Below are 57,671 nucleotides of genomic sequence, written 5' to 3'. Positions count from 1 at the left end.
TCTGACCGGCATTCCCCCGGCCCTGTCCGCCGGCTGCCGCGAGCTGGTCTACGAGCTGATGGACCGGGCCCGGGCCAAGGGCGTCCAGATCTCGTACGACCCGAACCTGCGCCCCGGCCTGTGGCCGGACAAGGCGGAGATGGCACGGGTCATCAACGATCTGGCCTGCCGGGCGGACATCGTGCTGCCGGGCATCGAGGAGGGGCGCCTCCTGACCGGCAAGGAGGAGGCCCAGGACATCTGCGACTTCTACCATGCGGCCGGCGTGAAGACCGTGGTCATGAAGCTGGGGCCCCAAGGGGCCTACACCAGCACAGGAGACCGGCGGTTCTTCACCCCGGGCTGCCGCGTGGAGAAGGTCGTCGACACGGTCGGCGCCGGCGACGGCTTCGCGGTGGGCGTGGTCAGCGGCATCCTGGAAGGCCTGCCGCTGGAGGAAGCGGTCCGCCGCGGCACCGCCATAGGCGCCCTGGCCGTCATGGCGCCCGGCGACAATGACGGGCTGCCCGACCGGGAAGGGCTCGCCGCCTTCCTTGCGGCCCAATAAGGGTGAAGAACCAGCTCTCCTATGGCGGAGGCTGGTTCTTTGTGTTTTACTTCCGGTTTAATCTTAGGGATAACGGCAGCAGAAGAACCGTATATGCAGCAAGTGCATAGAGACACAGGAGGTATGCCTCCGTGTAGACTCTGACGTTCGCCTGCCCCACCCCCTCCGCTGTATGGGGATGAAGGGAATTCGTCCATAGAATGCCGATAAGCGCGATTCCGATCGCATAGGCTACCTGCATTCCGGTTGTCAATACGCCCGACGCGGAGCCAATATCCGGCTTCTTCACTTTGGAAAGAACGATATGGGTAAGCGGTGCGGCAATGAAGCCCTGACCGATGCCAAGCATCGTTAATGCCGGAATCCAAGCCGCTATCAGAGGCGAAGGGCCGGTGCCATGTATGATCAGGGCAAGAAGCCCATACCCGGCTGCTGTGAGTACCGATCCGACGCTCAGAACATGGGAACCGATCCTGGAAGCCAATCGGGATGACATCAACGAGGCGAGGAAGTAGCCCAGGCCCACGGGTAGAATAACCGCTCCTGCTTGAAGCGGCGTATATCCGAGTCCCATTTGGAGCAAATAAGCGGAGATTAAGAAGAAGCCTGCTTGTGACGACATGAACAAAAAGAGGATGAGCATCCCGATTCCGAACCCTTTTTGACCGAATAAGCTCACATTCATGAAGGGCTCGGCATGCCGCTGCAATAGTCGGCGTTGAGTCCAAATGAATAGGGCCAGCACGGGAACGGAAACGAGCAGGGTGATGACAAGGGATGCCGGCCATCCTTCTTTTTGACCTTGGACCAGCGGGTACACCAGCAGCAATAACCCTGCCGCCGCCAACGCGGCGCCGAACCAGTCTGTCCTCGAGGCCGCATCCCCCCTAGACTCCGGTATCCACGGAATCATGCTAAGAATCGCCAACCCGATAGGCACACTAAAGAAGAAGACCATTCTCCATTCCAACCCCCAGGGGTTCCAGTACAGCAGCCATCCGCCGATCAGCTGCCCGGTTGAGGCCGCCAGCCCTTGCGCCGCCCCGTAGAGTCCGAATATCCGGCTCCTCCTCTCCGGTGTATATTGGGCCTGGATGAGCGACAAGATCTGCGGGGAAATCAGCGCTGCGCTCAATCCTTGAACGACCCGCAGGATCGTGAGCATCCCAACATCGGCGGATAGACCGCACAGCAGGGAGCTGAGCGTAAATCCGGCGACGCCGACAAATAGGATCTTCCGTCGTCCGTACCGGTCGCCCAGTCTGCCGCCAATCATAAGAGCGACCGCATAGGCCAGCGTGTAAGCCGAGATGACGAATTGGATCGCGAAGAAATCAGCATGGAGGCCGTGTTGAATCGACGGCGTCGCTACATTGACGATAAAAATATTGGCCACCGCCATGAATACCGACAGCAGCATAACCGCCAACAGGATGCGCGGACGCTGAAGAGGTTGCACCTCCTCCCGCGGATGAGTCAGGGAACGATGGGCTGCAGCTTGGGACATCCATTTCATCCTCCTTGTGTGTCCCCTGCGAACATTGACATGTGCAGGGAAGCTCCATTAAAATTAAATGAGACAGAACTGTCTCATCCATCATTGATTCGTATGATACAGACAGATCTGTCTCGTGTCAACAGGTTTTTACCAATAATTTGGAATCAGGTGATGATCATGGAGAAGAAGGAATCGGCTAAGGAGCGGATTTTGCGGGTCGCTTCCGATTTATTTTACAAAGAAGGGGTCCGGGCTGTCGGGATCGACCGGATCATCGAGGAATCCGGCGTGGCCAAGGCGAGCTTTTACCGGAATTTCCCCACCAAGGACAGCCTGATCGTCGCTTATTTGGAGCTTAGGAACGGGAAAAGAATCGATTCGATTACGGAAGCGATCCGGAAGCATCCGGACTCTCCTCGAGATCAGCTTCTCTCGCTGCTTCAAGATATGGCCGAACGGATGAAGGCTCCCGAATTTCGCGGCTGCCCGTTTATGAATGCCGTCGTGGAGTTTCCCGACCTGGAGCATCCCGGCCATCGTTCTGCCGTAGATAACCGGCATCGGACATGGGGAATGGTGGAGGAGATTGCGAGGGAGGGCAAAGTAAAGAATCCGGTCGAGCTGGCGGCTCAGATCCGGATATTAAGTGACGGGGCTATGATGAGCGCTTATATCGATAAGGACTCGTTCCGGCCGGATTATTTCCTTAGTGCGGCCAGACGGTTGATTGAGGATCACTTCGGTACGGCCTGACCCTCCGCTCGTACTCCGCGGCGGTGACATAAGAAAGCCCCTCGGCCCGAAGGCCAAGGGGCTTGGATGCGTCGGTCATCCCTTCACGCCGCCTACCGTCAAGCCGGAGACGAAGTAGCGCTGGAAGAAGACGAACAGAATCAGGATCGGGGCGATGGCAAGGACGGAGCCGGCGATCAGCACGTCGTAATTGTTGCCGTATGGCGTCAGCAGGCTGGACAGGCCGATGGGCAGGGTCAGCTTCTCGCCGGTCTTCAGGACGATGAGCGGCCAGAGGAAGTTGTTCCAGGCGCCAAGAGCCTGCAGAATGGCCATGGCTCCGAAGGCCGGCGCCATCAGGGGGGCCATGATCCGGAAGAAGATGCCGAATTCCGTACAGCCATCGATGCGTCCGGCATCCAGGAAGTCCTTCGGAAGCCCTGCGGCGTACTGCCGGAAGAAGAACACAGGCAGCGGACCGACGATGAACGGCAGGATGACCCCCCAGACGGAATCCATCATATGAAGGTTGACGGTCAGCTTGTAGAGGGGCAGCAGGATGATTTCCAGCGGGACCATCATCAGCGCCAGCACCATGACGAAGACGATGGCTTTGCCCCGGAATTGGTACATGGCCAGTCCATAGCCGACCATGGAGGAGAAGAACAGGCACAAGAGCGTGAACAGCGCCGTGATCAGGAGGCTGTTCCCGTACCAGAGATAATAGTTCTTGGCCGCTCCGGTACCGGAGAAGATGGAGATGTAATTTTTGAAGGTCATCAGATGCAGATCCCAGCGGACGTTCAGGCCGTACCGGAGCAGCTCCTGGGAGGGCTTGAGCGAGGCCAGGAACAGCGCGTACAGCGGGAACAGGGCGAAGAAGCCCAGTACCGCCAGGAGGAGCAGGATCAGGATGCCGTTCAAGGACCAGGGTTTGCGTTCGGCCATGGTCAATCCTCCTTCCGGAACATGCCGAAGAATCTCAGCTGCAGCACATTCACGATCATGGTGATGCCAAGCAGCGACAGCCCGATGGCGGAGCCGAAGCCCAGGTTGAATTGCTCGAAGCCCTGCTGATAGATATAGCCGACCATGGTAAGCCCGATATCCTTGGGAGAACGGTTGCCGTTGTACATCGTGAAGCTCTCCGTAAACATGGCGAAGCCCCCGTATACGCTGATGGTCAGCACGTAGATGGTGACCGGCTTCAGCAAGGGCAGCGTTATTTTCATCAATTTATCCCGCGCCGTCGCCCCGTCGATCTCCGCGGATTCGTACAGCTCGGAGGGGATGCTCTGCAAGCCGGAGAGGAAGTAGACCACGTTGATGCCGAGCCATCTCCAGGTAGCCAGAAGCACCAGCACGAACATGGCCGTACCGGGGTTGGCCATCCATTTGTGTGCGCCGTACCCGAAGACATGGAGCACGTTGTTCGCCACGGCGCCGGGTAGCTCGCTGAAGACGAGCCGGAAGATGGTGCCCGCCACGATCACGGAGGTCAGAGCGGGGATGAAGAGGGTGGAGCGGAAGAAGTTCTTGAACCGGGTGATGCCGGCGTTCAGCAGGACCGCCACAATCAGCGGGAGGGGAATCAGCACGACCAGCGTCCAGAAGGTGTATGTGGCGCTGTTGCGGATGGCTGTATAATAGGTCGGGTTCAGGAGCTTGGAGTAGTTGGCGAAGCCCACGAACTTGGTGGCGCCCGGAAGCACCTCCTGGAAGCTCATCACGACGGTGGAGTACACGGGATAAGCGAAGAAGAGGAGGAACGAGATGACGAACGGCGTGACGAAGATATAGGGGGCAGCCTTCTGGGAGTAAGCCCACTGCTTCAGCGGGCCGGCGGCGGCTGCCTTGACGGCGGTCCGCTCGCGGGGGACAGCATGGGTTTTCACCGCAATGCACCTCTCTTTTCGTTTGCAGCGAACCCCTGCGCCGGCGATGCCCGGGCAGGGGACGCTGCTGGATACGGACCGGTCTTACTTGCTCAGCTGATCCTGGGCCTCCTTCAGAACCTTGGCGGGATCCGCCATGTCATTCAAGGTCTTGAAGAGGATGGTCTTCTTCACCTCGTCGGATACGGCCGGCATCTTCTCATTCACGTTGATCTGCGGAATCTCGTTCTTAATGGTCATGAGGACGTTGAAGATATCCTTGCCGAAGTAGTCGGTGAACTTGTTGGCCTCCTTCAGCTCCGGCGCGTCCCACACCTCGGTGCGGATCGGATCGAAGCCGAGCTGCTTCCAGATCTGGATGTTGCCCTCCTTGGAGAGCTTGGCGTAGGCCAGGAACTTGGCCGCCAGCTCCTGATGCTTCGATTGGACCGTGACGGCGGTTCCGGTGCCGCCCATGCCGACGGAGCGGTTGCCTCCCTTGGTCCAGGCGGGCATCGGCTTGATGATGATCTTGCCCTTCAGGTCCGGCATGTAGTCGGTGAAGCGCCCCATATACCACATGGGCATGAAGACGGAGGCGGCCCCGCCCTTGTTCATGAAGCCGTAATACTCCTCCGCATGGTGCCCGCCGCCGGGTGCGGTGACGGCGATCTTCTCCTTGACCAGCTTCTGGAGATATTGCAGGGTGGCCAGATTTTTCTCGCTGTTGATGGTGACCTTGCCGTCCTTGTCGAGGTAGTCGCCGCCCTGCTGCGAGATCAGAGGCCAGAAGCTCCATTGGTCGCTGGTTTCGAGGGAGGTCATCGGCTTGCCGGTAGCGGCCAGAACCTTCTTGCCGGCTTCGTAGTAATCATCCCAGGTCTGGATGGAATCCGGATTAACGCCCGCCTTATCGAGCATCTCCTTGTTGTAGTAGATGACGGCCGCCCCGATATGGTAGTCGATGCCGTAGTATTTGCCGCCCTTGGAGTAAATGTCCACCCGGGATTTCACGATATTCTTCAGCTCGGGCTCCACCACCTTGTTCAGCTCGGCCAGCTGGGGAGTGCCCTTCAGGAAATTGGGGAATTTGCTGATTTCGATATCGGCCATATCGGGGGCGCCCGTACCGGATTGAAGCGCGACCAACAGCTTGTTGTGCATGTCGTCGTAGGGGAATGTGGTCGCTTCGAGCTGGATCGTTTCGTTGGGATTGGCCTTATTCCACATCTCGGCCAGACTTTGCATGTACTTCTGGTGGAGCTCGTTGAAGGTCCAGAATTGAAGCTTCGTCGAGCCGCTTGAGGAGCCACCATCTGTTGAAGCGCTTTCATCTTTGGCGCACCCGGCGAGCACGGAGCCCGTCAGGGCTGCCGCCAGAACGATCCCTTGCCACTTTTTCATATCCATTCCCCCTAGAATGAAGTGTAGATGCATCGAATCCGTATGGACCCGGGCAGGTTTTCATTTATGAAAATATAAATTAATTCACGATTTTGTAATTTATTTTAGAGTCATGTAAAAGTGTTGTCAACAGACTTTTTGTAATCGCTTTCTAAAATCGTATGTTTTATATATAATTAAAACAATTGGGGATTATGACCCGTCCCCGTCCGGGACCGGAGTGCCGAACACGGGCATGCCGTCGGCATTCCATACAAAGGGCTGAACCCGGGTATGCCGGTTCGGATCGTACAGCGGATCGCCCTGGATTTCTTTATAATTGCGGGCGTGGTAGACGAGCAGATCCGTTCCGTCCTCCGCCACCGTGAAGGAGTTGTGCCCCGGACCGTACTGTCCGGCCTCTTCGTCGGTCGAGAACACGGGGGCGGGCGACTTGGTCCAGGAGGAGGGGTCGAGCAGGCTGCCGTTCTCATCGGCGTGGAGCATCCCCATGCAGTAGCGGTGGTCCGTCGCGCTGCCTGAATAGGTGATGAAGATGCGGCCGTTGCGCTTCAAGACGGCAGGGCCTTCGTTGACGAGGAAGCCTGCGGTTTCCCACTCGAACTCCGGCCGGGTCAGCAGTACCTGCTCTCCTCCCAGGGTCCAAGGATTCTTCAGGGGCGCGATGTAAAGATTGGAATGGCCTGGGATGGCAGGATCCTTCTGGGCCCAGACCAAGTATTGGACGCCCCTGTGCTCGAAGCGTGTCGCATCCAGGGAGAAGGATTCCCAGCCGGTCACGAGCTGCCCCTTCTCGACCCAGCTCCCTTCGAGAGGGTTGGCCGAGGCGTTCTCCAGCACGTACATCCGGTGGTCGAAGAGGCCTTCGACGGTGTCCGCAGACCGGGCCGCGGCGAAGTACAAGTACCATTTGCCCTCGATGTAATGCAGCTCCGGGGCCCAGATGTTGGCGCTGAGAGGGCCGGAGGAATGCCGTCTCCAAACCGTTGCGGGAGTGGCGGATGCCAGTCCCGGTATGCTGGGGGAGCGCCGGATCTCGATCCGGTCGTATTCGGGGACGGAGGCGGTGAAGTAATAGAAGCCGTCGGTATGGCGGGTGATCCAAGGGTCGGCGCGCTGGAGAATCAAGGGGTTTCGAAGCTTGGTTTCGGTCGCCAAGGACATCATTCCTTTCGGGAGGGAAATATTGGTGTTGACTGCATTATATCGGATATTTTATTTCGTATCAATATAAATCTTTTTAGTAAAATATATAATAAAAGATGTCGAATGATGTGGACTTTTTGAAGAATTGCCGTTGTTTCAGGGCAATGGTTCCTGCCAAGGGTCGGATTCCGACGGACGAAAACGTTTCAACCTCTGATTTTGTCTGAGTTTTGTGACATTTACGGTTCTTTCTAATCGGGGGATTTTATATTATACTGAAATAAAAGAACCATTTTTCTGCTGAAGGGGCCAACAGGATGCTGTATATCAAGGATCTGAGATCCGGAATCAATATCTTCAAGGCGTTGGGTTCGGAGATCCGGATCGAAATACTGGAGCTCTTGGCCAAGCATCAGAGCCTGAATTTGAACGATATCGCCAACAAGCTGAATCTGACGAACGGCGCCATCACCATGCACATCAAGAAGCTGGAGGAGAGCGGTCTGATCGAGATCACGACCGCGGTAGGGAAGCACGGCATCCAGAAGATCTGCTTCCTGAACGAGGAGAAGCTGATGGTGGACCTGCGGAGCAAGGAGATCGAGAACCTGTATGAGGTGGAGATCAAGGTCGGCCATTACAGCAACTACCATGCCGTGCCGACCTGCGGGCTGGCCACCAAGGACAGCATCGTAGGGGACTTCGACGATCCGCGGTATTTTGCCGATCCCCAGCGGATCGATGCCCAGATCATCTGGCTGTCCGAAGGATTCCTGGAGTATAAGATTCCGAACTATATCAAGTCGAACCAGACCTTCCGGGAGATCCAGTTCTCCATGGAGCTGGGCTCGGAGGCGCCGGGCTATAATGAGAATTACCCGTCCGATATCTACTTCTACGTCAACGGCATCGAGCTGGGGAGCTGGACCAGTCCCGGCGATTTCGGAGACGTCCGGGGCTCGTTCAATCCGGACTGGTGGCCGCCGCATCTGAACCAGTACGGCATGCTGAAGCTGATCCGCATCAACGAGGACGGAAGCTTCATCGACGGCTGCCGCATCTCGGACATTACGCTGGCCGACATCGCGCTGGACCACAAGAGTGAGATCAACCTGAGGCTTGAGGTGGGAGAGAAGTCGAGGAACAAGAAGGGAATGACCATCTTCGGCCGGCACTTCGGCAATTACAACCAGGATCTCCTGGTGCGCGTTCTGTATACCGATCAGGGGTAGACGCAGATCCGCGCGGTCCGTCCGAGGCTTCTATCGCTGCTTGCGCGGCGATGGGAAGCCTCTTTCCCATTCTTCGGGGGCCATCTCCGCTGCGGCAAGCGGTCCCTCTGATTGCAGCAGATTAGCCCGGCGGGAGAGTTCCGCCGGGCTAGGGGAGTTGGAGCGGTATCGGGTTCATCAGAGCTTGCCGGTCTTGGCGCACGTCACATCGGCGGTCCGCACGGTGGGGGCCACGCGGCGTTGTTCCTCCCGGCTGCCGTCCCGCCGGAAGACGAACCGGCGTTGAGCCCAGAAGCTGAAGGCGAAGACGGTGGCCTCCGTCAATACCTTGGAGGCGAACAGCGGGACACCGATGGCATGGTTGTAGAGGGCCATGACGCCGTAGTTCAGCAGCAGCACCACCAGCACCAGCGCGAAGTATCGGGGCATGGAGGAATAGACGGAGGAGCGCTTCCTGCCCCGGGCGAACACGTAGGTCCGGTTCATGGAGTAGTTGAAGACGGAGCTGATGAGCCGTGCTCCCGCCACGGCCAGGAACAGGCTTCCCGTCATGGCCTGCAGGACGAACAGCAGGGCGAAGTCAATCCCGGCCGATAGCAGGGAGGAGGCGCTGAATTTCAGAATGGGCAGGTACACTCGGGCGGAATCGGTCAAGGGACGGAAGTGGGAGGACTCGTTTTCATTCAGATAGACCGTATCGATGGACATTTCGGTTAAGGTCACTCCTTCCGTTTGGGCATCCAGCAGCAAATTCATCTCATATTCGAAGCGATCGCCGGGGACCTGGAGCAGCCAGTCGAGAAGCTCGGGGGAATATCCCCGCAGCCCGGTCTGGGTATCCTGGATCCTGCGTCCGGTCGATACGGCGTACACCCATCGGGTGGCCGAATTGCCGAAGCGGCTGCGGAACGGGACCTTGCCGGTGAAGTGCCTGCAGCCCAGGATGATCTCCCCCGGCCGCTCGCTGACGGTGCGGGCGATCCGCAGAATATCCTGCGGCAGATGCTGCCCGTCGCTGTCCGCGCAGACGACGCCGCTTGAGGCTGTTCCGGTATCGCGGAGGTACCGGAAGCCGGTCTTCAGCGCAGCTCCCTTGCCTTGGTTGATCCGGTGGGTCAGCACCGTGCAGCCGGCGGCCTCCGCGGCTTCGAAGATCGGGCGGTATGCCTCGCCGCTGCCATCGTCCACGATCAGGATGGGCATGCCGGTCACTTCTTGCAGATCCTCCACCAGCCGGAGCAGTCTTTGGTCGGGCTCATAGGATGGAATCAGGATGGTAACCATAGGAGGTGCCTCCTTTTTAGGGGATGGGTTATTTGGTGAGGTACAGAATGTCGCTGACGCCGCGCTCATTGCCCTTGCCCAGCGGATTGTTGACCACCCGGCCGTTAAAATACATGGTGGACGACCCGCCGCCGTCCAGGTTGTAGGCCTCGGTGGCGCCCAAGTCGGCGAACAGCTTGGCGAAGGCGCTCAGGCTCAGTCCCTGGCTGTAGTTGGTGCTCCGGCCGTCCACGACGATGAAGAGAAAATGGTTCGGTGCGATCACCCCGATACCCGTCCGGGGGTTATTCTCCTCGATGGTCCGGTTGCCGAAGTTGGTATCGATCTTCACGTTGTCGAAATTGGTGACGGCTTTTCCGTTCTGCACCAGCGCCGGTCCGAAGGACAGGGTCTGCAGGACGCCGGCGGAGAGAAGGGAAGAGGATTTCACCAGGGTCTCGTCATAGGCCTTCATCGTGCCGTCCTTGTAGATACCCAGGCCGATCCGGGCCGGTGAGTCGCGGAAGAGGGTGCCGTTGCGGATGATGACCCCGTCGCTGCGGAAGCCGTAATAGTCGCCGTTGATGGCGAAGAGGGCCTGGTTGTCGGCGGCGATCTTGGAGGTGTTCTCCGTAATGTTGCGGCCGAACTGGTTCTTCGCGAAGGCGGAGAGCAGGCTGGCGGCGTTCGTCAGCTTCACGTCGGCCGTATAATAAGTGACCTTGTCGGCGCCGGTGCCGGTCTCCACCTTCTTGATGTGAATCTCCTTATCGGCGCTCACGTAATTCCAATCATCCAGCACGGAAGGAGCGCCGGCGGAGGTGCCGGAGGCGTTGTTAGCGGCAGAAGCGCCTGTGGTTCCGGCCGTTGTGGCGATTCCGGCGCCGGCGGTGCCCGCCTGGGCGGTGATGGCGCTCTGGGGAGGCAGCACGACCTCCACGTGTTCGATCAGATACCGGTCGGCCAGCCCGTAGAGGACGCCGCCCACCGTTAAGAGAAAGCCGGATACGGACACGGCGATGATTTTGCTTTTTTTGGTGCGGAACATGGGAATGATCTCTCCTTCCGGATTGCTGCCCGGGTGATCGGGCTTCGTATATCTACACAATACCCTCCTATCCTGAAATCCACCTGAAGGGAGCTGGAAGGCTGGCTGAAAAGTTCGGACCAGGTTTCCCACAATGTCCACAGCTTTATCCACACCATAAACACCCCGAAAAGGCTGAATTGTGCATATCTCCACAATCGAAGCTCACATATCCACAACCGGAATTATCCACAGCTGGACAAAAAAACACCCCGCCTCCTCCAGGGAAGAGCGGGGTGCTTCGCGTTGCGGCTGATCCGGGGATCAGTCGTTTTTGCCTTTGTTGTCTTTATCCTTCTCCTTGTCCTTCTCCTTGCCATAAGCATGGCCGTTGCCTGGCCCCTGGGGCTTCTTGGCTGCGTCCTTTCCGTGATCCTCCGGCTTAATCCGGTCTCCATCTGGCTTGGACTTGCCGCCGTCCTCTTCCGTGCGCTTGTCATCGTCTTCGCCGCTGTCCTTAGGCTGGACCATCGGCGTCGGCTGCGGCACCGTGCCGGAAGCCGTAGACGCAGCTGCGGACGGAGTGGCGGTAACCGCGGTTTTCTCCAGCGGCTGATCGGCCCACTTGACCTTCACATCCGCCTTCAGCTTGCTGGCCTCCAGCCCGTATTGGAGAGCCACCAGCTGCAGAAGCTGCTGCTTGGAGGCTTCGTCCTTGAAGACGGCGGCCTGCAGCAGGTCGGCGATCCACTCTTCGGCCTCTTTCCCCTTCAGGTGGACCGTGCCGCTGCCCTCTGCCTTGATCAGCAGGCGGGTATTATCCCCGTCTTGGCCGGGATTATGCTTCATCATGAGGCGGAAGCCCGGGCCTTCGATCTTAATGTCGAGCATCTTAGGCTCATCGGCGGTCGGCGCCGATGCTGCCGGTGCGGCCGTTGGAGTCGGCGCCGGAGTGGCCGTCGCAGCGGCGGAAGCTGTGGCGGGAGCAGAAGCCGCCGACGGAGATGGTACTGCGGTCTGCTGCGGTGCGGCCGTGCCAGCCGGTACGGCGACCGCCGACGTGGCCTTGATAAAGGCCGCCTGATCCTTCTGGTTCAGAATAATCTCCAGCTTGTCGCCGGGCTTCAGGTCGGACAGCTGGGCTTTTTGGCCGTTCAGGGAGATCCATACGGTGGAAGCCAGCGGCAGTGTCCGGCTCACCTGGTCCAAGGTGACGGTTAATTCCCCGGTGCTGGTGCCTGATGCTTGCAGGGTGCCGTTCACGGATTCAGACAGCGGGGCGGAGGATGCGTTCGCCATGGTGCTGACTCCGAATACGGCGGTAACGACGCAGGCGGCGGTAATCGCGGTGATGATGGTCCATTTGGTTTTCATGTTTTCTCAACCTCCTGCCACAAACGTTCGGGGGCGGTCGGATTTTTGAGGGGGCGGGTCCGATAGGGGAGGAGCGACACATATGCGCGAGAGCCTGCGAATGCTTATGCTTAGCAGGATGTGGGGGGATTGAGCATGGAGACGGAGAAGGGCTTGTGGAAGCCGTGGCTCCGCCGGCAAGGAACCGGGCCCAAGCGGGCACGGTGGAGGAACAACAAGCGATGGTTCGCCGTTGGGGCGCTGCTCCTCTTGTCGGGATTGTGCGCGGCGGGGGCGGCCTATGGATATATCCGACAGTTGGACGTATCGAAGCTGGACCAGCCCCTGCCTGAGCCGACTGTGGTGCTGGACCGTTACGGCAGGCCGGCGTCCCAGCTGTCGGCCTCGGCCATCGAGCCGGTGCCGATCGAACGGATGCCGAAGACGCTGACCGATGCGGTGCTGTCGGTGGAGGACCGGCGCTTCTACTCCCACCCTGGGGTGGATGCGCAGGCGCTCGTGCGGGCGCTGGTGCGCAATGTGTTTACGGGAGATTATGCGGAGGGGGGCAGCACGATTACGCAGCAGCTGGCCAAGAACCAGTTCCTCTCCGGAGACAAAACGATCCGGCGCAAGCTGAAGGAAGCCGCCTACGCGGTCAAGATCGATAGGACCTACTCCAAGGAGGAAATTCTAGAAACTTACCTGAACAGCATCTATTTTGGAGAAGGGAGCTGGGGGGTCCAGGGAGCGGCCAAGACCTATTTTGGCAAAAACGTGGAGCAGCTGACGCTGCCCGAATCGGCGCTGCTGGCCGCGCTGCCGAAGGCGCCCAGCCGCTACTCGCCGCTCAAGAACGAGGAGCAGGCGCTGGAGCGCCGCAATACCGTGCTGCGGCTTATGCTTCAGCAGGGCAGGATTACGGAGCAGAACTACGCGTCGGCCGCGGCGTCGCCGCTGGGTCTGGCTCCGGGGAACCGCGGGGACGATCTGCGGGGCCGCCACCAAGCGTATGTTGACGCCGTCATCGAGGAGGCCGTCCGTGAATACGGCTTCACCGAGGAGCAGCTCCTGACCGCCGGTCTCCGCATTACGACCGAGCTGGACCCGGTGGTGCAGAATGCGGTGGCGGAGGTGTACGGGAAGGCGGACCTGTTCCCGGACGGGAAGGATGGGGTGCCGGTGCAGAGCGGCGCGGTGGTTCTGGACCAGACCACCGGGGGCATTCGGGCGGTGGCCGGAGGAAGGGGCGGCGGCGTCTTCCGCGGCTTTAACCGGGCTACCCAGCTGAAGCGGCAGCCGGGGTCCAGCTTCAAGCCGATTCTGGTGTACGGGCCGGCCCTGGAGAAAGGCTATACGCGGAACTCCATGCTGTACGACGGCCCCTTGGACATCGCCGGCTACAGGCCGCAGGACTGGGACCGCAGCACACGCGGGGCGGTGACGATGACCGAGGCTGTGGTCCAGTCGTGGAACATTCCGCCGGTCTGGCTGCTGAACGAGATCGGCATCGACAGCGGGCTTCAGTTCGCCGCCTCGCTGGGAATTGCGCTGCCGAAGCAGGACCGGCAGCTGGGGGCGGCGCTGGGCGGCCTCTCCGAGGGCGTCTCGCCCCTGCAGATGGCCCGGGCCTTCGGCGCCTTCGCCAACCAGGGCGTGCTGCATCCGGCCCGTACCATCGCCAAGATCGAGACGTCCGGCGGCCATCTGCTGGTCGAGGCGGAGCGGCGCCCGGTTCAGGCCATGAAGCCGTCCACGGCTGCGGCCATGACGCTGATGCTCCAGGAGGCGGTGGCGTCGGGGACCGGGCGGAATGCGGCGATGGCCCGGCCTGTGGCGGGCAAGTCCGGCACGACGCAGCTGCCGGCGGGGCCGGAATTCGCCGGACTGGATGCCAACGCGGCCAAGGACGCCTGGTTCGTCGGCTATACGCCGGAGCTGACGGCGGCCATCTGGGTGGGCTACGACCGGACGGACCGGAGCCATTATCTGACCACCTCCGGCGGAGCCGTTCCCGCCGTGCTGTTCCGGGAGATCCTCTCCCGGGCGCTGGCGGGGGTGCCGGTCCGGGCGTTCGATACGTCGGCCGCCCGGTCGGAGCCGAAGCTGCAGCTGGACGCCGGGCGGCCGGAGCAGCCGGCGGCAGGCCGGGGCGAGGGAGGCGGCAGCGGGGACAAGGCCGAGAGCCACGGCAATGGCAACGGCAAGAAGAAGCGCTGACCGGGAGCGGCAGCACTGAAGGCCGCCAATGGCCTCTAATTCGGCGGGAATGCGCCAGCCGCGAATTGAAGGCCACTGTTGGCCTATAAGTCCGCGCAGGCGGGGCTCCCCCTGGGAGCAGCGGAGCTAAAGGCCGCCAATGGCCTCGAATTCGGCGGGAATGAGCCAGCCGCGAATTGAAGGCCACTGGTGGCCTATAAGTCCGCGCAGGCGGGGCTCCCCACCCGGGCGCTCGGCCCGGAACGAACCCCAAAAAAGCCAAGGAGCTAAGCATCTCAATGACGCTTAGCTCCTTGGCTTTTTGGGTTCGTTGTGTTACCCGGCTGCGGTGCCGTATACGCTGCGGCTTACGATGTCGGCCAGCTCGGCCTTCTGGGCCGCAAAGATCGCCGGCGTAATGCTTCCGCCGGCGAGCCGGTCTTCCAGCTGTGCTGTCAGCTCAGCCACCTGCAGGCGGACGATGCGCTCCGGGTCCTGACCGCGCTCAGTCGCCAGACCGGCCAAGGTCTGCCCGTCATACAGCGCGTCGTAAATGTCCTGGTCGGAGGTGACGCCCAGGGCAGCATGGTACGGGTCTTGGACCGCTTGGGGCGACTGCAGGGCGATACCCGGAGACTCGGGAGCGGGAAGCGCCGGTGCCGGCGGGACCACCGAGGCTTCAGCCCACTTGCTGCCGGTTATGGTTATGGCGATGGCGACACTGCCTATGAACAACATGATCCTCATCTTCATGGAGGGGCCTCATTTCTTGGGAATGGTTCGTCCGTTCCCTTCACTCTACGTAATAGACGCGCCCAGGTTTCATCCGGTTCAAGATTCCTCCAGAACCATGGCGGCCAACTGGGTCCGGTTCTTCAGCCCGGACTTGCCCAGCATGGCATTGATGTGCTTCTTCACCGCCGCCACGCTGATGTAGAGGGAGGCGGCAATCTCGGCGTTGGTGGCCCCCTTCACCAGGAGCGCGGCAACCTCCTGCTCGCGGGGCGTCCAGAGCCCCGCGGCTGGAGGACCGGACGCCCTCAGGTCCGGCTCCGCGCAAGGGACTGCGGCGAGGCCGCCTCCCGTCACCTTGGCAAGGAAATCGAGCCATCTTCCTTGACGGGTGTCCAGCCGGTAGGTAAGAGCCGGTACGGCACCGCCGTAGGCGAAGTGCTCCGCCCCGGGAACGGGATCGTAGCCCAGGCTGCGATGGGAATCCGTGTAATAGGGCAAGGGCGGTGGCGAGGCCAGCAGCAGGGTGCCTGCAAGTGCCAGGTCCATCGTCAGATGCACCAGATCGGAGCGCAGCTCCATCCGGTCCAGCTGCCGCACATCCGCCGCCAGAATAAACCGGCCGGGTGGCCCCTCCCCGGTTAGCAAGGCTTCCAGCTCGGCGGAGGACCGGGACCGGAAAAACGCCTTCGACAGCGGCGCGGCCTGCAGGTACGGCAGCGTGTCCCGCCGTATCGGCAGCATGGCGGCCAGGCCGATGGCCTCGCCGGACGGACTGCGGAGCAGACGCAGCACGTCCCCGCCGAAGGCCGCCAGCTCCCGCACGCTCCAGCCCGTGAGCCGCAGGACGCTTTCCTCCGCCGTCAGGGTGTAGCGGAAGGCGGTCCCGCTGTCCGGATCCGCGCAGGCGATTCGGACGGTCTGGGCCCGGCTGCGGCGTTCGGCGATGTAGTGCTCCGCCTCGTGCACCGTCTCCGGGGTGACCGTCTCCCAGTAATTCTCCGAGGCGCGGCTGTGCCGGAAGTGAGCCCGCAGCACGGGGTTGCCTGTCAGAGCCAGAAGCTCGGTGACTTCCTGCACCATCCTGCCGGCACCGCCGGGGGAGCCGTTCCGGATGCGGCTCTCCAGCACCTCCACCGTCCTCTTGCGGTATAGGCCGAAGGTGTCGGGGAGACGCTCCTTCAAGGCCTGCCGGACGATATCCCGGACCAGGCTGTGGAGCCGCCGCCCCTTCGGGGAGCGGCTGACGAAGGACAGGGCCAGCAGTCGCTCGAAGGCCCCCTCCGTCAGGCTGCCGTCCAGTACGGCTGCGAGCATGTCCTGGTCGAAGGTTTTGGGCACGGAGGCGGCGTAGAGCAGCGTCCGGAGCTCTCCGTCGCGGGCCTCCTCCAGCCAAGTGTGAAGCAGCTCCTCCAGTGTCTCGCGCCGGCGGGCATCCAAGATGATCTCGGCGGGGGACAGGGAGGCCAGCAGGCCTAGGGACAGAGGGTGGCCCATGGACTCCAGCCAGATGCTGTCGATCTGCGGCTGGGCTGTAATCCCCTGCCCCCGCAGGTATTGGCCGGCTTCGGCGTAGGAGAGGCCTTCCAGCGGGAGGCTGACGATGAGTCTGCGCCATACGGGAGACAGCATCCAGGGGCGTCCCAACGGATACCGGCCGGCGATCACGATCAGGATCCCCGCATGAAGGCGGGGCAGGCAGTTCTCCCGAAGCCATTGGTCCAAAGCGCCGACCTCCTCGTACTGATCCAGGGCGAGGACCACCTTGCGGCGGGAGGCGGTCCGGTTCAGGGCGAGGAGCAGCGCCTCCATCCGCCGGGCCTCCGCGGAGTCATGACGGGGTCCGGAGTCCGAAGCGAGGGCTTCCGGCATAGGGAGCGAAATCTCATCGCTGCTGCCGGCTGCCCCCTCCAGAAGCGCAAGCTCCAGCTCCCGGCAGAACTGCTCCGCACTGCCCCAGCAATCCCGCAGGTCCACGGGGAGGAAGAGTGCGCCTTCACGCTCCGCCCGTCTGCGGAAACGGCGCAGAAGCGTGCTTTTGCCGATGCCCCCGATGCCGTGCACGTTCAGGATAGTCTCGGAGCCGCTGCCTCCGCTGTCTCCGCTGCCGGACGTCAGCATCCTTCCGAAGTATTGGAGCTCGAATTCCCTGCCCGTGAAGCCGTCCTCCTGCATACGGCCCAGCGTATCCCCGAGGGTCGTGTATGGCTTCCCGTTCGTAGCGGGTTCAAGCATGGCGGTTCCTCCTTCGCAGGGGAGTTTTTTGTAGCCAAAAGGATAGGGGGAAGTCACCCTTCGGGTAGTACCGGCCCCTCGTCCCGCGTGCTAACGTAGCGGTAGAAGCGGCACACCGACCCGGCAGAATCCCATGATGGGATTGATTATTCCAGAAGTTGGCGAATCGGTCAACCGGGAGCGGGTGTGCTCGAGGGAGGGGAGAAGGTATGGGAAAAGAGCAGATCAGCGGCTCGGAGATTCTGCTCCGCATGCTGCTTCACGAAGGGGTGGAATGTGTCTTCGGGTATCCGGGAGGCGCCGTCCTGTATATCTACGACGCCATGCACGGCAACGGGCAGTTCAGGCACGTGCTGACCCGGCATGAGCAGGGCGCCATCCATGCGGCGGACGGCTATGCCCGCTCCACGGGCAAGACGGGGGTCTGTCTGGCCACCTCGGGTCCGGGAGCGGCCAATCTGCTGACGGGCATTGCAACGGCCCATATGGACAGCATTCCGCTGGTCGTGATTACGGGCAACGTGGCCACGGATCTGATCGGAACCGACGCGTTCCAGGAGGCGGACATCGTGGGAATGGCCCAGCCCGTCACCAAGCACAGTTATTTCGTCCGTCGGGTGGAGGATCTGGCGGGGACGCTCCGAGAGGCGTTCCACTTGGCGGGAACCGGCCGCAAAGGTCCCGTCCTCGTGGACATTCCGAAGGACGTATCGGCCGCTTATACGTCCTTCGAAGTCCCGTCCGGCGATGACGCTCCGGTGCGGGTGCGGGGCTATGATCCCAAGCCGGCGGCGGATCCGGAGGCGGTCCGAATGCTGGCCGTGGAGCTTCGCCGGGCACAGCGGCCGGTCCTTCTGGCGGGGGGCGGCATCATCCATGCGGAGGCCGGAGAGGCGCTGGGACGGCTGGCCCGGGGTATGGGGCTGCCTGTCACGACGACGCTGCTGGGTTTGGGCGGCTACCCCTCGGACGATCCGCTGTGGCTCGGCATGCCGGGCATGCACGGCACCTATGCGGCCAACCGGGCGCTGACGGAATGCGACCTGCTGATCTCGGCCGGCGCCCGGTTCGACGACCGGGTGACCGCCAGGCTGGACGGCTTCGCTCCCCATGCCAAGGTGGCCCACATCGATATCGATGCGGCGGAGATCGGAAAGCTGGTGCCGACCGTGCTGCCGGTCCGGGGCGATGCCCGGGAGGTGCTGGAGGCCTTGGCGGCCGTTCTGGAAGCGGAGCCGGAAGGACTTCAGTCCGGGGGCCGCTACGAGCCGTGGGTTCGGAGGCTGGCCGGGCTGAAGCGGGACTTTCCGCTCCGCTACCGGCAGGAGGAGGGGCCGATGAAGCCCCAAGCGGTCATCGAGCTGTTGGCCCGGTTATCCGGCGACGAGGCCATCTTCACGACGGATGTGGGACAGCATCAGATGTGGACGGCCCAGTTCGGCCGGTACAACCGCCCCCGTTCCCTGATCACCTCGGGGGGGCTCGGCACCATGGGCTTCGGTTTTCCGTCCGCCATCGGGGCTCAGATCGGCAACCCGGGCAGAACCGTCGTCTCGGTTAACGGGGACGGCGGCATGCAGATGTGCGCCCAGGAGCTGGCCGTCTGCGCCATCTACCGGATTCCGGTAAAGATCGCGGTGATGAACAACCGGACCCTCGGCATGATCCGCCAATGGCAGGAGCTGATCTATGAGGGGCGGCACAGCCATATCGATTTGTCCGGGAGTCCGGATTTTGTAAAGCTGGCGGAGGCATACGGGGTGAAGGGCCTGCGGGCGGACAGCCTGGACGAAGCGGAAAGGGCCTGGCAGGAGGCGCTGGAGACGCCCGGACCGGTGCTGGTGGATTTCGTCGTGGACCGGGAGGAGCTGGTGTACCCGATGGTGCCCCAAGGCTCGGCGCTGCCGGATATGATTCTGGGAGGGGAATAGAATGGGGCAAACCAAGAGGCATACGCTGGGTGTCCTGACCAACGACCATCCGGGCGTACTGCAGCGGGTAGCGGGCTTGTTCGGGCGCAGAGGCTACAATATCGAGAGCATCACGGTGGGGGCTTCCGAGGAGGAGGGGGTCTCCCGGATGACCATCGTGGCCGTGGGGGAGGAGCGGATCCGGGATCAGATCATTCTCCAGTTGGGCAAGCTGATCGATGTGATCGGGGTGACCGCTCTGGACGACGGGCCGCTTCTCGCCCGGGAGCTGATGCTGGTCCGCCTGGAGGCGGCCCCCGGCAAGCGGGCGGAGATCATCGCGCTGGCGGAATCCTTCCGCTGCGCGGTGGCTGACGTCGGGCCGGATACGCTGATCGTTCAGGCGGTGGGGGATGTGGCCAAGAACGACGCGCTGCTGCGGTTGTTCCGGCCCTACGGCATCCTGGAGCTGACCCGCACGGGGGAGACGGCCATGAGCAGGTCCCGGGGCGCTCAGGAATCCTGCGAAGACGGCTAAGCGGAGTAGCGGGCCTCGAGCTTTTTGGCGGCAACGAAAGAGAGGACGGCCAGCAGAGCGATGTAGAGGAGCCGGCTCGGGTTCTCCCAGTAACGGGAGGGATCGTATCCGAAGCAGGAGACGGTGAACACCATGACGGCTTTGCCGGAGGCCAGGGCCAGCGCATAGGGAAGGAACCGCATCCGGGCCAGACCCGCCGCGAGGTTGATGACGACGAAGGGACCGATCGGGAACAGGCTGAACAGGAACACATAGCGGAAAGCGTTTTGCTCCACCCAGCGGATGCCCCTGGCTACCTTGGGCTTCTTGGTCCAGCGTGCCAGCACGCGGTGTCCCGCTATCTTGCGCACCAGCAGGAAGGAAGCCATACACCCGCAGACCAGCCCGACCCACGAGTACAAAAAACCGAGCCACAGCCCGTACACCGCTGCGTTCAAGGCGATAATCACCAGCGTCGGCAGAGGGGGGACGAACGATTTCAGGAAAGGAAGCAGCAGGCCGGGAATCGGCCCGTAGGACCGGAACCGGTCCAAGAACTCCTGAAGCTGGTCCTCCGTCACTGCCGCCGCCATCAGGAGCTCCGCTCCGCCCATGGCCTCCATACCCGCCACCTTCCTTCCTCCAAGGGTAAACACCGATACACCCATCGTAATGGAAGGGCGTACCCGTGGCAAGGTGAAGCGGCACCCGGCGGTGGAGTGGGAGGGCAAGCACGCGTGGCAAGCATGGCAAGCATGTCAAGCATGGCATAATCGGCTGCGCCCTCCGGCATACTACCACCGCATCGACTCATACCCAGGAGGGATGGAGCATGAACAAGTCCGATAGGAAGAAAAAAACGGCAGACCTCCCGTCCGGCCGCCCGTTCGCGGAAACCCGTGAGCTCGGCCACGAGCGCAACGAGGTGGCCCAAGCGGAGAAGCAGGCCGCTTCGCAGGAGACCGCCGGCGTAATGGACCCGCAGTAGCAAAGATTAGGACTGAACGTATGCCCGCAGGTGCGCTGGAAGACGAGCTCATAAGGTGCCCCAGGAGTTGTACTCACAAGGTGCACCGGGTGCCGTGTTCCGCGAGGTGCGCCGGTGGTCGTACTCGCAAGGTGCCCCCGAAGACTATCGGCTAAGGTGCCCCGGAAGACGATCCGTCCGCGTGGCCCGTGCGGCACCCGCAGGCTGACATCAGTGCGCTAATAGCCTGCCCTCAAGCGAGCACAAGAAGGCTGTTCCCCTTCCGCTTCATAAGCGGAGCGCGGGGACGGCCTTTTTGTAGTCTCGATGCTAGGTTCCCGGTGCCTTAATCGCAGCCAAAGGCACAAATGCCGCCGGTTGCCCCGAATAATAGCAGCGTCGGGGATCCAAGGGCAAATATGCCGCTTGTGATCCCATAGCAGGGAACAAGGGAGATCTCACCTCCAATCAACGGCATCAGTGCCTTTCATCCAGTCGGATGAAGGGGAATGTAATGAACCAAGGGCAAATGTGCCGTTGATCAGCGGAAGGGTTGAGGATGACCCGCGCCCCTTTGCGGTTAACAGCCCTATCAGAGTGTCCGCCAGCCGGAGTTCACAGGCATCTCCGGATCTCACCTCACAAAAACAGCTTGACGTAAGCTTGTCCCATCCGTACCATAAATAATTAGTTGGCTAATGAAAAAAGGGGCGTTGTCCATGGATATCAACCGGACTCCACATCTGGACGTAGTCTTCAAGCGTGTGGCGAAGCTTCATCACCAGACCGTGCACAAGCTGTTGTCCGACAAGGAGGTCTTCCCCGGACAGCCGCCGGTGCTGCGTCTCCTGTCGGAACGGGACGGGAGGAGCCAGAGAGAGCTGGCGGAGGAGATGGAGATCACGCCGGCCACACTGAACGTGATGATCGGCCGGATGGAGAAGAACGGTCTGCTGGAGCGGAAGCCGGATCCCGCCGACCAGCGGGTATCCCGAGTCTACCTGACGGAGAAGGGCCGCGAGGCCCATCAAGAGCTCCGGGACGTGATCGGCACGATGGAAGCGACCTGCTTCGGCAATTTTACGATGGAAGAGAGAATTGTGTTCCGGCGGCTGCTGCTTCAGATGTACGACAATCTGAAGCAGGCGGGGACCGTCGGGGAAGAGCCCGTCAGACCGGGCGAATGATTCGCTGACTAATCAATTAGGGTGTGATCGAACGAATGTGGAAGCTTGCCAAATATTTGAAGCCTTATTGGGTGGCCGCCCTGCTGGCTCCGCTCCTGATGATTCTGGAGGTGTACATGGACCTTCTGCAGCCGAAGCTGATGGCGGTCATCGTGGACGAGGGGGTGCTGGGCGGCGATTTCTCCCGGATGCGGGAGGCGGGGCTGCTCATGCTCGGCACCTCGCTCCTGGGCCTCCTCGGAGGCGTGGGCTGCGCGGTGTACGCCAACATCGCAGCGCTCAAATTCGGATCGGATGTAAGGGACACGCTGTTCCGCAAGGTGCAATCCTTCTCTTTCCGCAATCTGGAGCAGCTGGACCCGGGCTCCCTGATCGTCCGGCTGACCAATGACGTCACGCAGGTGCAGCAGTTCGTGCAGATGATGCTGCGGGTCATGGTGCGGGCGCCGTTCCTGGCGGTGGGCAGCCTGATCATGGCCTTCGCCATCCATGTGAAGCTGGCGCTGATCCTGGTGGTCGTGACTCCGATTCTGGCCCTGGTGGTCTATGTGGTCATCCGCACCGGCTTCCCTATGTTCGCCAAGGTTCAGGCCAAGCTGGACCGGCTGAACACGGTGCTCCGGGAGAATCTGGCCGGGATCCGCGTGGTGAAGGCCTTCGTCCGCTCCGACTTCGAGAAGAAGCGGTTCGGCTCGGCTAACGGAGAGTTCATGGATACGGCCGTGAAGGCCAACGTGGTGATGGCCACCATGTCGCCGGCCATGTTCCTGCTTCTGAACGGCACCATCGTCGCGGTGCTGTGGTTCGGCGGTAACCAGGTGTGGGGCGGAACGCTTGCGGTCGGTGACCTGGTCGCCTTCATCAACTATGTCACCCAACTGCTCTCCTCCATGATGATGGTGGGCATGATGATGATGCAGGTGTCCCGTTCCAAGGCTTCCTCCGACCGGATCAACGAGGTTCTGACCACGGAACCGGACATCCGGAATGGGGATGGAACCGACGCAGGGCGGTGCACCGTCTGCAACGGCGCCATCGAGTTCGACGGCGTGTCCTTCTCCTACGGCGGAGAGGACGATGCGCTTCACGATATCAGCTTCCGGGTGGAGCCGGGACAGACGGTGGCCCTGTTAGGCTCCACCGGCGCCGGCAAATCCACGCTGGTGAATCTGATTCCCCGCCTGTACGAGGCGACGGAGGGGAGCGTCCGGATCGACGGCAGGGACGTGCGGGAGTATGAGCTTGGCGACCTGCGGAGCCGCATCGGAATGGTGCTGCAGGAATCCATTCTGTTCACCGGCACCATCCGGGACAATATCCGCTTCGGGCGTCCGGACGCCACGCAGGAGGAGGTGGAGACGGCGGCCAAGGCGGCGCAGGCCCATGATTTCATCATGGCGATGCCCGACGGCTACGACACGCAGCTGGGCCAGCGGGGCGTGAATCTGTCCGGCGGCCAGAAGCAGCGGATCTCCATCGCGCGGGCACTGCTCATCCGTCCGGCCGTCCTGATCTTCGACGACAGCACCAGCGCCGTAGACTTAGGCACGGAGTCGCGCATCCAGAAGGCGCTCCGGGAGCAGCTCGAGCGATGCACCAGCCTGATCATCGCCCAGCGGATCTCGTCGGTCATGGATGCCGACCGGATCCTGGTGCTGGAGGACGGGCGGATCGCCGCTTCGGGCACCCATCGGGAGCTGATGCAGACCAGCGAGGTCTACCGGGACATCTGCCGGTCCCAGAATCGAGAGGAGGACGTCGCCCATGCCGGGTAATCAACCGACTCAACGCCAATCGCCGCCATCCGGCCCCCAGCCCATGGTGCCCGGAATGGGCGGGGGACCGGGCCGGGGCTTCATGGGTCCCAAGGTCCGGCCCAAGAATATGAAGGATACCCTGGCCCGCCTATGGCGCTATCTCCGCAGGCAGCGGGGAGGACTGGCCGCCGTCATCCTGCTGACGGCCGTCGGCGCGGGACTTGGGCTGATCGGTCCGTATCTTATCGGCGTGGCCATCGACGATTACATCATTCCGCGGGACCGTGGCGGGCTGGTCCGCCTGTGCCTCATCCTGGCTGCCGTCTATGCGGTAGGCGGCGTGCTCAACTGGTTCCAGGCCTACATCATGACGAAGGTGTCCCAGCGGACGGTCCGTGAGCTGCGGGACGATCTGTTCGGGCGGCTGCAGCGGCTGCCGCTGAAGTTTTTTGACGGGAAGACGCACGGAGAGCTCATGAGCCGGACGACCAACGATATGGACAACATCTCCAACACGCTGAACCAGAGCGTGGCCCAGCTCATCAACAGCGCTCTGACTCTGGCGGGCACACTCATCATCATGCTGACGCTGAACGTGTGGCTGACTCTGATCAATATCGTGATCGTGCCGTTAACGATGCTGGTGACGCGGAAGATCGCGGGGTATACGCGTAAGGCTTTTGCTGGCCAGCAGAAGAGTCTGGGGGAGCTGAACGGATTCATCGAGGAGACCGTCTCGGGGCAAAAGGTGGTGGCCGCCTACTGCCGGGAGGAGAAGGCGATCTCCGAATTCGACACCATTAACCGCCGGTTGACCAAGATCGGCATCCAAGCCCAGATCTCCACCGGTCTTATGGGGCCGGTCATGAACGTGCTGGGCAACTTGAGTTTTGCGCTGATCGCTTTTGCGGGGGGCTGGATGGCGCTGGACGGTCTGATGACCGTAGGGGTCGTGGTCAGCTTCCTGAACTATTCCCGCCAATTCGCCCGGCCTATCAACGAGCTGGCCAACCAGTTCAACATGATCCAATCCGGCATCGCGGGAGCGGAGCGGGTGTTCGAGATTATGGATACGGAGCCGGAATACGCAGAGGCGGGGGACGGTGGGGGTACAGATACCGAAGCAGCTGCGGGAACGGATGCGGGCCGGCGCGGCAGGAAGCTGGAGGAGGTCCGGGGTGAAGTTGTGTTCCGGGATGTGGACTTCTGCTATAAGGAAGGGGTTCCGGTGCTGCGGGAGGTCTCGCTCCATGCCAAGCCGGGGGATACCATCGCGCTGGTCGGTCCGACCGGCGCCGGGAAGACTACGGTCATCAACCTGCTGACCCGGTTCTATGAGATCGGCGGCGGCAGCGTAACCATAGACGGGACGGACATCCGGGACCTCGACAAGGACAGTCTCCGCTCCCGGCTGGGCATCGTACTGCAGGACGCTTACGTGTTCTCGGACACGATCCGGGAGAACATCCGGTACGGCAAGCCGGAAGCGACCGATGCGGAGGTGGAGGCGGCGGCCAAGCTGGCCAACGCCGATTCCTTCATCCGCAAGCTGCCCAAGGGCTACGCCACGGTGCTGTCGGGAGAGGGCCACAATCTGAGCCACGGCCAGCGGCAGCTCCTGACCATCGCCCGGGCCATCCTGGCCGACCTGGCCATCCTCATTCTGGACGAGGCGACGAGCAGCATCGACACCCGGACGGAGATGCACATCCAGGAGGCCATGAGGGAGCTGATGAAGGGGCGCACCAGCTTCGTCATCGCCCACCGCCTGGGCACGATCCGGGAGGCGGACCAGATTCTCGTCATCGACGGAGGACGCATCATCGAGCGCGGCACCCATCATGAGCTGCTGGAGCGCAAGGGCTTCTATTATGAGCTGAACGCCAGCCAGTTCCAGAGGGTGGGATAAGCTGCGCACCGCATAGGGACAGGGTCCCGACGGTGGGCGGAGGAAGAGGCTTCTGCAGGGCTTTGGCGCTGTGGAAGCCTCTTTTTTGTGTCAGCCCAGAGCACCAAAAAGCAAAGAGGCTGTCCCTTCAGGTTCAACCTGAAGGAACCGCCCTTCGTGCGTCAGTCCTCGTCTATATTCCGCGTCAGGATGTGGAAGGCAAGGGCCGCCGCCCCGCAGACGGCTGCCAGAAAGCCGTATCCGCCGAAGATGTCATACCGGGCCGAGAAGAAGCCGAAGCCCAGGCCGGCGGCGGTCAGCACGGCGTTCTCCCCCAGGGAGCGGAAGGAATCCAGGGTGGCGCGCATGGCGGAGTCCGTCCGGTGGTGCAGGTATCCGGCGGCCAGGGGCTCCGCCAAGCCATACAGCATGCCGGCGAAGAGCATCGCCGCGATGCCGGCCCAGCCCCGGAGGAAGGCGATAGCGGCGAAGCACGCCGCGGTGCCGGCCGCCACGGCCAGGAGCAGGCTGCGGCTTCGGAAGCGGCGCTTCAGCCGGTGGGCCAGCAGGCTGCCCGGCAGCTGCCCGAGGAACAGGGCGGAGGAGAAGAAGCCGAAGGCTGCGGGCGCATAGCCGAGCCGGTTCAGGTAGGTCTGCCAGAACTCGTAGAGGAAGCTCATGGACGCGCCGGTGACCATCCCTACGGACAGGATGAGGGCCACATCCCTCCGGCTGCGGAAGAAGCGGAGGGACTCCCGCACATATACGCGGAGCGGAAGGGAGGCCCCCGCATCCGGGCCTTCCGCAGACTCCGTCCCGCGCCGGGGCTCCACCAAAAGCAGCGTGGCGCCCAGCGAGAGTGCCATGGAGCCGAAGGAGAGCCAGTAATTCAGCTCCAGGCCGAAGCGTCCGGCCAGGAAGCCTCCCGCCAGAGCGGCCAGGACGGCGGATATGCCGTCGAGGGCGTTCAGGCGTCCCAGGTGGCGCTCGAATTCCTGCTCCCGGCCGACCTCGAGGAGGCTGTCGTACAAGAGGGCGTTCTCCGCGCCGCTGCTGGCCGAACGGCCCACTCCCGTCAACAGAATGACGGCGGCAAAGTGCCAGAATGCAGTGGCCTGCAGAAGCAGGAGAAACTCCAGGCAGCCCATAACGGCGTCCACAAGGAGCAGCAGCTTCCGACCCCGCTTGTCGGCCAGAATGCCGGTGGGCACCTCCAGGAGCAGGATGACGGCGGCATACAGCATCTCGGTGTAGACGACCTCTTCTACGGTCATGCCCCGCTGCTCCCAGAAGAGCCTCTCGATCACATAGGCGGGAATCAGGTTATGGAAAAATCGGACGGCATACAACAGCGTCAAATTGGTTCGGATCTTCACGGGCAATCCCCTTTCGCAGTCGGTGGTGAAAGGCGTTCACGACCGGAAGGCGGGGGAGGTGCCCGTGCTCGGGCTTGGGCTCAAGCTTAACAGGGAGGACGGGCAACGTTCATGCGGCAAATCTCCTTTCATCCATAAGGTTTGAGTCACGATTCAAGCTCTTGGCGGTTATGCCATCTATTCTCCCAAGCGCCTGCACGGAAGTCAACCGAGGCACCCAAGACCGCGTCAGGAGCGGGGCGGCTCCCCGTCTTGCGGCAGGTCCCCTTCGGATCGGGCGAACAGCTCCTGCGTGAACCGGATCCATTCCCGGGCGGCGAAGGACAGATAGCTCTTCTTGCGCCAGATCATGGCCAGATCCCACGGGATCACGGGATCCGTCAGCTCCAGCACGCGGACGCGGGCGGGATCGAGAGTCCGGCAGATGACCTCGGGCAGGAGGGAGACTCCGAGTCCCGCCGCCACCATCTCGGTCATAAAGTCCCACTGGGAGCTCTCATAGAGCACATTCGGCTCGAAGCCCGCCTTGCGGCACTCCTGAAGAATCTTGTCGTGCAGTCCGAAGTCCTCGCGGAACAGGATCATGTCTGCCCCCGCTAGTTCTTTCAGCATGGCACGGCTACCCGCGGCCAAGGGATGGGCGGGAGGGACGGCCAGCTGGAGCCGGGACCGGACGATGGTGTGAGTGTCGAAGCGGGTCTCATCCACCGGCAGAAGCACCACGCCCAGATCCAGATCGCCTTCGGCCACCAGAGACTCCACCTTCTTGGAGCCAGCCTCCTCCAGCAGGAGGGCAAGGCCGGGATAGTGGCTCCGGAACCGGCTCATGATCCCGGGGAAAAAGTTCGCTCCCACCATAGGCGGGAGCCCGATCCGGATCTGTCCCTTGCCCAGGCGGGTCAGGTCCGCCAGCTCCGCAGTCAGGCTGCGGAAGGCCTCCACGATGGGGCCGGCCTGCTCCAGGATGACCCGGCCCGCATCGGTAAGCTCCACCGACTTGCCCTCGCGGGTGAACAGCTGGACGCCGAGCTCATCCTCGAGGCTCTTGATCATTTTGCTCAAGGTGGGCTGGGTGATGTGGAGGGCCTCGGAGGCCTTGGTGAAGCTGCGTTGCCGGGCCAGCTCCAATACGTATTGCAGGTCGCGGATGTCCATATGCACCTCATAGGTATAGATGAATGGAATAGGATTCATTCGATATATTCATTTTACCAATGAAAGGGCGGGGTGTATACTTAGAGCCATATAGAAGGGACGGATGGTTATGAAAAAGCTCGCGCTCGGCACTCTGCAGGTCGGATTCTTTATCCTCTTCTCGCGGCTCATGAACGGGCTGGCTAGCTGGCTGGACCTGCCGGTTCCCGGGGGCATTCTCGGCATCGTAGTGCTGTTCCTGCTTCTTCAGACGAAGGTGATCAAGCTGGAATGGATCGATATCGGGGCCAAGTGGCTGCTGGCGGAGATGCTGCTGTTCTTCATCCCTCCGGCGGTGGGTATGATGGAATACGGGGACCTGATCCGGCAGAGCGGGCTTCAGCTGCTGGCGGCGGTAACGGGGAGCGTCCTGGTTGTGATGGTGGGCAGCGGATTGATTGCGGACCGCATGGCGGGACGGAAAGGGGCGGGGAGGCCATGAATGCACCTGTGGTTTGGCTTGCGGTAACGATACTTCTATATGCAGGGGCAAAACGGTTCTACCGGAGATTCCCCCGGGTCATCTTCACGCCGCTTCTGCTGGCGCCCATCGCCGTAGTCGGGCTGATCCTGGCGCTGCGCACACCTTACGAGAACTACCATGCCGGTGCCCGCTGGCTGAGTGACATGATCGGTCCTGCGACGATCGCCCTGGCCGTGCCGCTGTACAAGAATGCCGCGGTGCTTCGGAAGCATGCGCTGGCCATCGTGACCAGCGTCTTCGCAGGCTCGACGGCAGCGATTCTGTCGTCGGTATGGCTGGCCCGGGGGCTGAACCTGAGCGGGGAAATGACGGGGAGCCTGGCTCCGCACTCGGCGACGACGCCCATCGCCATGGCCACCTCGGATCTCTTAAACGGCATTCCGGCCTTGGCGGCGGTCCTGGTTCTGGTGACCGGGATACTGGGCATGGTGCTGGGGCCGGTCATCATCCGGCTTCTCGGCATCCGGCACGACCTGGCCAAGGGCGTGCTTCTCGGTACGGGAGCCCACGCCGCTGGCACCACCAAGGCCTTCGAATTCAACACCCTGGCCGGCTCGATCTCGAGTGTGTCCATGATCCTGACGGGCTTCTTCACCCTCTGTACGGCGCCTTGGCTCATCCATTGGATGGGGTTCTAAAGCCCGGACGGTTACGGCTGGCCGTGAAGAGCCGCCAACAGCACGAGCCCGGCGCTTAACCCGACGCTTAAGAGCCGGTTCCGGGTGATGACGAGCAGCAGGACGCAGAAGATGGCGGCGGCCAGCTGAACCGGCTGGTAGACCCAATCCTGGCTGCGGACCAGGAGCAGGATGCCGGATATGGCGGCTGCGAGACCGGCTCCCAGCTCGGACAGGATGCGGGTCATCCGCTCGGCGGGGGCCGTGGCGGAACTGGCGGTGGCGAATCCGGCCCCGAGGGCGACGACTCCGCTGATGGCGGCTGCAAGGGGAGCCGGCAGCCATAACGCGGCGGCCAATCCGGCGATGCCGTAGAAGACGAACAGGGCGCTGCGGCCGGAGGCCCCGGCCAAGTGTGGATAGAACAGGGCCAGCAGCGCGGCGGTGATGCCGAATTCCCAGCCCTCCAGCCGGAACAGAGCGCCGACGGACGTCAGGACGGCGGACCAGAATGCGACCTCCATCCAGCTGCCGCTCCAAGCTTTGCTCTCTTGACCCAGTACCGTCTGATTGTTGGATCTCTCCATCTCCATAGATCTCGCCTCCATGCCGCTTTTTTCTCCAAAGCGTCTTGTATTTTTTACCATCCTATCAGATAATGGGGCCATCGGTGAAACGGAACAATCCGATGAAAGGCATCGGCAAATCCGATGGGGAGGCGGGGGAACATGGAGCTTAGGCATTTATTCACCTTCATTGCCGTGGTGGAAGCGGGCAGCTTTACCCGCGCGGCGAATCAGCTGAATTACGCCCAATCCAGCGTTACGGCCCAGATTCAAGCGCTGGAGACGGAGCTGGGCTCGGCGCTGTTCGACCGGCTGGGGAGCAAGACCGTCCTGACGGAGGCCGGCAAACGGTTCCTGCCGTATGCGCAGGATCTGACCCGGATGCATGACCGGGCCAAGGACGCCATCCGGCTGCAGTCCGATTTCACAGGCACGCTGACCATCGGGGCGCCCGAGTCCATGGCGGCCTTCCGTCTGCCGAACGTGATACGGGAGTATAAGAAGAAGTACCCGGCGGTGAACATCATCCTGAAGCCGGGCTTATGCTGGGAGATGGGCGACCGGCTTCGTTCCGGGGAGCTGGATATGGCCCTCTTCATGGACCCCGAATCCGAGGACCGGGATCTGAACAAGATTACGCTGGTGCAGGAGCATATGGCGCTGATTGCCGCTCCGGACCATCCGCTGACCGTCAGGACCTTGGTGGAGCCGCAGGATCTGAAGGAAGAGACCATTCTCTGCACGGAGCCGGGCTGTACGTATCGGGCTTTGTTCGAGCGGGTGCTGAACGCCCATGGCATCCATCCGAATCCGAGCCTGGAATTCTGGAGCATCGAGGCCATCAAGAACTGCGTCATGTCCGGCTTGGGAGTGGCCCTGCTGCCCCTGGTGACCGTCCGCTCCGAGCTTGAGGAGGGCAAGCTGGTCCGACTTGCTTGGGATGACCGGCCCCAGCGGCTCTGCACCCAGATCGCCACCCACAAGAACAAGGTGTGGACCCCGTCCCTCCAGGAATTCATCCGGCTCATGGAGCAGCATGCGGAGCTGTGGCGGGAGGAGTTTCGTCTGGAGGGGTTCCGGCAGGAGGAGCAGGACGCCGGATAATCCAGGGCACGCATAACAAAAAGCTCATCCCGCCGGCTATCCGGTAAGGATGAGCTTTTTGTTAGGAAGATCTTACAGCTGCGCCTTGCCCGTGCTGATGGTATAGGCTTCGTAGACCGGCATGACGAAGATCTTGCCGTCGCCGAAGGCGCCTTTTTCCCCGGTGCGGGCGTACCGCATGATGATCTTGACGACTTCGTCCTTATCCTCGTCCGGAATGACCATGATCAGCATTTTCTTGGAGATCTGGTCGTAGAAGGTTTCCCCGATCTGAATCCCCTTCTGTTTGCCGCGTCCCAGAATGTCCAGCTTGCTGACCGACGGGAAGCCGGCGCTCATCAATTCGGCCAATACCAGGTCGGCCTTCTCCGGTCTGACTACTGCTTGGATCATTAACATGATTGATGCACCCTTTCGTATGTTGGTATCCCGCATGGGGGTAACGCCGATGGGAGGTTGCTGGGATGGTTAGCCGCGTGAATGGTTAATGGATTGAAGTGTAAGGGGTGGGGCGTGGCTGCGGCAAGGATTTGGAAACGATTGTCATGAGATTGATGAAAATGGTGTTAGGTAATGTGACATAAGGTGACCGTCGGGAAATATTGGGGCCAATAGGCGGGCAGCCGTGTAGCCCTTGGAAGCCAAAGGGGTTTCCGTTGTGGTCGGCGGAGGGATCGAGTCAAATGCAATGAAGAAAAGCGAAAAAATAGCAACAATAATGAATTATTGTTTAGTAATATTCTAGATTACAAACAAAATAGCGATTTCATGACAAAACCCCGCCTGTGCGAGCTACAGCTGGGTTTTGGGCGCTTTCCTCCGTTCCAGGGGGAATGCTCGAATAATACGGACATCGACAGGTCAAGCCTGAACCGCTACAATGGGGGCTAATCTCGGAAAGTCTGGACGTAATAGAATGAGGAGTGTTGAATCGGATGATACCAAGTGAGAACCGGAACGATCAGGAGGTCCGGCTGGAACGTATCGCGGCTTATGAGGCGGGCATATCGTCTCGTTCTATTCTGGCGTTCATCGAGCAAGCGGAGGAGCGGGGCATTCCGCTGCACAGCTTCATGCTGCTCCGTGGCGGCCGGGTCGCCGCCGAAGGCTATTACAGCCCCTTCGGCCCGAAGGACCTGCACCCGGTCTTCTCAGTCAGCAAAAGCGTTACCTCCGCCGCCATCGGCATCGCGATTGGCGAGGGCCGTATGAAGCTGTCGGACCGGGTGGCGGATTTCTTCCCCGAGAAGCTGGAGGGGGAGCTTCATCCTTATACGGCCCAGATGACTGTGGAGCATCTGTTGATGATGGCCACGGTCCATCCGAAATCTACGGACACGAAGATTGACGATTGGGTGCGCGGCTTCTTGAATACGCCGCCGGCCAAGCTTCCCGGCTCAAGCTTTGCCTATGACACGACGGGGACCCATACGTTGTGCGCGATTTTGCAGAAAGTGACGGGGATGACCGTGCTGGACTACCTGCGGCCCCGTCTGTTCGAGCCCCTCGGCATGGGGGAGCTGTGGTGGGAGAGCGATCCGCTCGGCATCAACAAGGGCGGCAGCGGCATCCGCTGCACGACGGAGGCGCTGGCCCGGTTCGGCCAGCTGTATCTGCAGAACGGCGTCTGGAACGGCGTACGGCTGCTTCCGGAGGGCTGGGTGGAGCGCAGCACCGGCAGCCGGATCGGCACCTACGGCACCCGCATGATGCTGGACGGCAAGCTGGGCTACGGCTATCAGTTCTGGCGGATCCGCAACAACGGCTACTGCGCCTTCGGCATGGGCGGCCAGCTGGTGGTCGTGCTGCCGGAGCAGGACCTGGTCTTCGTCACCACGGCGAACACGCTGGAGTACAAGGACGGGCAGACCCGCATTCTGGAGTGCTTTTGGTCCACGATTCACGCCTCCCTTACAGAGGGTGAACCGCTCCCGGCCGACCCGTCGGCGGAGGCTGCCTTGAAGGAGCGGCTCGGCGCGCTGAGCCTCTTCCTGCCGGAAGGGCAGGCGGACTCTCCTTCGGCTCTGGCTGTCAACGGCCGTCGCTGGGTTCTGGACCCCGGCAGCCGATACGGCTTCGAAGCCTGCGAGTTCGTTCTGGAGGGCGGAGAGTCCCGGCTCCTGCTCGACATCGGCGGAGAACGCAGGGAGCTTCGATTCGGCCTAAGGGCTTGGGCCCGGGGGACGGAGCCTTTTATGGGCAAGGGGGCGGCAGCTTACGGAGCGGGGGTCTGGACGGATGACCGGACGCTCGTGATTACCGTGCACGTCATCGATCCGCTGCAGATGTTCACCCTGACCTGCCGGTTCATGGAGGAGGGCCGGTTGAGCGTGCAGGTGATCCCGACCGGCGCGGAGATGAACGACCATGAGGGCCATCTGACGGGACGGCTCGGTTAATTCGGAAGAATTCGAGAGATATTCGGCGGCTTCGGCCGGACAGGAGGACACACAGCGCATGGCAAGTACGGCGAAGACCGGAGGGAAGCCGCTGGATTTTGAAGAGCTGTTCTTAGACGATCGGTTCCGCAAAAACCGCCCCCTCCACACCTTATGGATGCTGTACCGAGGCTTACGGTTGAACTTGTTGTTGTCGTTAACCTTTTATATTCTGAAGCATTCTCCGGTCTGGGTGATTCCCATCGTGACGGCGGATATGATCAACCATCTGGACGGGACCCGGGATCAGGGCCTGGGCTGGCTGTGGCGGGACCTGATCATTCTGGGCATCGTGGTGGCCCAGAACGTGCCCTCGCAGGTCATACACGTCAGCTTCATGAGCCGGTCCTCCCGGCAGGTGGAGGCGGGGCTTCGGGGCACGCTGCTCCGGAAGCTGCAGCACCTGTCCATGGCCTACCACAGCGAGCTTCGGACCGGCAAGCTCCAGTCCAAGGTGCTGCGCGACGTAGAGGCCATCGAGACTCTCTCGAAGCAGATGATGTATGCGTTCCTGCCGGCGGTCACCAACGTGGTGATCGCAGTGGGGATTACGGCGTCCAAGAGCTTGACGATCACGTCTTTTTTCGCGCTGGTGGTGCCGTTCGGGGTGGCCTTGGTGTCCTTCTTCCGGAAGACCATCCGCACGAAGAACCGGGAGTTCCGCAAGCAGATCGAATTCATGTCCGGACAGGTGGCCGAGACGGTGGAGATGATCCCCGTGACCCGGGCCCACGGCCTGGAGGACGTGGAGATCGAGAAGACGGATTCCACGCTCATGGAGCTTAGGACCAAGGGCTACCGCTTGGACCTTACCGAGGCGTTCTTCGGGTCGTCCAGCTGGGCCGTGTTCACCCTGTTCCAGATCGTCTGTCTGGGCTTCACCTGCGTGCTGGCGTACCGGGGCGAGATCAAGCCGGGGGACGTGGTGATGTACCAGGGATTTTTCACCACCATCTTGAACTCGGTCAATGGTATTATTAACGTATATCCCCAGTTCGCGCGGGGCTTCGAGTCCATTCATTCCATCTCCGAGGTGCTGACCTCCCGGGATACGGAGGAATACACGGGCACCCGCAAGGTGGAGGCGGTCCACGGGGCGTTCGAGTTCCGGGATGTGGCGTTCCACTATAACGATACGGATAAGCACGTGCTGAACGGCTTCAACCTGTCCGTGCGCCCGGGCGAGTGCATCGCCTTCGTCGGCGAGTCGGGGGCGGGCAAGTCCACGGTGCTGAACATGCTGGTGGGCTTCTACCGTCCGACCTCGGGCGGCATCCTGCTGGACGGGGTGCCCTTCGATGAGCTGGACATCCGCTCGTACCGGCAAAAGCTGGCGGTGGTCCCCCAGCACACCGTCCTGTTCTCCGGCAGCATCCGTCAGAACATCACCTTCGGTCTGACGGAGGTGCCGGAGGAGAAGCTGGAGCAGGTCATCCGGATGGCCAACCTGCAGGATGTGGTGGCCGAGATGCCGGACGGCCTGGACACCATGATCGGCGAGCACGGCGGCAAGCTGTCCGGCGGACAGCGGCAGCGCATCGCCATCGCCCGCGCCATGATCCGCGACCCGCAGATCATCCTCCTGGACGAAGCGACCTCGGCCCTCGACAACATGTCCGAGTTCATCGTCCAGAAGGCTATGCGGGAGCTGGTCCGCGGCCGGACCACCTTCATCGTGGCCCACCGCCTCTCCACCATCCGCGACGCCGACCGCATCGTGGTGATGAAGAACGGCCGGGTGGCCGAGGTGGGCACCTATCAGGAGCTGATGGAGAGCCGGGGTGCGTTCTACGAGTTGAAGCAGCTGCAGGCCTAAGCGGGATGCACCATAAGAGGGAAGGGGGAAGCGACATGATAGCCAAAGCCGATTTCGTCCGGCTGTTCGTGGAGCAGTACAGGGACCGGGCAGCCGGTCGTGCCGGGGAGGAGCAGGCGGCAGCAAGTGCCGGGGACGAGCGGGCGGTCGGCCAAGCGGTCGGCGGTTCGGAGCCGTTGACGGTGGACGCCCGCAGCTTCCTCCGGACCATGGGCACCCGTACCGAGATGGCCGGATTCATCGCCGAGGCGGGCCGTCTGGCCCGAATCGTAAGCATCCGGGAAGCGGAGGCACGGGAGTTCCTCGACAACGCCAACTACAACGTGGCCGATGTCTACGACTTCCTGCTGGCGAAGCGGGAAGCCCGGAGAACCTCGGTTGCCTACAGGCTGTACAAGGCCGTCATCGTCACCTGCGCGCTGCTGTCTGTGTACGGGCTGTTCCAGGTGAACCTCCCTCTCGCCCTCCTGTCCGCTACGATTGGCGGAGCAGTCTACACGTACCGGTTCACACAGGAAAGAAACTAAGTGTGATCGATTACCCTCGCTAGCTGTGTGACACAGCGGCGGGGGTTTTTTGCATGAAGGGAAGTGTGGAATGCTGAGAGGAGAACGGGGCTAGAGGGGAGATTGTTGTACAAAGTACAGGATTTGAAAGGGAACATGGGGCCAACAGCAGAGGGGATTGGGTAAATCTGGGGGAGGCTGCTTAGAGTGGCCGCGGGCGGTGTGTTTCAACCGGAGCCGATCGGGAAACGTCTAATAGGGTATACAACCGACACGTTAAGGAGGGCGACGCGATGATGAAACGTACCATGTATCAAACCGCATGTCTTGCCACCGTAACCGTGCTGCTGCTAATGGGGGGCGCAGCGGGCTGCCGGGATGGCGGTTCTGCCGCGAGTGGGGGCCAAGCCGCCGCCTCACCCAGCGCCGCCCTTGCCGGGAGTGCCTCGGCCCAGCAGCCCACCGCCGCTCCCGTCGCCAGCACCTCGGCCCAGCAGCCTGCCACCCCCACCCCCGCCACCGGCGCAACGCCGTCGACTGGGGAGCCCCTCGTCTTCCGAGGGATGGACTTCGCCGACGACGGGCGGACCGGCTGGGTCTACGGCGAGACCGGCCCAGGCCGGGGTACGGCGCTGTGGCGCACCGGGGACGGCGGCCGGAGCTGGAACGGCACGGTGCTGCCGGGCGTCACCGTAGGCGGGATCGCGGCCCGGGACCGAGATACGGCCTGGGCCGCGGGAGCGGCGGATTGCGCGGGGCGGGAGGGCCGCTGGGCCTGCGGGAAGCTGCAGCTTCTGGAGACCCGGGACGGCGGAGCGAGCTGGAGCGTGCGGTGGGAGAAGCCGGTGGACCACGCCGACGGCTATGCTCCCGGCTGGGTCACCTTCCCCGGTGCGGACCAGGGCTACGCCTTGATCGGCTCAACGCTCCTGACCTCCGCCAACGGGGGCCGGGACTGGCAGCCGATATCCTTCGACGGCGCCGGAGCGCCCTTCCTTCCGGAGCGGTACCATTTCCAGAACGCGAAGAGCGGCTGGGTCTTCGGCAGCCTGGGCTCCGGCTGCAGCGCAGACCCGGATAAGGAACGGACGGCCGGCTGCGCAGGCGCCGTTCTGCACACCACCGACGGGGGAGCCCATTGGAGCCGCCAGCCTTTGGGTGACCCGGCAGCGGACGCCCGCGCCATCAACTTCGACTTCACTGACGGCCGGCGAGGATGGCTGCTGCTCTACCATCCGTCAACCCTGCAGTCGATGCTCTACCGGACGGAGGATGGGGGAAGCAGCTGGCAGGGGGTCCATGAGATGCGGGGCGGCCGGCCTTACACGCGGGCGGTCCGATTTGCCGACGCAGACCGGGGGTTCGTCGCCCTGAGCATCGGGGCTGGTCCCATCGACGGGGGGCTGTTGGCCACCCGGGACGGCGGGAGAAGCTTCGAGCCGCTTCCGCTGGACGGCGTGATCAGCGTGGAGGCGCTGAAGCTGCTGCCGCCCTCCGGCGGGTGGATGCTGGCGCTGGATGACCGCTTGGCCCCGAGGCTGTTGCGGACGGCTGACCGAGGGGCTTCTTGGGAGCCGGTCCCCCTGCCTGCTGAATGGCCGGCAACCGCGGCCGTCCGGTAGCGTGGCGGAAGCCTTTTGGCAAGGGATACCCCAACGCTCTGCCATGTGCTAAGCTGAAGAGAACGAATATCACGAAGACGGGATGCGCTGAAGCCCCCGTCTTCTTCGGCCGGGAGGATACTGAAGTGGCGAAGCGTGTGCTGTATGTGGAGGACGATACGGAGATTGGAAGCTGGGTGAAGGCCGATCTGGAGAGAAGGGGGTACGAGGTGGATTGGCTGACCTCCGGGGAGGGGGCGCCGGAACGCATCAAGGAGGCGGATCTGGCCATCTTGGATGTGATGCTGCCCGGCTTGGATGGGTTTACCGTGGGGCAGAGGCTGAAGCGGGAGGCGCCTGGCGTGCCGGTCCTCATGCTGTCCGCCCGGACGTCGGTTGAGGACAAGCTGCAGGGGCTTCAGTTCGCAGACGACTATCTGGTGAAGCCGTTCCACCCGGAGGAGCTTGCGGCCAGGGTGGAGGTTCTGCTCCGCCGGCACCCCCCTGCGGAGGAGAAGACGCTCCGGGCCGGACACATCGAGGTGAATCCGGAGAGCCAGACGGTGACGGACACCCGCTCGGGCGAGGAGATCGTCCTGACCGCGAAGCAGCGTCAGATCCTTCTCTACCTGCTCCGCAACGCCAACCGGATCCTGACCAAGGAGCAGATCTACGAGTCCGTCTGGGGCGAGCCCTACCTGGAGGGGGACAAGACCCTCATGGTCCACATCCGCTACCTCCGTGAAAAAATCGAGCTCGATCCCAGCCAGCCTCTCCTAATCGAGACGATCCGGGGACTGGGCTACCGGGTGAAGCTGTGACGGCGCGGAAGCGCAGGCTCCCGGTCCGGGGCTCCCTTCTGGCGGCATGGGCCCGCAAGCTCCGCCTCCGGAACTCTCTGCTGAGCCAATACGTGCTGCTGGTGCTCTCCGCGCTCATCCTGCTGCCCGGGGCTCTGGTCGTCATGACGATGAGCGCTTATTGGATGACGCTGACCCTCGGAAAGGAATCCACCTCCCCCTACCGCGACGATGGAAGGGTGCTCGAGCGGGAATGGCATGCGGAAGCCGCAGCGCTTGCAGGCGCCACCGCCGAGAAGGTGGACGAGCGTCTCCGGCAGCTTCGGGAGGTCTACCCCGAGGCGAGTCTGTTCTGGGTGGACCGGTCCGGCCAAACCCGGCTGGCGCTGCCGGACCGTCCGGACCTGCCCGGGACGTGGAACGCCTCGTATACGGTGCAGTTCATGAAGGAGCGGGTCCAGGGCGATCCGTTCACGGTCGTGGCGTTTATCGGGGACGATGTGAGCCTTCAGGAGGGCTTCATGACCATCCAGGTGCCGCTTCGCCTGATGGATATGAACCGGCCCCGCAGCGTTCCTTATCTGATCGGCATGGGGGCCTTATCGGCCTTGTTCCTGGGTGTGTCGCTTCTGTTCTTCCTCCGGATCCGGCGGCGGCTCGTGCGGCTGCAGGAGGCGATGACGCTGCCTGCGGCGGACCGTTCGAGCCTGCCGGCTCCCGTGCCGGTGCTGAACGGGGACGAGATCGGCCGGCTGGAGGCAGCCTTCAATGAGATGGTCCGCCAGCTCCAGGAGGGCCGGGAGCGGGAGGCCGGGGAGGAGAAGCTCCGGAGGGAGCTGATCGCCCGGCTCTCCCATGATCTGCGGACGCCGCTGACGGCCATCCGGGGCCATGCATACAGCCTGAGGCGGGAGACGCTGAGCGCACAGGCTCTGGCCTCCGTCGATCTGATCGAGCGGAAGACGGATGCTCTGGGCCAGCTGCTGGAGAATCTGCTCTCCTTCAGCCTCCTGTCGGCCGGCAAATATCCCCTGTCGAAACGGAGGACGGACGTGGTCCGGCTGGTCCGGACTCATTTTGCCGGCTGGTATCCGGTCTTCGAGCAAGAGGGATTCACTATGGAACTGGATCTGCCGGAGACCGCTTTCCATTGGGAGATCGACCCCTTGGGGCTGGAGCGCATGCTGGACAATTACCTGCAGAATGTGCTTCGCCACGCCAAGCCGGGAGGCTACATCGGACTCCGGGTGGAACCGGAGGGAGGCGGCCGGATCACCATCGAGGACCGGGGACCGGGCATGCAGGGGCGGTCGGACGAACGGGGCGCCGGCATCGGCTTGTCCATCGCCAGGCTGCTGGCCAAGGAGATGGGGCTTGCCACCAAAATTAGAAGCGGCCAGGGTGGAACGGTGGTCGGGATTTTTTTAAACGAAAATTAAACGGGTTCCGTCCCGTTGCTTAACCTTGGACCGCTAAGATGGAGTCCGAGGTGATGATTCCATGACGACGATGAAGAACGAGTGGATCCTGGAGACCGAAGGCCTGTCCAAAACCATTGGCCGCCTCCAGGCAGTCCGCGGTGTGAATATGAAGATCCGGAAGGGAGACATCTACGGCTTCCTGGGACCGAATGGAGCAGGCAAAACCACCACCATCCGCATGCTTCTCGGCCTGGCTGCGCCGACAAGCGGCCGGATCCAAATTTTCGGGCGGGACGTGGGACAAGACCGATTGAAGATTCTTCAAAAAGTGGGCTCCCTGGTGGAGTACCCCTCCTATTACGGACACTTGACGGGCTATGAGAATCTGGAGGCGGTCCGGCGGCTCTTGGGCGCTCCCCGGTCCCGCATCGACGATGTGCTGGCCGTAGTCCGGCTGACCAAGGATGCCTGCCGCCAAGTGAAGGGCTACTCCCTTGGCATGAAGCAGCGGCTGGGCATCGCCATGGCGCTCTTGGGCGAACCGGAGCTGCTGGTGCTCGACGAGCCCACCAACGGGCTGGACCCGGCGGGCATCCAGGAGATCCGCGAGCTGATCAAGGGGCTGCCGGCGTCCCACGGGGTGACGGTGCTCATCTCCAGCCACCTGCTCTCCGAGGTGGAACAGATGGCCACGCGGGTGGGCATCATTGCGAAGGGCAGCCTGATCTACCAGGACGAGATGAGCCGGCTGCGGGAAGCGGCCCGGAGCCGCATCCGCTTCCATGTCAGCGAGCCGGAGGAGGCCTGCGGACATCTCTTGGACCTGGGCATCGAGGCCTCCCTGGAGTCGGGCCGGATCGCCGTCCCGCATGCGGGCGACCGGGAGGTGGCCGGGATGGTCCGGGAGCTGGTCCGTTCCGGCCGCGACGTATACCGGGTGGAGGAAGAGGGAGCTTCCCTGGAGAGCCTGTTCCTCGAGATGACCGGCGGGGAGGGGAGCTTATGATCCTGCGTCTTATGGCGGTGGAGCTCCTGAAGCTCCGCCGGATGATGCTGTGGTTCCTGGTGTTCCTGGGCCCCTTCGGCGTGGTTGCACTCCAGGCGGTCAACTTCGGTCTTCGTTACGATTATTTGGTCAACCTGCATCAAGCGGACCTGTGGGGCGGGCTCATGGACGCGGCCCAGCTCCTGATGTTCCCCGCCATGTTCATCGGAACGGCCATCGTGGCTTCCATGGCTGCCGGGATCGAGCATCGGATGAACGTCTGGAAGCTGACGCTGGCCCTGCCGGTCAAGAGAGGCCAGGTCTACGCGGCCAAGCTGCTGTTGACGGCGCTCTTGCTCTTCGTCTCCTGCACCCTCCTGATTCCCTTCTTGGCCGTGCTGGGCTGGATCCTGGGCTTCGGGAACGCACCCTATGGGGAACTGGCGGCCATGGCATACGGACCATATATGGCCATTCTGCCGTTCGTAGCCCTGCATACCGCGCTGTCGGTGCTTCTGCCGAATCAGGCTATTCCCTTGACCGTGGGCGTGCTCGGCACTATGCTGTCCCTGTTCGCGGTCTATCTGCCCGATTGGATGCCGTGGAAATGGCCGCTCCTGTCGGTTCTGGCGGAGCATCGGTTCATATGGATCCTGGCAGGTGCCTTCGGGGGGCTCCTGCTCTTCATCGGCGGCTCGGCCGCCTTCATCCGAAAGGATGTGAAGTGACATGCTGCGACTCATGCATACGGAGTGGCTGAAGCTTCGCCGTTCGGTTATATGGCTGCTGGTGCCGGCCAGCCCCGTGCTGGCAGCCCTGTCCGGCTGGATGTCCGCCCGGCTGGATGGTGCGGCAGCTTGGGAGACCCTGCTGTCCGTCATGGCTCTCCTGCACGGCCTCTTGATCCTGCCGCTCCTGACCGGGATCTACGCCGCGCTGATCTGCCGGTACGAGCATGCGGAGGGCGGCTGGAAGCTGCTCCTCTCGCTCCCGGTCACCCGGCGCAGCCTATATGCGGTAAAGCTGGTTACGATCATGGCTTTGCTGGCGCTGACCCAAATCCTGTTCTTCCTGGCGGTGGTTCTGGTCGGCGTCGGGATGGGCTATTCAGCCCCCATTCCTTGGGGGATGCTGCTTATGTCCGCGGGAGGAGGCTGGCTCGCCTGCTGGCCCTTGGCGGCGCTGCAGCTGTTCGTATCCGTGGCCTTTCAGAGCTTTGCCGCACCGCTGGCCGTCAACGTGATCCTGACGCTGCCGAATATTCTGGTGGCGAACTCCGCCCGGTACGGCCCATTCTATCCGTGGGCGCAGCCGCTTCTGGCCATGGTGCCGAAGGAGGCGCAAAAGATGGGAGCTCTGCTGATCCCCATGGACCCTCTCCTCTTCTGCATCGGGGGCGGCTTCCTGGTGTTCCTGGCGGCAGGCTGGGGATACTTCCGGAGGAAAGCGGTGTAAGATCGCCCTTGAATTCAGGGAACATATGTTCTATACTGGAGGGGATTCCAATTCTTGGGGAAACCCTCTAGGAGCGTGTATAAGATGATCACCCGATTGCCAACTCCGCACAGCTATTCCAAGGCCGTTATGGCCGGAGATTATGTCTTTCTCGGCCTCCACCGAGGCGGGGGTGACGAATTCGCCGATCAGCTCCGCAGAGCCCTCCGCCATCTCGGCGAGACGCTGCAGGAATGCGGTTTGAAGCTGGAGCATCTGGTGAAGGTGAACGTATATTTGAAGCGCATTGGAGATCTGCCCGAGATGGAGAAGCTGTTCCTGGAATTCTTCGAACCCGGCGGATATCCTGCACGGATGACCAGCACCACGGAATTCATCGACGAGGATTGTCTCGTTATGCTGGAGGGGACGGCTTACAAAGGGTAGGCTCTTTAATCCCGGCGGCGAGAGGGTTTCAGTTTGTTTTAAGGTCCGGTTAAGCCACATTTCAGTCAAGGCGGCTACTATAGTGGATAAGAATGCCAAGCCCCCCGGGGAAATGGCGGCTCGCCCTATGATAGCGCGAATTCATTTGGAATAGGTGGACCTATGCTGGAATCCGTCACGAACCGTTGTTTGGATATTGTCCTGGAGCGAATGGCCGCCATCCGGTGTGCTTTCGTTCTCCTGCTGTCGTTAAGTATTGGAGCAGACGGTTATCTCATGACCGATGTGCCCTTCCACGGATTATATATGGCATCGATGATCCTGTGCGGATGCGCCTTCTTCCATGCCGCATGGGTGAGGGTGCTGCTGGCAGGAGCCGTCGGGGTGCTGGATGTGCAATCGATGCCGGTACCGTCTCTTGTCGGGATGTCCGATGTGCAATCGATGCCGATGCCGCCTCTTGTCGGGATGTTCCTGCTTCAGTGGCTGTTGAATGCCCTGGTGGCGGAAGTGATGGCCGGGATGATCAAGATGAAGGTGCGGGAGAGGGTATCCACCTTGAATCTGATGCAGGCATTGGCCAAGTCCTTGGATTCGAGGGATGCCTATACGGCGAACCATTCGGAGAACGTAGCACGGTTCGCTTACCGGATCGCGATGGAGATGAAGCTTCCGAAGAAGGAGTGCGACGCCGTCTTCATCGGAGCGCGGCTTCACGATATCGGCAAGATCGGGGTACCCGAGCGGATCCTGACCAAGCCCGCCAGGCTGACGGACAAGGAATTCGATATTATTCAGAACCATCCCGTCATCGGATACGAGACGGTCAAGCATATCTCTCACTTTCAGCAGAACGGCGTGCTCGATATGATCCTGTTCCATCACGAGCGATACGATGGAACGGGTTATCCCTACGGGATCAGGGGCAAGCAGATTCCCAGGGGCGCGCGGATCATCGCTCTCGCCGATTCCATGGACGCCATGATCTCGAACCGCGTCTACCGCAAGAAGCGGGGGCTGGAGGAGGCGATTCAAGAGGTGAAGATCAACCGGGGCAAGCAGTTCGATCCGGAGGTCGTCGATGCCCTCTTGTCTATGCTGGAGCGGGAGGGAGGAAGAGCCCTCCTGACGAACCTTTCTCCCGAGAAGCCGGATTGGATTCCGCTTCCGGTAGCCTAAGAAGCCGGACCTTGGCAGATAGCGCCAAGGTCTTTTTTGTTATACTCCGGACCGAGAATAGGTGGTCAAATCTGCCCTCAAGGTGGGATTACCCGTCTTGTTGGGGGGGCTCCGGGCTCCTACAATGAAGTCGGAGGACGGCGCGGATGTAAACCGTGCTTTTCTCCCCTGTTGGAAGTATAATGGTGCCAATCTGCCGCGGGTCCGTATCGGACGGCGGCTCTTGGGAGGGAACGCCGATTGAGGCTCCGACTGCAAAACCTGCTCTATTCGCTCTCCTTCAAGCACCGGATCCTGGTTTCCTTCGTGCTTCTGATTACGCTGGCCATCAGTGCGGCGGGCTCCATCTCCTATCTGATCGCCTCCAAGGAGATACAGAATAACGCCTTCGAGGCCAGCCAGGAGACGGTGAACAAGTCGGCCCAGATGATGGAAGACCGCCTGAACCTGGTGACGGTGGCCGTCCGCTCCCTCATGTTCAGCGACGCCTTCGAAAAGATGATGGAGGACGTGCAGAGCATGGACTTCACCAAGTATTACCGGCATCTGTCGGCGATGCAGTCGGTTTTTTCCTCCGTGTCTTACAATGCGCCACTGATCCAAAATATCCTGATCGCGACGCCCATCGGGGATTTCTACCCGACGACGGAATACCGGGTGCAGGATCAGTCCTTCTATGATTCATACCACTATGATCTGATCAAGGCTCATCCCAATGGCGTGTGGATGAAGGGGCACGCGGACCCGTTCTTCACGGGGGGCCAGCGGGTGCTGTCCTTCGTGACGCAGGGCATCTCCATCAAGGTGTCGGACTATCCGCTCAATGTGTTCGTCGTAGTCAACGTGAAGGAGAACGAGCTGGCCCGGCTGTTGGGCCAGGGTGTCGGGAACCGGGGCCGTTACGATATTTTCATCGATTCGGACGGAGAACAGGTGGTCCAGAACGATTGGTCCGCCAAGCACGGTCTGGACCGGGACGAGACCTTCCGCCAGCAGGTGAGCCCGGGGCGGCAGGGCTCCTTCTTCCACAACTTCGGGGAAGGGGACTATCTGGTGAACTACGCCAAGCTATCCTCGGTTCCGGATTGGGTGCTCCTCGGCATGCAGTCGAAGGAGCTGCTCCTGGAGCGGGTCAACGGGATCAAGCGCACCACGCTCTGGGTCATACTGGGCTTCGTGCTGACCAGCTGGCTTTTGTCCAACCGGCTGACGGCGCTGCTCCTGCGTCCGCTCCTGAAGCTCCAGGGGCTGATGCGCAAGGTGGAGAACAACCAGCTGGACGTCCGCTTCACCAGCCGGTTCCAGGACGAGGTGGCCCAGGTGGGCTACCAGTTCAACCGGATGCTGGACGAGATCAACCGCCTGATCGACAATGTGAAGCGCTCGGAGACGACCAAGCGCAAGGCGGAGCTGAAGGCGCTGACGGCACAGATGGAGCCGCATTTTTTGTACAATACGCTCAATACGATCTATTGTAAATCCGTGCTCGGGGAGAATCAGGACGTGAACGAGATGATCCTGGCGCTGTCGCAGATGTTCCAGCTGGGCTTGAGCGGCGGCCGGGATCTGATCCCTCTGGAGGATGAGCTGCAGCACGTGCGTATGTACTGCGCCATCCAGATGAAGTGCTATGAGGGGCTGTTTGAATACGAGGTGGAAGTGGAGGACGAGGAGCTTCTGGCCTGCTACGTGCCGAAGATCCTCCTGCAGCCCCTCGTCGAGAATACGATTCTGCACGGCTTCAAGGACCGCAAGTCCGGCGGCCGGATCCTGATCCGCGCAGAGGCGGAGGACGGTGTGCTGGTGCTGACCGTGGAGGACAACGGTACGGGCTTTGATCCCGCCCGGGTTCTGGCCGGGATGGACCGGCCGACGGAATCGAAGAAGGGCTATGCGCTTAAGAATATCCGGAACCGCCTCCAGGTGAATTTTGGCGCCGATGCCGGCATGGAGCTGGTGCCGCAGCCGGAGACGGGCTCACGGATCGTGCTTCGCTTACCACAGCTGGAGGGGGAACAGGAGTCGAATGGAGAAGCGCTCTGACATGAAGCTGTGCGTCATCGACGATATCAAAAGTGTGGTGGATATGATTTCCCTGAAGATTCCCTGGGCCGATCACGGTATCCAAGTGGCGGGTACGGCGCTGGACGGGGAGGAAGGACTGCGTCTTGTGCAGGAGGTTCAGCCGGACATCGTGCTGACGGACATCCGGATGCCCCGGATGGACGGGCTGGAGATGACCCGGGCGGTGCTTGCGACCAACCCGGAGTGCCGCATCGTCATCCTGAGCGCCTACACGGATTTCTCCTATGCGCAGCAGGCGATTCGGCTGGGGGCGTTCGACTTCGTAAAGAAGCCGTTCTCGGTAGAGGAGATCGTCCAGGCCGTGCTGAAGGCGAAGGCGGCGTGCGAGGAGGCGCAGCAGGAGTCGGAGAAGGTCCGGGAGATGGAGCGGAAGATCCGGCAGAGTCTGCCCGTGCTGCGTCAGGAGTATCTGACGCTGCTCCTGCACCATCGGACGGACGGAGGGGTGGCCCGGCGGCGGTGGGAGTTCCTCGAGATCGGGCTGGAGCCATCCGGATTATGTGTGCTGTTGGTCGAGATCGACCGCTTCATGGAGAAATACATGGATCTCCCCGTTCAGGAGATCGAGCTGATCCGCTTCAGCCTCCAGAACATTCTGGAGGAGACTCTCTCCGCAGGGGGAGCGCGTCTTGTGTTCCGCGAAGCGGCCCACCGGTATGTAGCGGTGCTGAACGTGACCGGCGAGGAACAGGCGGTGGACCTGGCGGAGGCATGCCGCGCCAACGTGGAGCGTTATACCAAGTTTACGGTGTCCATCGGGGCGGGTCTGCCGGCGGTGGGCATCGAGGATCTGCCGCGTTCCTACCAGCAGGCGCTGGCGGCGCTGTCCTATCACTTCTACACCGAAGGCAACGGGGTGTTCGGCTACGGGGAAATTCCGGCGGAGCGCAAAGGGCTGGCGCCCTATGGGCTGGCGAGCGAACAGGAGCTGCTGTTCGCGGTGCGCTCCGGCAACGGGGAGAAGAGCATCCAGCTCCTGGACGAGCTGTTGGACGGCTTGGTCACCGCCGAGCCCCGGCCGGAGCCGAAGGTGGTGGAGAGCGTCATCTTCGAGCTGGCCTCGAAGCTGTTCCGGGCGCTGCTGGAGCAGTTTCCCTATGAGGAGGTGCGCCATCTGGAGGAGCCGGTGGCGGCGCTGCGGTCGAAGGAGCACCCGACGCTTACGGAGCTTCGGCGGATGCTGACCGGCCTGTGCCGGGAAGGGTGCCGCTTCATCGAGCGGGAGCGGTCGTCCGAGTCCACGAAGATCATCCATCGCTCCAAGGACTACATCCGCACGCACCTGCACCTGGACCTGTCGCTGGAGCACTGCGCCCGCCAGGTCAATCTGAGCCCGGGCTACTATTCCAACCTGTTCCGCAAGGTGCTCGGCATCTCGTTCCAGCAGTTCGTCATCCAGGAGAAGATGGAGAAGGCCAAGTCCATGCTCATCGGCGACTACCAGGTCCAGGAGATCGCCACCGAGCTGGGCTATGAGCACCGCCGCTACTTCAGCGAGATCTTCAAAAAGTACACCGGCCAGACCCCGTCCGAGTTCAAGCAGTCGTATACCGGGAAACCCGAGTAGGTGCGGGTTTCCTTTTTTGTTTGTTGGGGCTCGCGGGGCAGGGAGAATAAAGGCCCCGTCAGGCCTTTATTCATGCGCGAATAGCGGGGATGCGAAATGAAGGCCACCAGCGGCCTTCATTTCTGGGCGAGGGGGGCGGTGGTGGAGTGGCGGCGGTAACGGCCATCGGGTATCACCACCCGGTCGCCACTTTGACGTTGGGGGCAACCCCGGGATCGCAAGTCGTAGCGATGTGGCGGAGTGACGCGGGGGCGGCGGAAGACCAACGGCAAATTTGCCGTAGGATGCACGAGCGCGGGGAGCCCGCGGCCCATGAGCGGCAAATCTGCCGCTGATTCGCGTGAAGCGGCGCACGGCGCGGGGGCGGCGGAAGACCAACGGCAAATTTGCCGTAGGATGCACGAGCGCGGGGAGCCCGGGGCCCATGAGCGGCAAATCTGCCGCTGATTCACGTGAAGCGGCGCGCGGCGCTAGGGCGGCGGAAGACCAACGGCAAATCTGCCGTTGGATGCACGAGCGCGGGGAGCCCGGGGCCCATGAGCGGCAAATCTGCCGCTGATTCGCGTGAAGCGGCGCACGGCGCGGGGGCGGCGGAAGACCAACGGCAAATTTGCCGTTGGATGCACGAGCGCGGGGAGCCCGCGGCCCATGAGCGGCAAATCTGCCGCTGATTCGCGTGAAGCGGCGCACGGCGCGGGGGCGGCGGAAGACCAACGGCATATTTGCCGTAGGATGCACGAGCGCGGGGAGCTCGCGGCCCATGAGCGGCAAAACTGCCGCTGGTTGGCGTGAAGCGGGTGCCCCCGATGGCCCCCGACGGCCCCCGGCATACCCCCCGCCAGCCCCCGGGTGCCCCCGACGGCCCCTGGCGTACCTCGCCACATACGTGCGGAAACCTGCCCTTAATGTTGGGTTTGCCGCATTATGCATTCGTGCGGCATGTTCTACAATGAACATGTAAGCGGAACACTAGTAGGAACCATAAAGGGAGGTACCACAGAATGAAGAGAAAAATCACAGCACTCGTATCCTGCGTAACCTTAACCGCCGGATTGACGGCATGCGGCGGCGGTTCGGACAGCGCCAGCCCCTCCCCGGCGGCGTCCGCCGCACCGGGAGCCACTCAGCAGGCCACATCCAAGCCCTCCGGCGAAAAAACCAAGCTCACCTACTGGACCGGTGACCGTCACGACGCCGACTATATCAAGGAAGTCGTCAACAAGTTCAATACCACCAACAAGGACAACATCGAGGTAGAGCTGGTCGTGAAGACGGAAGACTTCAACCAGGCCATCGACCTGGCCTTCGCCACAGCGGACACGCCGGACATCATCCGCGTCAAGGAAAACACCATCCAGACCTTCTACAAGAAGGACTACCTGGCGCCCATCGACAGCTACCTGACCCCGGACATGAAGGCCAAGTTCCCGGCCATGGATGAGCTCAACAGCTTCAACGGCAAGATGTACAGCCTTCCCAACTATGGCTCCACCCTGCGGCTCGTCTACAACATGGAGCTGTTCGAGAAAGCCGGCATCAAGACCCCGCCGACCACGCTCAAGGAGATGGTCGAGGACGCCAAGAAGATCACCGAGGTCGGCAAAGCCAACGGCTCCTACGGCTTCGCCTTGAACTTCAAGAGCCCGGCCAGCGCCTTCGGCCGTTCCGCCCGCGTCATCGCGGAGGTCAGCGGTTACGGCGGCTTCGGCTATGACTTCAAGACCGCCCGCTTCGACTTCACCGGCTTCAAGCCCATCATCGAAGCCTTCAAGCAGATGAAGGACGACGGCAGCACCCTGCCGGGCATGGACGCACTGGACATCGACCCGCTGCGCGCCCAATTCGCCGAAGGCAAGATCGGAATGTACATCTCCTTCTCTTCCGAGCCGGGCGTCTACAAGAACCAGTTCCCGGCCAAGATCAAGTGGGCGGCGGCTCCGGTTCCGTCCATCGACGGCCAGATCAAGGGCGCATCCAGCGTAGCAGGCGGCCAATGGCTCGCCATCAGCTCCAAGTCCAAGAAGAAGGACCAAGCGTGGAAGTTCATGCAGTTCATGTACCAGGAGGAAGTGCTCCAGACGTATCATGAAAAAGGCTTCGGCATCTCCATGGTCCCGTCCGTCAATACCAAAGCCAAGAAGCCGGACATCAACGGCATCGACGGCTTCCTGCCGAACAAGTATGACGGCGTATGGCCGGTGATGCCGACCGTCACCGTCAAGGGCATCAAGTCCGATGACGCCTTCTTCAAGTACATGATCGCCGGCGGCGACATCAACGCGGTCATCACCGATCTGAACAAGCGCTACAACGAGGCGCTGGACGCCGCTATCGCCGCAGGCGAAGTGAAAGCCGCGCCGAAGGCGGACTTCGACCCGGCGAAGCTGGCCGGCCAGCTGGTCAAATAAACAGACAAAAAAAGGAGGGATGGGGGGACATGACCCCCATCCCTCCTGCACGAAACAAGGATAGGAAGGAGAGAGCTTCCCATGAATAAAGCGAAGAAAATGCTATTTTCCTACAGCTTTCTCGCGCCGAGTATTATTCTGACGGCCGTGCTGGGGCTGTACCCCATCGCTTGGGCGATGAGGTACATGTTTTACGATTACAAGGGGTACGGGCAAGAGAAATTCATCGGCTTCGACAACTTCAGGCAGATCGCGGAGGACGGGCTGTTCTGGGATTCGGTCAAGACCACCTTCATCTATGCAGGAGGCAAGGTGCTGGTCTCCCTGCCGCTGGCCCTGCTGCTGGCCGTCGTCCTGAACCGGGGCTTAAGGGGAAGGAATGTGCTTAGGGCCATTTATTTTATGCCCACCATCATCAGCTCGGCCGTCATGGCCGTCGTCTTCTTCACCATCTTCAACTCGTACAACGGCATCCTGAACCAATTCCTGATGAAGTACCACCTGATCTCGAAAAGCATCGACTGGCTCGGTCCGGACCATGCGCTGTTCACGGTCATCATCGTCGCCGTATGGGGCGCCGTGGGCAACTACATGCTGCTGTTCCTCGCCGGTCTCCAGAATATCCCCGACGACATCTACGAGAGCGCGTCCCTCGACGGGGCGGGCAAGGTCCAGCAGTTCTGGTACATCACCATCCCCATGCTGGGACCGGTGCTGCAGATCATCATCATGCTGGCCATCATCAATGCGCTGAAAGGCTATGAAAGCATCATGGTCATGACGGGCGGCGGCCCTGTGGGCAAGACCGAGGTCATGTACCTCTACGTCTACAAGCTGTTCTTCCCGACAGCCGCCGATGCGGGCGGCGCGGTCCAGCAGATCGGCTACGGCAGCGCAGTAGGCTTCGTCACGGCCCTAATCGTAGGCGCGGTGACCATGGTGTACTTCTTCTTCTCCAGGCGCATGAGCCGGACATTCTAAGGGGGGCTTGGACATAATGAGTACGCAATCGATCGCAACGGCAGCAAGGCCCGCCATAGGGGGAAGAGGCTCCCGGCTGGCAACGGGCACGGTCCTATGGGCGTTCCTGCTCGTCATCGCGGCATTGACCCTGTTCCCGGTGGTCATCGCCATCCTGGGGTCCTTCAAGTCGAATATGGAGCTGACGGCAGGAGCCACCTTCCTGCCCTCCGAATGGCACTTCAACAACTATGCCCAGGCCTGGAAGCAGGCTAGCTTCTCCACCTTCACCTGGAACAGTCTGTTCCTGAGCGCAGCCACCACCGTGGGTACCCTGATCGTAGCTTCCATGGCGGCCTACGTTATCGACCGGATGAACTTCCCGGGCAAGAAGCTCTACGTCAGCATTCAGGCCTTCACCATGTTCATCTCCATCGGGGCGGTGGTGCTGCGTCCCCAATTCGAGCTTATGATCAAGCTGCATATGCATACGTCCCTGTGGGGCGTCATCCTGATTCTGATCAGCTCCCATGCCTATATCTTCTTCATCCTCCTGAGCTTCATGAGCGGCATTCCGAAGGAGCTGGACGAGGCGGCCTATATCGACGGCAGCAGCATGGGCGGCACATATATGAGGATCGTGCTACCGCTTATGGGGCCGGGACTCGGGGTGGGCGCGCTGTTCACCTTCCGGGGGGCGTGGAACGAGTACCTGCTGCCGCTGGTGTTCACCATGAGCAAGCCGAAGCTGCAGACGCTGACCGTAGGCTTGGCCAATCTGAAGTACGGCGTGTCCGCCGCGTCGCAGACCCACTACATGCTGGCGGGGGCATGCTTGTCCATTCTGCCGATCCTCATCGTCTATATCTTCGCCAATAAGTCGTTCATGCAGATGACAGCCGGATCGCTGAAGGGCTAGAGGGAGGAGCAGGAGAGATGAACCAACTCATATCCCAGCAAAATCGGACCGCCGCCGCCCTGCCCGACGGCTTCCGTCACCCGCCTGCGGCGTACCGGACGGTGCCGTTCTGGTCCTGGAACGACCGGTTGGACATCCCGGAGCTGGAGCGGCAGATTGAGGAGATGCACCGGGTGGGCATCGGCGGGTTTTTCATGCATGCGAGGGGCGGGCTGGAGACTCCCTATATGGGAGAGGAATGGATGGAGGCCGTCCGGGCCTGCATCGTCAAAGCGTCCGCACTCGGCATGGAGGCCTGGCTGTACGACGAGAACGGCTGGCCCAGCGGCTTCTCCGGCGGACGGGTTCCGGCGATGGGCCTGGCTTATCAGCAGAAGCGGTTGGCTTATGAGCAGGCTCCGTTCGGGCCGGACACAGCCGCTACGATCGCTTATTACGAGAGGACGGAGACGGGGTACCGTCTTCTCCCTTCCGCGGATGGCGCGGATCTGCGCTTCTATTACGAGGTGAATCCTTACTATACGGACACCCTCTCCATGAAAGCCGTGGCAGCCTTCATCGAGACGGCTTATGAGGCCTACTGGAAGCGGTACGGAGAGGAACTCGGCGGAGCGATCCGAGGCGTGTTCACGGATGAACCCCAATTCGCCCGGGGAGCCATGCCCTGGTCCTTCGAGCTGGAGGAAACCTTCGCGGCCCGATACGGCTACAGCGTACTGGAGACGCTGCCTGCCCTGTTCTTCCCGCTGCCGGAGAGTGCCAAGCACCGGTATGACTATTGGGACTGCGTGACCCACATGTTCAGCCGGGCGTACGCCAAGCAGATCGGCGACTGGTGCGAGGCCCACGGCTGGGCCGCCACCGGTCATGTGGTGGATGAGCAGGAGCTCATGAACCAGGTCACCTCCGTCGGCGACCCCATGGCCTTCTACGAATTCCAGCACATCCCCGGCTGCGATTGGCTGGGCCGCTTCACCGGCGAGGAGCCGGTGGTGCCCAAGCAGGTCAGCTCCGTGGCCCGGCAGCTGGGCAAGAGGCGCACCATCACCGAGAGCTACGGCTGCTCCGGGTGGAACATCAGCATGGCGGACCTGAAGCGGATCGGCGAATGGCAGTTCGTCCACGGCATCAACACCATGTGTCAGCACCTCCAGGCGTATACGCTGCGTGGCTTGAGGAAGCGGGACTACCCGCCTTCCCTGTTCTACCAGCAGCCCTACTGGGAGGAGTATACGGGCTACAACGACTATTTCGCCCGGCTCTCCATGCTGCTCGCCGAAGGAGACCGGCAGGCGGAGGTACTGCTCCTGCACCCGGTCCGCACGGCGTGGATCAAGCAGTGCGGCAAGGACTCGTCGGCTACGGTGGCCTACCACATGGCCTTCGCGGACCTGTCCCGATGGATGTGCCGGAGCTTCCTGGAGCATGACTACGGAAGCGAGAGCATCATCGGATCCCACGGCCGGACGGCCGGAGGCCTCTTCACCGTAGGCGCCGCCTCCTACAAGGCGGTTGTCGTCCCGCCTTGCGCCACCCTGGTCCGGGTGACGGCGGACCTCCTGCTCGACTTTGCCCGCCAAGGCGGGTGCGTCGTCATGTCCGGTCCGTACCCGGCTCTGATCGACGGCGAGCCGGATGACGGCCGGCTCGCCGAGCTGCTGCGGCTGGCGGTCAAGCCGGCCTGGAGCGCCGAGTCGGTGGTCTCGGCGGTAGCGGGAGCCGTCCGGCCCTTCGTCCACATCCGCAGCAGCCTAACTGGGGAGCCGATCGCCTCCGACTCCGTCAACGTGCAGACGCTGGCGTGGAACGGCGCCACCCTCTACTACGTGGTCAACTCCGGCACGGAGAGCTTCGGCACCGTAACCGTCGAGCTGCAGCGCCGTCCGGGCGAAGCAGCCGGAGGTCCCGTCACGCTGTTAGATCTGGAGACGGGGGAGGGCCGTCCGGTGATCTGTGAGGAGCCGTCCCCCGGCATCCTCCGGATGGGGCTGGAGCTGCTGCCGGCCCAGTCTCATATGCTGATGGTCGGCGGGAGTGAAGGAGACGGCCGGCTGGAGTCGGCGTCGGACCCGGATGCGCCGTCGGCCGGCAGCATCCCGTCAGCCGACCGCGTCCTGCCAGTTGGCTGTGCCGCTCCCGGACTCGCAGCGCAAGCTTCGGAGGATGCTGTGCAAGCCCCTGCGCCCGCTGGGCTAAGCTCGATGACCGCTGTACCGGCACCGGCAGCTGCCGCCGATCCGGTAACGATCCGATTGGCTCCGTCCTGGGAGATGGTCCGGTCGGAGCTGAACGCTCTGACCCTGGACACCTGCCGCTGGCGGGTGGAGGGCGGCGAATGGTCCGGTGAGGAACCGGTGGTCCTGCTTCAAGAGAAGCTGCTGGCGCTGGGCCGTCCGGTGCGGCTGGAGCAGGAGTTCACCTTCCTCGCCGCCTACGACACGTCGCTCCCCCGGGAGCTGTTCCTGGTGCTGGAGCGTCCGGAGAGGTACCAGATCGCATTGAACGGCCATCCGGTATCCCCGGCGGACTGCGGCTGGTGGAGGGATACCTCCTTCCGCAAGGTGGATATCCGCGGCTTGGTCCATCCCGGGATCAACACCGTACGGCTGGAATCGGAATTCTACAATTCGCCCGAGACCTACCGGGCGCTGGAGGCCGCCAGCCGATTCGAGGCGGAGGGCAACAAGCTCACCCTCGACACGGAGGTAGAGAGCGTGTATATCCTCGGAGCCTTCGGCGTGGAGTCGCGGGGCGTCTGGTCGGAAGGGGAGCGGTGTGCTGTCATGACCGAGGGCCCCTTCGTGCTGACGGAGCGTCCGTCCGACGTTGCCGGAGGCGACCTGGTCCGCCAGGGCTATCCCTTCTACGCGGGCCGGATCACCCTTCGGCAGCGCGTAGACCTTCCCGAGGCGGGCTGGACCTCGGCCCAATGGCGGTTCCCGGCTGAACCCGACGCGATCGCCGCCTGTCTCCGGGTGAACGGGCAGGAGGTCAAGACCTTCCTCTGGGAGCCCTACCGGGCGGACTTGACCCCCTATCTGCGCGGAGGGGAGAACATCATCGAGCTGGAGCTGGCCAACAGCTGCCGCAACCTGCTGGGTCCCCATCACCATCTGAAGGGGGAGGTCTACAAGCTCGGCCCCGACAGCTACAAGGACAAGCCGGGCTGGACCGACAAGGACATTCCTCCGGGAACCCGCATCTACGTGGACCGCTATGCATTCGTACGCTTCGGGCTGAACGGAGGGCCCGAGATCCGGCTGCTGCCCTAACCTTGAATTCGATGCCGGAGGACACCCTCTATCCGAGCGTTTATCGCAGCCAAAGGCACAAATGCCCTTGGCCGCCCCGAGCAATAACGACGTCCGAGATCGAAGGGCAAATCTGCCGCTTGTTAACCGACAGCGTTGGAAATGGGGGGTCTAACCCCCAATCAACGGCATATATGCCGTTCACCTAGTCGGATGAAGGGGAGCATGATGAGTCAAGGGGCAAATCTGCCGTTGATCGGACTGCAGGGTCACTGGAACGAGAACGGGTGAGTGGCTAAAGAAAGGCAGGTAAACAGGCCTTTTCGTGGGCTGGCCCGTGACCCTTCGCGGCTAGCTAACATGCCCTTATCAAGCTGATGGAACCACCGGCTAAGCCGGTGGTTTTAATTTTAGGCAAACGAATCCAAATTATATTTGACTAATCAGTCCATAATGTGATAGGATGAATTCAGAAAGGAGGTCCTGCACGGATGGCTAGGAGCAAGGAATTCGATACGACGCTTGTTCTTCATAAGGCGATGGAGATTTTCGGCCATTACGGCTATGAGGGTACCTCGCTTCAGACCCTTCTCGAAGGGCTGGGGATCGGGCGGCAGAGCTTGTATGATACTTACGGCACCAAGCGGGAGCTGTTTCTGTCGGCGGTGAAGCACTACGTGAACGAGAAATCCGCAGCGGTCATAACTTTACTGGACGGACCCGGCTCCGTGAAGGACGCCATTGCGGAGATCTTCCACGCCGGCGTGCGTGTGCTGAAGGATGAGATGCGACGCAAGGAATGCTTCATCATGCACAGCGCCATCGAACAGATCCCCCATGATCCGGAGATTGCCTCCTTCTTCAAGCAGGATGCCCAACGGCTGGAGGATGCGTTCCATCGTGCGTTGGTGCGAGCCCGGGAGCAGGGTGAGCTGGAAGGCACGCGCCACCATAATCTTCGGGCATTGGCCAGGTATCTCAGTCATGCCCGGTATTCGCTGACTCAGTCGGCGAAGCTAAGCTCCGATCCGGCCCTGCTGGATGATATCGCAGCGATTGTTCTGTCCACGCTGGAGGGTTGAATGAAGCGGGTCATGCGCTTCATCTTCTTTTTCTCCATTATTGACCATTTGGTCCACTTAGAGAGGAGATGGCAATGAATGATGATTCCGCGTAACGGGTAGAGCTGTCGCACCCTTTATTTATGATCAAATTTGACCGAATGGTCCATTTAAAAAAGGAGGATGAATTTCGATGAATGCAAAATCATACAAAGGGTTGGCCTTGCTGCTGCTTGCGGTATCCCAGCTGATGCTGGCCCTGGATTACACGATCATCTTCGTTGCGCTGCCCTCGCTTGCCGAGGAGCTTGGCTTTACGGCCAACCATCTGCAGTGGGTAGTCAGCGCGTATTCCTTGGTGTACGGCGGGTTCCTTCTCATCGGCGGTAGGCTGTCGGATCTGTTGGGACGGCGGAGAATGTTCATGATCGCCATGGGGCTCTTCGGTCTGGGCTCTCTGCTTGGCGGGTTGGCCGGCTCCCAGCTGACGCTGATTATCGGCAGGGGCCTGCAGGGCCTCGGAGGAGCCTTCCTGTCTCCCGCAACCTTGTCGCTGATCATGTCCAATTTCGAAGAAGGCAGCGAGCGCAACCGGGCCATGGGCATCTGGGCGGCTATGGGCGGGGTCGGCCTGTCTCTCGGCTTGCTGTTGGGCGGGGCGTTGACGACCTATATCGGATGGGAGTCCACCTTCTTCGTGAACGTGCCGGTGGCCATTCTTGCCATCCTCCTGAGCCCCATTGCCCTAAGGGAGAGCAGGCTGCCCTCCCGGACGCGCCACTATGATGCAGCCGGCGCGGCTTCCGTTACCCTGGGCATGATCCTTGCCGTTTACTATCTGATTCAGTCCCCCACAGAGGGTTGGTTCAGCATGGGGACCTTGATCCCCGCCGCTGCCAGTCTGCTGCTGCTGGCTCTATTCATCGCCATTGAGAGCCGCGCGAAGGAGCCGCTGCTGCCATTCGGATTATTCCGGATCCGCAGCCTGATTTCCGCTACGCTCACGGCAGCGATCTTCTCCGCATCCTTCGGTACGCTGTACTATTTTCTCACGCTCTACACCCAGGAAGTCCTGCATTTCTCCGCCGTTCAATCCGGCTTAAGCTTCTTGCCCCTGACGCTCAGCGCCTTTGTCGGCTCGAAGCTGGTTCCTCGCATGGTTCCATCCCTGGGAACCGCCAAAACGATTGCCGCCGGTATGGGATTCGGCATCATCGGCTTCCTGCTGCTTACCCGGCTGACGGAGGACGGATCGGCTTGGGGGATCCTCCCCGGCACGGTTATGGTGGGAATCGGCCAGGCGCTTGTATTTACGACGATGTTTATTGCGGGCAGCGCGGGGATCGAGATGAAGCAGCAGGGAGTGGCTTCCGCCATTATCTCCACCGGCCAGCAGATCGGCGGCTCCATCGGCTTAGCGGTCCTGATGGCAGTCATCTCCGCAACCCTGGGCGGGGCCTCTACGCTGGAGACACTGGAGCCGGCGGCGCTGAACGATGCGATCCGCACCGCGTTCTATATGAATGCCGGCATCGCTCTGCTGGGGATTCTGGCCGCATGGAGCATGCAGAAGCCCAAACCGAAGCCAGTCCTTCACCCCCATGTACTGGAATAAAGGCTTCACCTAACAAGCAAGCCCGGCCTAATCAGGCCGGGCTTCTATGGGCTGCTAGGCCCAATCATTTCACATCCAGGTGCTCGAGCCGGCTGTTCCCCTCCCACGCATGGTTGTAATACAATCGGCTGCCTGCGAAGTAGAGGGAGGTCGCACGGGCGGTCGTCAGGTCCGTTACCTCCGTACCGTCCAATCGGAGCTTGCGGATCGCGTTGGACCCCATAATGCCGAAGGATCCGTCCGCGATGTACAACCAGCCCTGGCGGTATTGAAGGGTCATGATCCTACTCTCGGAGGTGTAGAGCGGAATATCGACCGTCCCGTCTCCGTTTCTTTTGCTCAGCTGCTTGCCCTGACCGCTGACATAAT

The 57,671-nt window shown here is 61.8% G+C and carries 48 protein-coding genes (2 of these 48 running past the window's edge); 32 read left to right on the top strand and 16 right to left on the bottom strand.

What is annotated here, in order from left to right; translation table 11 throughout:
* Window positions 1–547, top strand: the 3' portion of a protein-coding gene (locus tag ACSEXW_RS16630) for a sugar kinase (protein WP_438447291.1). Its footprint begins 392 nt before the window's first position; only the last 547 of its 939 coding nucleotides appear in the window; the start codon falls outside the window, past its left edge; the stop codon is at window positions 545–547.
* 46 nt (window positions 548–593) lie between these two features.
* Here the strand turns inward: ACSEXW_RS16630 and ACSEXW_RS16625 are convergent, their stop codons facing one another.
* The gene (locus ACSEXW_RS16625; RefSeq protein WP_438447290.1) at window positions 594–2,054 is read right to left on the bottom strand and encodes an MFS transporter; all 1,461 of its coding nucleotides are present in this window, start codon (window positions 2,052–2,054) and stop codon (window positions 594–596) included.
* 168 nt (window positions 2,055–2,222) lie between these two features.
* On the opposite strand from ACSEXW_RS16625, the gene ACSEXW_RS16620 reads away from it, so the two are divergent.
* Complete coding sequence (locus ACSEXW_RS16620) at window positions 2,223–2,798, top strand: TetR/AcrR family transcriptional regulator (RefSeq protein ID WP_438447289.1); 576 nt, start codon at window positions 2,223–2,225, stop codon at window positions 2,796–2,798.
* A 75-nt stretch (window positions 2,799–2,873) separates the two neighbouring features.
* On the opposite strand, the gene ACSEXW_RS16615 is transcribed toward ACSEXW_RS16620, so the two are convergent.
* The 4 genes from ACSEXW_RS16615 to ACSEXW_RS16600 all read right to left on the bottom strand — a co-directional run bounded on the left by ACSEXW_RS16615 (window position 2,874) and on the right by ACSEXW_RS16600 (window position 7,213).
* Window positions 2,874–3,758, bottom strand: coding sequence for a carbohydrate ABC transporter permease (locus tag ACSEXW_RS16615; RefSeq protein ID WP_438447341.1), 885 nt, complete (start codon window positions 3,756–3,758; stop codon window positions 2,874–2,876).
* A complete protein-coding gene (locus ACSEXW_RS16610; RefSeq protein ID WP_438447340.1) occupies window positions 3,728–4,678 on the bottom strand; it encodes a carbohydrate ABC transporter permease in 951 nt (316 codons plus the stop codon). The genes ACSEXW_RS16615 and ACSEXW_RS16610 overlap by 31 nt, the downstream gene beginning before the upstream one ends.
* Before the next feature lie 78 nt (window positions 4,679–4,756).
* Entirely contained in the window at window positions 4,757–6,055 is a 1,299-nt protein-coding gene (locus ACSEXW_RS16605) for an ABC transporter substrate-binding protein (protein WP_438447288.1), read from the bottom strand.
* Between the two features lie 192 nt (window positions 6,056–6,247).
* Entirely contained in the window at window positions 6,248–7,213 is a 966-nt protein-coding gene (locus ACSEXW_RS16600) for a glycoside hydrolase family 43 protein (protein WP_438447287.1), read from the bottom strand.
* A gap of 305 nt (window positions 7,214–7,518) precedes the next feature.
* On the opposite strand from ACSEXW_RS16600, the gene ACSEXW_RS16595 reads away from it, so the two are divergent.
* The gene (locus ACSEXW_RS16595) at window positions 7,519–8,433 is read left to right on the top strand and encodes an ArsR/SmtB family transcription factor (protein WP_438447286.1); all 915 of its coding nucleotides are present in this window, start codon (window positions 7,519–7,521) and stop codon (window positions 8,431–8,433) included.
* A gap of 177 nt (window positions 8,434–8,610) precedes the next feature.
* Here the strand turns inward: ACSEXW_RS16595 and ACSEXW_RS16590 are convergent, their stop codons facing one another.
* From ACSEXW_RS16590 to ACSEXW_RS16580, 3 genes are all read right to left on the bottom strand, one after another.
* Window positions 8,611–9,717, bottom strand: a complete 1,107-nt coding sequence (locus ACSEXW_RS16590; protein ID WP_438447285.1) for a GtrA family protein — start codon at window positions 9,715–9,717, stop codon at window positions 8,611–8,613.
* Window positions 9,718–9,745: 28 nt separating this feature from the next.
* Window positions 9,746–10,744: a phosphodiester glycosidase family protein gene (locus ACSEXW_RS16585; protein WP_438447284.1), complete on the bottom strand. Its 999-nt coding sequence runs from the start codon at window positions 10,742–10,744 to the stop codon at window positions 9,746–9,748.
* Between the two features lie 303 nt (window positions 10,745–11,047).
* Entirely contained in the window at window positions 11,048–12,097 is a 1,050-nt protein-coding gene (locus tag ACSEXW_RS16580) for a hypothetical protein (protein WP_438447283.1), read from the bottom strand.
* 135 nt (window positions 12,098–12,232) lie between these two features.
* Here ACSEXW_RS16580 and ACSEXW_RS16575 point away from each other — a divergent pair, with 135 nt between their 5' ends.
* Window positions 12,233–14,296 carry a transglycosylase domain-containing protein gene (locus ACSEXW_RS16575; RefSeq protein WP_438447282.1) on the top strand — a complete coding sequence of 688 codons (2,064 nt, stop codon included), beginning with the start codon at window positions 12,233–12,235 and terminating at the stop codon, window positions 14,294–14,296.
* Window positions 14,297–14,611: 315 nt separating this feature from the next.
* On the opposite strand, the gene ACSEXW_RS16570 is transcribed toward ACSEXW_RS16575, so the two are convergent.
* On the bottom strand, window positions 14,612–15,028 hold the full coding sequence (locus ACSEXW_RS16570; protein WP_438447281.1) for a hypothetical protein: 417 nt from the start codon (window positions 15,026–15,028) through the stop codon (window positions 14,612–14,614).
* Between the two features lie 78 nt (window positions 15,029–15,106).
* Complete coding sequence (locus ACSEXW_RS16565) at window positions 15,107–17,242, bottom strand: LuxR C-terminal-related transcriptional regulator (protein ID WP_438447280.1); 2,136 nt, start codon at window positions 17,240–17,242, stop codon at window positions 15,107–15,109.
* A gap of 209 nt (window positions 17,243–17,451) precedes the next feature.
* Here ACSEXW_RS16565 and ilvB point away from each other — a divergent pair, with 209 nt between their 5' ends.
* Window positions 17,452–19,173 carry a biosynthetic-type acetolactate synthase large subunit gene (ilvB, locus tag ACSEXW_RS16560; protein WP_438447279.1) on the top strand — a complete coding sequence of 574 codons (1,722 nt, stop codon included), beginning with the start codon at window positions 17,452–17,454 and terminating at the stop codon, window positions 19,171–19,173.
* 1 nt (window position 19,174) lies between these two features.
* A complete protein-coding gene (gene ilvN, locus ACSEXW_RS16555; protein WP_438447278.1) occupies window positions 19,175–19,690 on the top strand; it encodes an acetolactate synthase small subunit in 516 nt (171 codons plus the stop codon).
* Here ilvN and ACSEXW_RS16550 read toward each other — a convergent pair.
* A complete protein-coding gene (locus tag ACSEXW_RS16550; protein WP_438447339.1) occupies window positions 19,687–20,292 on the bottom strand; it encodes a TVP38/TMEM64 family protein in 606 nt (201 codons plus the stop codon). The genes ilvN and ACSEXW_RS16550 overlap by 4 nt on opposite strands.
* 209 nt (window positions 20,293–20,501) lie before the next feature.
* On the opposite strand from ACSEXW_RS16550, the gene ACSEXW_RS16545 reads away from it, so the two are divergent.
* The 4 genes from ACSEXW_RS16545 to ACSEXW_RS16530 all read left to right on the top strand — a co-directional run bounded on the left by ACSEXW_RS16545 (window position 20,502) and on the right by ACSEXW_RS16530 (window position 25,489).
* A complete protein-coding gene (locus ACSEXW_RS16545) occupies window positions 20,502–20,657 on the top strand; it encodes a hypothetical protein (RefSeq protein WP_438447277.1) in 156 nt (51 codons plus the stop codon).
* 698 nt (window positions 20,658–21,355) lie between these two features.
* Window positions 21,356–21,823: a MarR family winged helix-turn-helix transcriptional regulator gene (locus ACSEXW_RS16540; protein WP_438447276.1), complete on the top strand. Its 468-nt coding sequence runs from the start codon at window positions 21,356–21,358 to the stop codon at window positions 21,821–21,823.
* A gap of 35 nt (window positions 21,824–21,858) precedes the next feature.
* Complete coding sequence (locus ACSEXW_RS16535) at window positions 21,859–23,598, top strand: ABC transporter ATP-binding protein (protein WP_438447275.1); 1,740 nt, start codon at window positions 21,859–21,861, stop codon at window positions 23,596–23,598.
* The gene (locus ACSEXW_RS16530) at window positions 23,588–25,489 is read left to right on the top strand and encodes an ABC transporter ATP-binding protein (protein ID WP_438447274.1); all 1,902 of its coding nucleotides are present in this window, start codon (window positions 23,588–23,590) and stop codon (window positions 25,487–25,489) included. The genes ACSEXW_RS16535 and ACSEXW_RS16530 overlap by 11 nt, the downstream gene beginning before the upstream one ends.
* Window positions 25,490–25,650: 161 nt before the next feature.
* Here ACSEXW_RS16530 and ACSEXW_RS16525 read toward each other — a convergent pair whose 3' ends face one another.
* Window positions 25,651–26,844, bottom strand: a complete 1,194-nt coding sequence (locus tag ACSEXW_RS16525) for an MFS transporter (RefSeq protein WP_438447273.1) — start codon at window positions 26,842–26,844, stop codon at window positions 25,651–25,653.
* Window positions 26,845–27,072: 228 nt separating this feature from the next.
* Window positions 27,073–27,999, bottom strand: coding sequence for a LysR family transcriptional regulator (locus ACSEXW_RS16520; protein WP_438447338.1), 927 nt, complete (start codon window positions 27,997–27,999; stop codon window positions 27,073–27,075).
* Between the two features lie 109 nt (window positions 28,000–28,108).
* Between ACSEXW_RS16520 and ACSEXW_RS16515 the strand changes: the two genes are divergently transcribed.
* On the top strand, window positions 28,109–28,480 hold the full coding sequence (locus ACSEXW_RS16515; protein WP_438447272.1) for a CidA/LrgA family holin-like protein: 372 nt from the start codon (window positions 28,109–28,111) through the stop codon (window positions 28,478–28,480).
* Entirely contained in the window at window positions 28,477–29,160 is a 684-nt protein-coding gene (locus ACSEXW_RS16510; RefSeq protein WP_438447271.1) for an LrgB family protein, read from the top strand. Before ACSEXW_RS16515 ends, ACSEXW_RS16510 begins: the two co-directional genes overlap by 4 nt.
* 11 nt (window positions 29,161–29,171) lie before the next feature.
* Here the strand turns inward: ACSEXW_RS16510 and ACSEXW_RS16505 are convergent, their stop codons facing one another.
* On the bottom strand, window positions 29,172–29,732 hold the full coding sequence (locus ACSEXW_RS16505; RefSeq protein ID WP_438447270.1) for a hypothetical protein: 561 nt from the start codon (window positions 29,730–29,732) through the stop codon (window positions 29,172–29,174).
* Window positions 29,733–29,867: 135 nt separating this feature from the next.
* Between ACSEXW_RS16505 and ACSEXW_RS16500 the strand changes: the two genes are divergently transcribed.
* Window positions 29,868–30,809, top strand: coding sequence for a LysR family transcriptional regulator (locus ACSEXW_RS16500; protein WP_438447269.1), 942 nt, complete (start codon window positions 29,868–29,870; stop codon window positions 30,807–30,809).
* A gap of 72 nt (window positions 30,810–30,881) precedes the next feature.
* Here the strand turns inward: ACSEXW_RS16500 and ACSEXW_RS16495 are convergent, their stop codons facing one another.
* On the bottom strand, window positions 30,882–31,208 hold the full coding sequence (locus tag ACSEXW_RS16495; RefSeq protein ID WP_438447268.1) for a P-II family nitrogen regulator: 327 nt from the start codon (window positions 31,206–31,208) through the stop codon (window positions 30,882–30,884).
* Window positions 31,209–31,744: 536 nt separating this feature from the next.
* On the opposite strand from ACSEXW_RS16495, the gene ACSEXW_RS16490 reads away from it, so the two are divergent.
* The 19 genes from ACSEXW_RS16490 (at window position 31,745) to ACSEXW_RS16400 (ending at window position 57,302) form a co-directional block, all read left to right on the top strand.
* Window positions 31,745–33,208 (top strand): serine hydrolase domain-containing protein, encoded by a 1,464-nt coding sequence (locus ACSEXW_RS16490; protein WP_438447267.1) that lies wholly within the window; start codon window positions 31,745–31,747, stop codon window positions 33,206–33,208.
* A 58-nt stretch (window positions 33,209–33,266) separates the two neighbouring features.
* Entirely contained in the window at window positions 33,267–35,063 is a 1,797-nt protein-coding gene (locus ACSEXW_RS16485; RefSeq protein ID WP_438447266.1) for an ABC transporter ATP-binding protein, read from the top strand.
* 35 nt (window positions 35,064–35,098) lie between these two features.
* Window positions 35,099–35,590: a hypothetical protein gene (locus ACSEXW_RS16480; protein ID WP_438447265.1), complete on the top strand. Its 492-nt coding sequence runs from the start codon at window positions 35,099–35,101 to the stop codon at window positions 35,588–35,590.
* A gap of 272 nt (window positions 35,591–35,862) precedes the next feature.
* On the top strand, window positions 35,863–37,191 hold the full coding sequence (locus tag ACSEXW_RS16475) for a WD40/YVTN/BNR-like repeat-containing protein (RefSeq protein WP_438447264.1): 1,329 nt from the start codon (window positions 35,863–35,865) through the stop codon (window positions 37,189–37,191).
* Between the two features lie 125 nt (window positions 37,192–37,316).
* On the top strand, window positions 37,317–37,991 hold the full coding sequence (locus tag ACSEXW_RS16470; protein ID WP_438447263.1) for a response regulator transcription factor: 675 nt from the start codon (window positions 37,317–37,319) through the stop codon (window positions 37,989–37,991).
* A complete protein-coding gene (locus tag ACSEXW_RS16465) occupies window positions 37,988–39,409 on the top strand; it encodes a sensor histidine kinase (RefSeq protein ID WP_438447262.1) in 1,422 nt (473 codons plus the stop codon). The genes ACSEXW_RS16470 and ACSEXW_RS16465 overlap by 4 nt, the downstream gene beginning before the upstream one ends.
* 70 nt (window positions 39,410–39,479) lie before the next feature.
* Window positions 39,480–40,397, top strand: coding sequence for an ABC transporter ATP-binding protein (locus tag ACSEXW_RS16460; RefSeq protein ID WP_438447337.1), 918 nt, complete (start codon window positions 39,480–39,482; stop codon window positions 40,395–40,397).
* Window positions 40,394–41,104 (top strand): ABC transporter permease, encoded by a 711-nt coding sequence (locus ACSEXW_RS16455; RefSeq protein WP_438447261.1) that lies wholly within the window; start codon window positions 40,394–40,396, stop codon window positions 41,102–41,104. The genes ACSEXW_RS16460 and ACSEXW_RS16455 overlap by 4 nt, the downstream gene beginning before the upstream one ends.
* 1 nt (window position 41,105) lies before the next feature.
* Entirely contained in the window at window positions 41,106–41,831 is a 726-nt protein-coding gene (locus ACSEXW_RS16450) for an ABC transporter permease (protein WP_438447260.1), read from the top strand.
* A gap of 84 nt (window positions 41,832–41,915) precedes the next feature.
* A complete protein-coding gene (locus ACSEXW_RS16445) occupies window positions 41,916–42,257 on the top strand; it encodes a RidA family protein (protein WP_438447259.1) in 342 nt (113 codons plus the stop codon).
* Window positions 42,258–42,419: 162 nt separating this feature from the next.
* On the top strand, window positions 42,420–43,436 hold the full coding sequence (locus ACSEXW_RS16440; protein WP_438447258.1) for an HD-GYP domain-containing protein: 1,017 nt from the start codon (window positions 42,420–42,422) through the stop codon (window positions 43,434–43,436).
* Between the two features lie 240 nt (window positions 43,437–43,676).
* Window positions 43,677–45,479: a cache domain-containing sensor histidine kinase gene (locus ACSEXW_RS16435; protein WP_438447257.1), complete on the top strand. Its 1,803-nt coding sequence runs from the start codon at window positions 43,677–43,679 to the stop codon at window positions 45,477–45,479.
* Window positions 45,463–47,088, top strand: coding sequence for a response regulator (locus ACSEXW_RS16430; protein WP_438447256.1), 1,626 nt, complete (start codon window positions 45,463–45,465; stop codon window positions 47,086–47,088). The genes ACSEXW_RS16435 and ACSEXW_RS16430 overlap by 17 nt, the downstream gene beginning before the upstream one ends.
* Before the next feature lie 1,001 nt (window positions 47,089–48,089).
* A complete protein-coding gene (locus ACSEXW_RS16425; protein ID WP_438447255.1) occupies window positions 48,090–49,496 on the top strand; it encodes an ABC transporter substrate-binding protein in 1,407 nt (468 codons plus the stop codon).
* Window positions 49,497–49,577: 81 nt separating this feature from the next.
* Window positions 49,578–50,477 (top strand): carbohydrate ABC transporter permease, encoded by a 900-nt coding sequence (locus ACSEXW_RS16420; protein ID WP_438447254.1) that lies wholly within the window; start codon window positions 49,578–49,580, stop codon window positions 50,475–50,477.
* A gap of 16 nt (window positions 50,478–50,493) precedes the next feature.
* Entirely contained in the window at window positions 50,494–51,375 is an 882-nt protein-coding gene (locus tag ACSEXW_RS16415) for a carbohydrate ABC transporter permease (protein WP_438447253.1), read from the top strand.
* Between the two features lie 17 nt (window positions 51,376–51,392).
* On the top strand, window positions 51,393–54,647 hold the full coding sequence (locus tag ACSEXW_RS16410; RefSeq protein ID WP_438447252.1) for a glycosyl hydrolase: 3,255 nt from the start codon (window positions 51,393–51,395) through the stop codon (window positions 54,645–54,647).
* Window positions 54,648–55,117: 470 nt separating this feature from the next.
* On the top strand, window positions 55,118–55,708 hold the full coding sequence (locus tag ACSEXW_RS16405) for a TetR/AcrR family transcriptional regulator (protein WP_438447251.1): 591 nt from the start codon (window positions 55,118–55,120) through the stop codon (window positions 55,706–55,708).
* A gap of 172 nt (window positions 55,709–55,880) precedes the next feature.
* Complete coding sequence (locus ACSEXW_RS16400; RefSeq protein ID WP_438447250.1) at window positions 55,881–57,302, top strand: MFS transporter; 1,422 nt, start codon at window positions 55,881–55,883, stop codon at window positions 57,300–57,302.
* A 64-nt stretch (window positions 57,303–57,366) separates the two neighbouring features.
* On the opposite strand, the gene ACSEXW_RS16395 is transcribed toward ACSEXW_RS16400, so the two are convergent.
* Window positions 57,367–57,671, bottom strand: partial view of a DUF5050 domain-containing protein gene (locus tag ACSEXW_RS16395; protein ID WP_438447249.1) — the final stretch only. The gene runs 1,114 nt beyond the window's last position; only the last 305 of its 1,419 coding nucleotides appear in the window; its start codon lies off the right edge, out of view; its stop codon occupies window positions 57,367–57,369.

This window comes from Oryzibacillus soli, from assembly GCF_051594765.1.
Lineage (GTDB): Bacteria > Bacillota > Bacilli > Paenibacillales > NBRC-103111 > Paenibacillus_AR.
Note: the sequence above shows the minus strand (reverse complement) of the source record. Positions and strands in the feature narration are given on the sequence as shown.

Bases quoted from the DNA above. Each gene is read 5' to 3' on its own strand.
- ACSEXW_RS16625 (WP_438447290.1), bottom strand. From the start codon at position 2,054: ATGTCCCAAGCTGCAGCCCATCGTTCCCTGACTCATCCGCGGGAGGAG.
- ACSEXW_RS16620 (WP_438447289.1), top strand. From the start codon at position 2,223: ATGGAGAAGAAGGAATCGGCTAAGGAGCGGATTTTGCGGGTCGCTTCC.
- ACSEXW_RS16605 (WP_438447288.1), bottom strand. From the start codon at position 6,055: ATGAAAAAGTGGCAAGGGATCGTTCTGGCGGCAGCCCTGACGGGCTCC.
- ACSEXW_RS16595 (WP_438447286.1), top strand. From the start codon at position 7,519: ATGCTGTATATCAAGGATCTGAGATCCGGAATCAATATCTTCAAGGCG.
- ACSEXW_RS16590 (WP_438447285.1), bottom strand. From the start codon at position 9,717: ATGGTTACCATCCTGATTCCATCCTATGAGCCCGACCAAAGACTGCTC.
- ACSEXW_RS16585 (WP_438447284.1), bottom strand. From the start codon at position 10,744: ATGTTCCGCACCAAAAAAAGCAAAATCATCGCCGTGTCCGTATCCGGC.
- ACSEXW_RS16580 (WP_438447283.1), bottom strand. From the start codon at position 12,097: ATGAAAACCAAATGGACCATCATCACCGCGATTACCGCCGCCTGCGTC.
- ACSEXW_RS16575 (WP_438447282.1), top strand. From the start codon at position 12,233: ATGGAGACGGAGAAGGGCTTGTGGAAGCCGTGGCTCCGCCGGCAAGGA.
- ACSEXW_RS16570 (WP_438447281.1), bottom strand. From the start codon at position 15,028: ATGAAGATGAGGATCATGTTGTTCATAGGCAGTGTCGCCATCGCCATA.
- ACSEXW_RS16565 (WP_438447280.1), bottom strand. From the start codon at position 17,242: ATGCTTGAACCCGCTACGAACGGGAAGCCATACACGACCCTCGGGGAT.
- ilvB (WP_438447279.1), top strand. From the start codon at position 17,452: ATGGGAAAAGAGCAGATCAGCGGCTCGGAGATTCTGCTCCGCATGCTG.
- ilvN (WP_438447278.1), top strand. From the start codon at position 19,175: ATGGGGCAAACCAAGAGGCATACGCTGGGTGTCCTGACCAACGACCAT.
- ACSEXW_RS16550 (WP_438447339.1), bottom strand. From the start codon at position 20,292: ATGGAGGCCATGGGCGGAGCGGAGCTCCTGATGGCGGCGGCAGTGACG.
- ACSEXW_RS16545 (WP_438447277.1), top strand. From the start codon at position 20,502: ATGAACAAGTCCGATAGGAAGAAAAAAACGGCAGACCTCCCGTCCGGC.
- ACSEXW_RS16540 (WP_438447276.1), top strand. From the start codon at position 21,356: ATGGATATCAACCGGACTCCACATCTGGACGTAGTCTTCAAGCGTGTG.
- ACSEXW_RS16535 (WP_438447275.1), top strand. From the start codon at position 21,859: ATGTGGAAGCTTGCCAAATATTTGAAGCCTTATTGGGTGGCCGCCCTG.
- ACSEXW_RS16530 (WP_438447274.1), top strand. From the start codon at position 23,588: ATGCCGGGTAATCAACCGACTCAACGCCAATCGCCGCCATCCGGCCCC.
- ACSEXW_RS16520 (WP_438447338.1), bottom strand. From the start codon at position 27,999: ATGGACATCCGCGACCTGCAATACGTATTGGAGCTGGCCCGGCAACGC.
- ACSEXW_RS16515 (WP_438447272.1), top strand. From the start codon at position 28,109: ATGAAAAAGCTCGCGCTCGGCACTCTGCAGGTCGGATTCTTTATCCTC.
- ACSEXW_RS16510 (WP_438447271.1), top strand. From the start codon at position 28,477: ATGAATGCACCTGTGGTTTGGCTTGCGGTAACGATACTTCTATATGCA.
- ACSEXW_RS16505 (WP_438447270.1), bottom strand. From the start codon at position 29,732: ATGGAGATGGAGAGATCCAACAATCAGACGGTACTGGGTCAAGAGAGC.
- ACSEXW_RS16500 (WP_438447269.1), top strand. From the start codon at position 29,868: ATGGAGCTTAGGCATTTATTCACCTTCATTGCCGTGGTGGAAGCGGGC.
- ACSEXW_RS16495 (WP_438447268.1), bottom strand. From the start codon at position 31,208: ATGTTAATGATCCAAGCAGTAGTCAGACCGGAGAAGGCCGACCTGGTA.
- ACSEXW_RS16490 (WP_438447267.1), top strand. From the start codon at position 31,745: ATGATACCAAGTGAGAACCGGAACGATCAGGAGGTCCGGCTGGAACGT.
- ACSEXW_RS16485 (WP_438447266.1), top strand. From the start codon at position 33,267: ATGGCAAGTACGGCGAAGACCGGAGGGAAGCCGCTGGATTTTGAAGAG.
- ACSEXW_RS16480 (WP_438447265.1), top strand. From the start codon at position 35,099: ATGATAGCCAAAGCCGATTTCGTCCGGCTGTTCGTGGAGCAGTACAGG.
- ACSEXW_RS16475 (WP_438447264.1), top strand. From the start codon at position 35,863: ATGATGAAACGTACCATGTATCAAACCGCATGTCTTGCCACCGTAACC.
- ACSEXW_RS16460 (WP_438447337.1), top strand. From the start codon at position 39,480: ATGAAGAACGAGTGGATCCTGGAGACCGAAGGCCTGTCCAAAACCATT.
- ACSEXW_RS16455 (WP_438447261.1), top strand. From the start codon at position 40,394: ATGATCCTGCGTCTTATGGCGGTGGAGCTCCTGAAGCTCCGCCGGATG.
- ACSEXW_RS16450 (WP_438447260.1), top strand. From the start codon at position 41,106: ATGCTGCGACTCATGCATACGGAGTGGCTGAAGCTTCGCCGTTCGGTT.
- ACSEXW_RS16445 (WP_438447259.1), top strand. From the start codon at position 41,916: ATGATCACCCGATTGCCAACTCCGCACAGCTATTCCAAGGCCGTTATG.
- ACSEXW_RS16440 (WP_438447258.1), top strand. From the start codon at position 42,420: ATGCTGGAATCCGTCACGAACCGTTGTTTGGATATTGTCCTGGAGCGA.
- ACSEXW_RS16430 (WP_438447256.1), top strand. From the start codon at position 45,463: ATGGAGAAGCGCTCTGACATGAAGCTGTGCGTCATCGACGATATCAAA.
- ACSEXW_RS16425 (WP_438447255.1), top strand. From the start codon at position 48,090: ATGAAGAGAAAAATCACAGCACTCGTATCCTGCGTAACCTTAACCGCC.
- ACSEXW_RS16420 (WP_438447254.1), top strand. From the start codon at position 49,578: ATGAATAAAGCGAAGAAAATGCTATTTTCCTACAGCTTTCTCGCGCCG.
- ACSEXW_RS16415 (WP_438447253.1), top strand. From the start codon at position 50,494: ATGAGTACGCAATCGATCGCAACGGCAGCAAGGCCCGCCATAGGGGGA.
- ACSEXW_RS16410 (WP_438447252.1), top strand. From the start codon at position 51,393: ATGAACCAACTCATATCCCAGCAAAATCGGACCGCCGCCGCCCTGCCC.
- ACSEXW_RS16405 (WP_438447251.1), top strand. From the start codon at position 55,118: ATGGCTAGGAGCAAGGAATTCGATACGACGCTTGTTCTTCATAAGGCG.
- ACSEXW_RS16400 (WP_438447250.1), top strand. From the start codon at position 55,881: ATGAATGCAAAATCATACAAAGGGTTGGCCTTGCTGCTGCTTGCGGTA.